We start from the raw sequence: 57,671 nt of genomic DNA, 5'->3' as shown, positions 1-57,671 counted from the left end.
TATTGTATATAGACACCGACAGCTATGATATCGGCCATTGCGGTCATGATCCAACAGAACCAATATGTCCAACCGGTCACGAAGCCAGCCCATGGGCCGACATATTCGGTTGCGAATTCAGTGAATGACGTATATCCTGCATTGGATAAGAGCAATTCGCCTAGGGCTCTCATCACAAAAAACAAGGCAATTCCAATTATTAGATAGGAGAAGATGATAGATGGACCTGCCATTTGTATGGCTTTTCCGGATCCCAAAAATAAACCGGTACCAATGGTTCCTCCTATTGCAATAAGTTGTACATGACGATTTTTTAAATCTCTTTTTAATTCCTGTTTAGCCAATTCGTACGCCCCCGTCTTTTATAGTCTTGGTAGTGAATGATTTCAAACCTGCATGGTCTTGGAGAAGGACGTGATTTTTTCACCCAGCTTGCCAATGGTTTTCACGAGTGTTGTTTTAAGTCCAATCACAAAGTGGACAATAAAAAAAGAGATTGGATATACCAATCTCTTAAAGGGTTCAGAATAACAATTTATCATTCGTTACTCTTCTGTCCTTTTGCCTGAGATTGTGAATCCTTCGGCGCTGCATCTTGTACAGTCTCTCCAGAAGCTGCTCCTGCTATAGTGTCATCCATAGCATTCATCGCTTGCTTGTATGCGGTTGTGTAAAAATGTCTGTCTGCGGTGATCTTCCACTGCTGAAGCATTCATTATACTTATAAAATAATATTGGAATTCTATCATCTATTTTTCTGAAGGTCAACAATTTTTTTTGGGAGTTAGCCAGTCTTATAAGAGGTTTATAACACATTGAAATGGTTTTAATTTTTTTAAACGTTCACTTGAAAAGACTTTGAATGGTTCAAAGCAGAAGTGATTGTTTTCTACTCTTTTTTTGTGTAATCACTATTATAAAATACTGATTCACTTTTTTAAAAAAAGGTATTTTAAGATAGGAAAAATCGCCAAGATATATTTGACAACTGTTTTTTTGAAAAATACATTTGTGTTTTTAAAGAGTATTTACTATTATAAGATAAGAAAACAAAATTAAAGTGTTATTTATATGATTACGATAAGGCATTTCTAACCACAATAATAAATAGAGTCGATTGGCGGTAAGGTTGGAAGAGCATTGCTGCTAATATTGCACCTGGGGGAGTTAATCATGTCAAACAAGGAATTAAAGAGAGGGCTGGAGGCACGTCACATTCAAATGATAGCTTTGGGCGGAACCATTGGGGTCGGGTTATTCATGGGATCGGCGAGCACGATCAAATGGACAGGGCCTTCTGTAATGCTTGCATATGCCATCGCAGGTATATTTATATTTTTCATCATGCGTTCTATGGGGGAGATGCTATATTTAGAACCGACTACGGGTTCTTTTGCATCCTTTGCTAGCAGCTATATACATCCTTTGGCAGGTTATATGACTGCTTGGAGCAATTGGTTTCAATGGGTAATCGTAGGAATGTCCGAAATCATCGCCGTTGGAATGTATATGCAGTATTGGTTCCCGGAGTTACCAGCTTGGATACCAGGTGTGGTCGCCATGATCATCTTGGGGGCAGCCAACCTCATTTCCGTAAAATCTTTCGGGGAATTTGAATTTTGGTTTGCGCTTATAAAAATAATAACGATTGTATTGATGATCGTTGCCGGCCTTGGCCTTATTTTCTTTGGAATAGGGAATGGCGGAGACGCAATTGGATTATCGAATCTTTGGGCAAATGGCGGCTTCTTTACGGGAGGCTGGACAGGATTCTTCTTTGCGCTTTCCCTTGTTGTGGCTTCCTATCAAGGCGTTGAGCTCATCGGCATCGCGGCCGGAGAAGCGAAGAATCCAACGAAGACCGTAACAAAAGCGATCCAATCAATCATATGGCGCATTTTAATTTTCTATATTGGCGCTATATTCGTCATCGTGACGGTTTATCCATGGGATAAACTAGATGACATCGGAAGTCCATTCGTTTCAACCTTTGCTAAAATCGGTATCACAGCAGCTGCAGGAATCATTAACTTTGTCGTAATCACTGCGGCAATGTCCGGATGCAACAGTGGGATCTTCAGTGCAGGGCGTATGCTTTACACACTGGCATTGAATGGCCAAGCTCCTAAAATCTTTGCAAAAGTATCTAAAAGTGGAGTGCCGGCATATTGTACGATCGCTGTACTATTAGGATTGGGTATCGGGGTTGTCCTGAATTACCTTGCACCGCCGGAATTATTCCTTTATGTGTACAGTGCGAGTGTTTTACCCGGAATGATTCCATGGTTTGTCATACTTATCAGTGAGCTTAAATTCAGAAAGGTAAATGCTGCTGAAATGGAGAAACATCCGTTCAAAATGCCGTTTGCCCCTTACAGTAATTATGCGACAATTGCCTTTTTACTGATGGTGCTGGTGGGTATGTGGATCAATCCCAGTACAAGGATTTCCTTGGTTGTCGGGATCGTTTTCCTAGCATTGGTAGTAGTAAGTTATTACATGCTGAAAATGGATAAACGAATACCATTGGATGCTAAATCCGATGATGAGATTTCCAGTTAAGAAGTCTCGTGCCATTTCGATAAAAAGATGAGTGATACGAGTTTTTCTATAATAAGGATTTTGGGAGATCATCTTGGTTAATCTACGTTCATGACTCGAGCTTTGCCGAGTGTGTTTCCCCTTAGTATAAATATAATAGACACTAATTAAAGTTGTGCATAAATTGTGGACAAAACAAAGAGAGATAAAGAGAAATCTTCATCCCTCAGGCTTTTTCCCAACTTGTGCATGACTTTTTTTGAGGAAAGAACAGTTATTGTAGAAAAAATTCTCAATAAAGCTATGGAGTATTCAAGTATTTTCTTTGGCAGAAAATGAGATTTTCCTAACTAGGCATGAATTCTATGTAAATGGTTTTGGGATATAATTTGTAAAAAATGAACGGTTCATTTTTGCACATATAGGCTATTTAAGGTTTTTAAGTATAATGTTTAAGGGAAATGATTATAGGTTTTAACATATGTTCTAAAAATCGAATGTTTGTTTTTTTGAGCCTTTATTCGCCTAATTTTTTCAAATTCAAAAGAATATTGATAGGTAATTCCGAAAAATCAATGGTAATATTTAAAAAATATAAATATTTTTTTAGTGTTGTGGAATTTAAAATAATCTTATATACTTAAAAAAACTATTTTCCTATATGTAACTGGCGCAACATGGAGTACCATGGGGGAGCATATAGAGTATAAGCCGCGCGCCTGGGCAAACACTTGATTTATAGATCAAGTGTTTTTTATTTTCCTAGGAAGAGGTGTAGGTAGAGATGAGTAATATGCATAGAAAGATGGGGACCTTTGCTTTAACTATGACAGGTATTGGTTCTATTATCGGCTCAGGTTGGTTGTTCGGAGCGTGGAAAGCTGCCCAGATTGCTGGACCAGCAGCTATTTTTTCTTGGATTATCGGTATGGTGGTAATTTTATTTATTGCATTATCTTACGCAGAGCTTGGGGCAATGTTTCCTGAAGCTGGAGGCATGGTTAAGTATCCTCAATATTCGCATGGCTCTTTTATTGGATTTTTAGCTGCGTGGGCGAACTGGATATCTATCGCTTCGACTATTACCGTTGAGGCCATTGCTTCGGTACAATATATGAGTACGTGGCCTTGGGAATGGGCCAGATGGTCTCATTCTTTAGTTGATAACAATATCTTAACGACCAAAGGATTATTCATAGCTTCTTTACTACTATTGTTCTATTTCTTCGTCAACTATTGGACAGTCAACCTTTTTGCTAAGGCAAATTCATTTATTACCATTTTTAAATTAATTGTTCCAGGTGTAATGGCAGGATCGTTATTTTTTGCTGGATTTCATGGTGAAAACTTTACAAGTTCTCAGGGTATCGCACCATATGGTTGGGCAAGCGTTTTAACAGCAGTAGCTACTTCTGGTATAGTGTTTGCGTTTAACGGATTTCAAAGTCCCGTTAATATGGCAGGTGAAGCGAAGTCACCGAATAAGTCTATACCTATTGCTGTTATTGGCTCTATTCTAATTGCAGGTTTTATATACGTTATGTTACAAGTTGTGTTCATCGGTGTAGTCGATCCGTCAATGATCGTGAACGGATGGAGTCATCTGAATTTTAATTCACCTTTTGCAGATTTGGCAATTGCTCTAAGCCTTAACTGGTTAGCGATTGTATTGTTTGTAGATGCGTTTGTTTCACCGTCTGGTTCAGGTGCCACTTATACAGCTACAACTTCGCGAATGCTTTATGGAATGCAGAAAAATGGATACTTACCGAGGATCTTTGGTACATTACATCCACTTTATGGTGTTCCGCGTGCAGCGATGTTATTAAACTTAGGTGTATGTTTTATCTTTTTATTTTTGTTCCGCGGATGGGGCGTACTTGCAGAAGTGATTTCAGTTGCCACACTTATTTCGTATATCATGGGGCCAGTTGCATTGGCAACATTAAGACGTACCGCTTCACATTTTAACCGTCCATTTCACTTAAAAGGTGCCTCTATTATTGCACCTTGCGGATTTGTTTTTGCATCGCTTACTTTATACTGGGCGCGTTGGCCATTAACAGGAGAAGTCGCTTTCATCATTGCCATTGGACTGCCTATTTACTTTTATTATCAAGCTAAAAATAAATGGAATGGATTCAAAAAACAATTTTTATCAGGTGTTTGGATGCTTCTTTACTTAGGTTGTATGATTTTGATTTCTTATATTGGAAGTGAGAAGTTCGGCGGAAAAAATATTCTTACATTTGGCTGGGATATGGTGGTCATTACATGTCTGGCACTTGGCTTCTTTTGGTGGGGAGTTAAGAGCGGGATTAAAACGGAATACATGGATGAAGCTGAAAAAATCAACAAAGAATTTATCAATAAATAACTTTTTGTGCAGACACAGAAATATGAGTATAAAGAAAACATGGTTATTTTATGACCATGTTTTTTTATTTATTTTAAAATAAGTGCTGGCGATTGTAACGGTATTTTGTTTTAAGGGTTTTTTAGTCTTTGCGATTAATTCACAAGTAAATAGTGAAATCTTGCGAGTTAAGTATGCTCTATCAAATAGAAAACAAAATATCCTACTTTTTAGTGAGGTAAAAGTATGAATTGGATTGATTTTAAATCACTTTCACCTATAGAATGTGTCTTTTCCTAAAGGTTTTCATAGTATATATAACTCTCCACATCATTTGAGAAAGGGGTTAATATTTTGGAAAGAACAAAGCTTACTGGGCGTATCGTTACACCTAATGATGCCGAATACGAGCATGCCAGGATAAATAATAACTTAAGTTCCCCCAAATTTCCAAAGGTCATTGTGTTTTGCCAAAATACCAATGATGTGTTGAATTCACTGAAGTGGGCCCGGGAAAATCATACACCTTTCCGGGTTAGGAGCGGCAGGCATAGTTATGAAAACTTTTCATTAGTGAACGGCGGTCTAATCATTGATATTAGTGAAATGTACAAGATCAAGGTCAATCGTGAAAAAATGATCGCAAAAATTGAAGCCGGAGCTGATTTAGGGCAAGTATATAATAATCTATGGAAGTATGGAACGACGATTCCGGCTGGGACCGAAAGCGGTGTAGGTCTTGTAGGTCTTACGCTTGGCGGTGGTATAGGGATGTTAACGAGGCGCTTTGGACTTACTTGTGACAATCTGGTTGAAATAGAAATGGTAAGGGCGTGTGGAAAGATGGGCGCCAAACTCATTAAAGCAAATAGGAAAATTAATAGTGATTTATTTTGGGCATGCTGCGGGGGTGGAGGAGGAAACTTTGGCATAGTCACTTCTCTTACTTTCAGGGTACACCCTGTATCAAGGGTATCGGTTTTCTCCGTCACATGGGGGTGGAAAGATTTCGAAGCGGTGTTTAATGCCTGGCAGGATTGGGCCCCTCAAGCTGATGAATGTCTTACTTCTGAAATTGAATTCAAGGCAAAGGAAGTAAACCAAATTATCGCTCAAGGTGAATTTGTTGGAACGTCACATAGGTTAAAGCAGCTTCTAAAACCTTTGACGAAAACTGGTTCACCAACAAATGTCATGATAAAGGAAGTCCCTTACATTGAAGCCGTAGGATTCTTTAATGATCCGAGTGGAAATCGGCCGGCCCATCGTAAGAGGTCAGGTTCTTTCATTGAAAAAACTTTTCCTCAGCGAGCAATCTTGACGATGAAGCATTTTCTGGAAAACGCTCCAAATGAAAATGCAGCCATTTGGCATCAATCCCTTGGAGGAGCGGCTGGCCGTGTGGAACCAAAGGAAACGGCATTTTATTATCGGGATGCTTTAATCGCCCAGGAGTATTTGGCTACATGGACTAATCCAGAAGAAGAGCGGCAAAACATTCACTGGATCAAGGAACTTAAGTACGCCTTGTCTCCGTATACTACAGGTGACTATGTGAATTGGCCGGATACCCTCATCAAAGATTGGCCAACTGCGTACTATGGAGAAAATTTCAAACGGCTTCGAGAAGTGAAAACGACCTATGATCCATACAATACGTTTAGATTCCCTCAAAGCATACCGCCATTAAAAAGGTGGGGTTGAATGGAAGCATCAAAATCATTCGATATTAAAAGGCCTATTCCTCAATATGGGTATAGGGCTCTGTTATTTAGGTTTTGTATATATTAATTGAGGTAATCCCAAAAATCATGCTTATGAAAGTAAGGTTTGCGTAAGGGGAACGGTCGCTTTTACCTGATTTAATTGATTGTTATCAATTTAGTTGAGGCATGTAGTTTCTTTCCTTATGTCATTATTGGAATTCCCTACATTAGGTTGACCCTTCTTTTCTTTTATAAGGAGAAAAAATATAACATATACATGATGGTCCATCAATTTCCCAAAAAGTGGACCGCTTGGAAAAGTCCCGAAACGTCCAAAAAAGATTGACGAACAAAGAATAGATAAGGATTCTGTGCATAACTTGTGGACAACAAATGATCAAGTGACCATCCAAATCCGTGAAACTTTAGTTTTTAAAATCGGGCAAAAAGAGAATGGAACTATCAGTTTTATTTACTTAGAATCCTCTACCTGCATAAATAGTATTAGGTTCCTTGAATATCATGTTGTATGAATCGCAATAAATATATCGTGACTTGTTGATTGTTCAGTTAATTAAATTACACCTTTACTTATTGGTTTTATAGGATTAAAATCGGAGAAAGAATTATTATAATAGGATGAGCTGATTGGACAACCAAAAGCTCCTGAACGCGATAAGCGAACAGGAGCTTTTTGCGTTCATTTTGGAAAAAGGAGTTGGGAAGATGAATATTGACCATATTGAAGCTTTTATGTATGTTGTTCACCTTAATAGTTTTCATAAAGCCGCAGAGGCAATGTTTTTATCACAGCCAACGGTTTCGGCAAGAATTAAGACACTTGAGAGTGAACTCGATTCAGTACTATTTGAGAGGCAAGGGAGAGGGATTATTTTAACCGAAAAAGGGAAAGCCTTCATTCCTTTTGCGGATCAAATTATTCGCACCTTTCAACAGGGGAAAAAACAGTTGAAAACAGGAAGCGAACTGGAGGAAATAAAGATAGGGGCTAATATCATTACATCGCAATACTTTATTCCATTTGCTCTTCCTCTATGGAAAATGGAAAACCCCAATTTACGCTTTAAATTTATTTCAGCAACAAATGATGCATTAATGGATAAATTGCTTCAGAAACAGGTTGATATAGCATTTATGAAGGATGTTACACATAGTGGTCTGCAAAATTACAAGACCCTTGATAATTCGATTCGTTTAGTCGTGTATCCAGGACATCCATTTCAACTTCAAACTGAGTTAACAGTGCAGGAATTAGCAATTGAGCCGTTGGTATTTTTTGAGTGCGGTGCGTTTGACTGGAACCATGTTCATAAAATTTTTGAAGTATCTAATGTAGAACCGCACATTGAATTTCAGGTTAATCACCTGGAAGTGGCGAAGTCGCTAATTCTTAGCAGAAGCTGTATCGGATTTTTACCGTACTTATGTATTAAAAAAGAGTTAGAACAGGGAACTTTGATTGAAGTGGATGTGTCACATTTAATCAAGATAAAGCAGCACATCTATCTGACGCATTTAAATCACGGGATGGAATCCCCTTTATTATGGAAAGACATTCTTTTATCAATTCGGAAATTTGAGAAAAACCATCAGCAATTACAGATAGAATCGAATTGATAGATATTTTCTATCAATACAATATTTTTTTCTATCAGTAAAACCATTGCCATTAGCATGTTTTAGGTGATAGGATAGTCAAAATATAATTATTCACATAAGTAAACTATGAATTAAAGCGGAGGAGAGAATATGAGTTATAAACTTGGCATTTTAGACCAGAGCCCGATATTTCCAGGAGCCTCAGCATTTGATGCACTACAGCAAACCATTAAACTGGCTAGACATGCAGAAGAGTGGGGTTATACCCGTTTCTGGGTATCGGAACATCATCATGCCGAACAGCTGGCGGGGTCCTCCCCGGAAGTATTGATCTCTTATTTATTAGCTCAGACAAAATCGATTCGGGTAGGGTCCGGAGGTGTTATGCTTCAGCATTATAGTCCATATAAAGTAGCGGAAAACTTTCACGTGTTATCAAATCTTTCGCCAGGCAGGGTAGACCTTGGCATCGGAAAGGCACCAGGTGGCCTCCCCTTATCAACGAAGGCGCTACAGTTTGGAACTGTGAATGATGGAAAGGATTTCGAAGAGCGGTTATCTTTCCTGCAAGAAATAATTGAAAATTCAGTTAATGAAACTCACCCGCTTGCAGGCATTCAAGCGACACCACTCCCTTCCAAAAAGCCTAAGATGTTTCTGCTTGGTGCAAGTGCTGATAGTGCCAGGCTAGCAGCAGATCTTGGTATAGCTTATGTATTTGCTCGATTTATCAATAGTAATGAGACTGTACTCGAAGATGCTTCACGCATTTACCAAAGTATCTATCCAACTGGAAGCTTTAAGGTATCGGTTTCAGTGATTGCTGCTCCTTCACAACAAGTAGCAGAACAGTTAACAGGTGACCAGAAGATGGTGAAAATTCATCTCAAAAGCGGTCGGTCTGTCACGGTCCAAACACTAGCGCAAGCAGAGTTATTCGGGAAGCAGTCTGGGGAGCCTTACGAAATAGAAGAACAGGATTCCAATATTATTGCTGGAACTCCTTCTTTTGTAAAAGAAGTCTTAGCGAATTTACATGAAAAGTACGGGGTAGATGAGTTTATCCTACATTCGCCGATTTTAAAGGAAGCAGAAAGGTTCCGATCTTTTCGATTGTTGAGTCCACTTCAATTATCCTTATCTGTAGAAAAGAACTTTGTAAGCCAAAAATAAGAAGTCATCTAAGGGAAGTAAATGTCAGCAAAGTTAAAAACCGATTAATTAAAGGAGGAGTATTGATGTCTGAGCAGAGAAAGTTGAAATTTGGAGCGCTTATTCATGGAGTTGGAGGGAGTATATCTGGTTGGAGACATCCAGAGATTCAAGCAGATGCCAGTGTTAGTCTTGAATTTTATAAGGAGCAGGCCCAGAAGGCTGAAGAGGGAAAGTTCGATTTACTTTTCATTGCAGACGGTCTGTTTATCAATGAGAAGTCAATACCGCATTTTTTAAATCGATTTGAACCACTTACCATTTTATCCGCACTTGCTGCATTCACATCAAGAATAGGGCTTGTCGGAACTGTTTCCACATCATACAGTGAGCCATATACTGTAGCTCGGCAATTTGCTTCACTTGATCACATTAGTCAAGGTCGTGGCGGATGGAACCTTGTTACTACACCTCTTGAAAGTACTGCCTTGAACTTTAACAAAACGATTGAAGAACACCCTGATCATGCCAAACGCTATCGGATAGCATCAGAATATATACAAGTTGCGAAAGGACTTTGGGATTCATGGGAGGATGACGCTTTTACTCGGGATAAAGAGTCTGGTACGTTTTTTGATCCTTCTAAAATGCATCAATTAAAACATAAAGGAGAATTTTTCTCCGTGCAAGGACCACTCAACATTGCTAGATCTAAACAGGGGCGACCTGTCGTTTTTCAAGCTGGTTCATCAGAAGCTGGCAAAGATTTTGCGGCTAAAGAAGCGGATGCAATCTTTACAGGTCAACCAACATTGGAAGATGCCAAGATTTTTTATCAAGATGTAAAAAACAGGGCTATTGTATTTGGGAGAAACCCTGATGAAATTGTTATTCTGCCAGGTATCGCGCCAATCATTGGTGCAACGGAAGAAGAGGCAGAGCACAAATATCAAGAACTCGCTAACCTAGTTTCTATAGATAAGGCGCTTGACTATTTGGGTCGATACTTCGATCATCATGATTTTTCTCAATATGAACTGGATGCGCCTTTTCCGAATCTAGGAGACATCGGAAAAAACAGTTTCCGAAGTACGACTGATCGAATTAAACAGGAAGCCAAGGAGAAAAAGTTAACGCTCCGTCAAGTAGCACTTAAGGAGACTACACCTCGGACTTCTTTTATTGGAACTCCAGAGAAAATAGCTGATTTGATTCAGCGATGGTTCGAAGAGAAGGGTGCAGACGGGTTTATTTTTACTTCAAGTGTTCCAAATGCTTTACACGACTTTGTAGACTATGTGGTTCCTATCCTTCAAAACAGGGGCATATATCGTACTGAATATGAAGCTGAAACCTTAAGAGGCAACTTGGGGATTCCATTCCCGGAAAATCGTTATGCGAAAGAAAAGATTAACCAATAATGGAAGTATCTTTTAAAAAATGAAGGAGGAATACGAAATGGGAGAAGCGTTACATGTCGTCGTTTGGTCAAAACAAGGATGTCACTATTGCGAAGAGGTTAAACAATACTTAAAAGAAAAGGACATTGCTTATCAAACAGTGGATGTTACCGATCATGACGAACGGCGAGAGATTTTAGAAATCAAATATGGTGTTCGGTATGTTCCTATTATTGAAATTGGGCGAGGTAACGTATATGAGAGTGTTACGGAAATTGGCATACACTCTCTTGAAAAAGCACTCGAACGCTTACAGTAACAGAATTTAGCGGACTTAAGAAGTTTACATATTCTTAAATGGAAATGAACTTGATGAAATAGAGATAGAACGAGTGTTAAAGCAGAAATTGCTGATTTAAATCCGACTATTATTGTGCGAAAAATATGTTATAGAAACGGGGAGTTAATCATGACACAGCTAATCCGTCTTGCCACTGTAAAGGATGCTCCCGAAGTGCTAAACGTCACACTTCGGGCTTATGAACCAATTAGAGAATTGAATATTAACTTTCTGGCTGCGACAGCTGATTTGCAGCTAGTGACGAATAATATTCGGCGGAATCTCACTTATGTTTTAGAACAGGAGGGCCAAATTGTTTCCACTGTGACAGTTCGTCATCCATGGAATGATCCTGATCATTTCAGTCCGTACCCATTCATTTGGTGGTTTGCAGTCGACCCTCTATACAAACAAAAAGGTTTTGGTTCGACTTTGTTAACCTGGGTGGAAGAAAATGCACTCCGGAAACAGGTGAAAGCGCCGGCTGTCTATTTGGCGACAGCTGATCGTCATCCTTGGCTTGTTTCCATTTATGAAAGAAGAGGCTATGAGATTTTTGCTGAACGAGATCACGATGGAGAAAAAATTGTGTATCTTCGTAAAATTCTCGATGAAACGTTGTATCGCATTATTGAAAATAAAGAACCAACAATTGTTAGTAATTAAAAACGTCGGGGGAATTTGAGATGAAAAAAACGTTATTAATTGTTATGGCACTGTTAATTACTTTTTTGGGAGCTTGCTCTTCGAAAGAAACAACGAGTACAGCCAAATCAAGTTCTGGAGGTTCAAAAGATAAAAAAGTTCAGAAAATCATTGTCGGAACAGGAACGCAATTCCCTAATATTTGCTTTTTAGATAAGAATGGTAAGTTGACAGGGTATGATGTCGAGTTGGTTCGTCAAATCGATGAAAAGCTGCCTGAATATGAATTTGAATTTAAAACGATGGAATTTTCTAATCTTTTATTAAGTTTAGAAACGAACAAAATCGATTTTGTTGCTCACCAAATGGAGGTGAATGATGAACGAGAAGAAAAATTTCTATTTAATAAAGAACCATATAATGTCTTTCCGCTTCAAGTTACAGTTCATCAGGACAACAATGATATTCATTCCATTAAAGATCTAAAAGGAAAAAAAGCGATAGTGAGTGCAACGAGCAATTCTGCTGTTTTTCTTGAAAAGTATAATAAAGAAAATAATGCCGGTATTGAAATTGTTTATTCTGGCCAAGGCGCAGATGATACGAAGAATCAAATCAAAACAGGTCGGGCGGATGCTACCATTACTACACCATTTGCAGTCGACTTCTTAAATAAACAAGCAGATGCACAGCAAAAGGTTGTGGGTGAGCCACTTCTTAATTCAAAAGTATACTTTTTGCTAAGAAAAGACGAAACACCTTTACAGAAGAGAATTGATGAAGCACTTTTGGAGCTGAAAAAAGATGGGGTAGTTAGCGAACTAAGTAAAAAGTGGCTGGGCGCAGATTATTCAGTAGGATTTTAATTAGATATCAGTAAGCGCGGAGGTGCTAAAGCATGGGGAAAGCATTTGATCCTTCATTAATCGTCGATTTCATTCCGACGCTAATATATTATCTTGGAGTAACATTGAAAATTCTGGCAGCATCCGTTTTATTAGGAATGGTCATCGGGATAGCGGCAGCCATCCTGAGATTATTTCGTATCCCTGTCTTGAATCAATTTGTCATATTATATATTTCATTCATTCGGGGAACGCCTATTTTAATACAATTATTTCTAGTTTTTTATGGACTGCCTGCAATCCTTTTATTCATTAATATTGATATTTCAAGAATGGATGCTCTGTATTTTGTCATTATTACTTATGCATTAAGTAATGGGGCGCATTTCGCAGAAATATTTCGAGGAGCGATTAAGGCTGTTGATTATGGGCAAACGGAAGCAGCCTATTCTGTTGGCATGAATAATAGTCAAAGTTTCTTTCGAATTGTGCTTCCTCAGGCCATACGGATTGCTTTTCCGAATATCGCAAACTCTATTATCGGATCCTTGAAGGATACCTCACTTGCCTTTACCATCGGCGTAATGGATTTGATGGGGAGGGGAGAGACATTAATCGCCGCAACTGCACATGCTCTCGAAGTCTATCTCTCATTAGCCGTTATCTATTATGCAGTCGTGCTATTGTTCGAGAAAATATTCAGACTTTATGAAAACCGCATTAATCGGCATCAATCTGTTGATGTGTCTGTTACTGGATAACAAAGGGAGGAGGGAAGGACTTGACGATTGATATACCATTCATTTGGACTGCTTTTAAGGAGATTATTAGAGCACTTCCAATCACACTTATCTTAACGATTCTTCCTCTTCTTGCAGGTTTTATTATCGGTCTCGCTGTTGCCTTGATTAGGATATATAAAGTGAAATTTCTAAGTAGAATTGCAAATGGCTATGTTTCCTTCTTTAGAGGAACACCGATTATCATGCACATCATGCTCATTTATTTCGGTTTTCCATTATTAATCGATCAAATTTCTAAAAAGTTTGATTTGGGTATTCAATCTAATTCCATTCCGATCATTTTATTTGTCTTAACCGCCTTATCGTTGAGTGCGGGTGCCTATTTATCGGAAATATTCAGATCGGGAATTATCAGTGTCTCCAATGGCCAAATGGAGGCAGCCTATTCCGTGGGGATGAATTCGTTTCAAGCCATGACGCGAATTGTTTTGCCACAGGCCATTGCTCAGTCCATCCCGAATTTCACGAATATTTTCATTGGATTCTTGCATACGTCATCCATTGCTTTCGTTGTATCGCAAAAAGAAATGACAGGAGCAGCCAATATTGTTGCATCCACCAATTTGAAATTTTTGGAGTCATTTATCGCTGCTGGTTTAATTTATTGGGGCCTCACAATCATTGCGGAGGGGCTTTCGTTTTTAATTGAGAAAAAGGCCACTGCCTATAATCGAGGAGGAGTACAATGATTTATTTAAAAGAAATAAAAAAATCATTTAACCAGCAGCCCGTTTTAAAAGGAATTAATTTGAAAATAGGCAGGGGAGAAGTAGTTACCATACTTGGACCGAGTGGATCTGGTAAAACAACCTTGCTTAGGTGCTTGAACTTTCTCGAGAAACCGGATGAGGGAATTGTTCAAGTGGGGGATATAAAGGTGAAGTCTAAGAAGGCGACCAAAAGGGAAATCCTATCCCTTAGAAGACAATCGGCAATGGTTTTTCAGCATTATAACTTATTTGCTCATAAAACTGTTTTGGAGAATGTAATGGAAGGGTTAATTGTTACAAAAAAATATAAGAAAGCTGAAGCGAAACGGGAAAGCGAGCTGTTATTAGAAAAAGTAGGTTTGGGAGATAAGCATAACCATTTCCCTTCGCAATTGTCAGGAGGTCAACAGCAACGTGTTGGAATTGCTAGGGCACTTGCTTTAAATCCGGAGGTCATTCTATTTGACGAGCCAACGTCGGCACTCGACCCTGAGTTGGTCGGGGAGGTGCTTTCTGTCATAAAAGCAATTGCACATGAAGGCATCACGATGGTGATTGTAACCCATGAAATGAGCTTTGCTAAAGAGATATCGGATCGTGTTCTTTTCATGGATGGCGGGGTGATTGTAGAAGAAGGTTCACCATTGGAGATTTTCAATGCTCCAAAGGAAGAGCGAACACGACAATTTTTAAACCGGATATCAAGAGATTTTTCCGTATCGTTTTTAGAAGAAAGGGCCAATTAAAGGAAGGGGCAAAAGGAGGACGTATGATTAATACAATCGTAGTCGATGAATTGATTGAAGAAGATAAAGAGACGGTGCGCCGTTTATTGGTTGAAAGTTATCAACAATATGAACATGAATATTCGAACCCGGAAGCCTGGGAAGGGTATTTAAAAAACATTCAATCTTCCGTGGATAATCCACATGTTGATAAGGTGTTGGTTGCAAAGTGCAATCAGGATATCCTTGGTACATTACAGCTTTTTCAGTCATCTGAAAAAGCATATGGAAAGCCGGAACTTGGGATTTTTTCACCAATCATTCGGTTGTTGGCCGTTCATCCCGAATCAAGGGGACGCGGTATCGCTCAGGAATTATTAAAAGCTAGTGTAAATTATGCAAAATCGCAAGGTGCGTCCAGTTTGTATCTACATTCTACTGATAAGATGCATAAGGCCATCAAACTATATGAATGGTTTGGCTTTAAACGGGATCGAACGAAAGAATTTCAAAATCATGATATTTTAGTAAAATGCTATCGCTTAGATTTATAGAAGGAGGCGACTGTATGAGTCGAGAGCTGGAAAAGCGCTTAATATCGATACGGCGCCATTTACATCAATATCCTGAGTTATCAAATGAAGAATTTGAAACGACAAAATCGATACAAACGTGGCTCGAGGAAGAGGGCATTGAGATCCGTCATACAGGATTGAAAACAGGTGTTTTTGCAGATATAAAGGGTGGCAAACCCGGACCGACAGTAGCCATAAGGGCGGATATCGATGCTCTTCCGATTGAGGAACGAACCGGGCTTCCATTTGCTTCGAAAGAAAAAGGAGTGATGCATGCTTGCGGCCATGATTTTCATACGGCAGCTGTAATAGGTGCTGCCTACCTTTTAAAAGAATATCAATCAGAGTTGTGCGGGACAGTGCGATTGCTTTTTCAACCCGCAGAAGAATTTGGTGGCGGTGCGGTTCATGTGATAAAAGATGGTCAAATTGACGATGTAGCGGCTGTTATTGGGCTGCACAATAAACCCAATTTGCCTGTCGGTACCATTGGGATAAAAGATGGTCCGTTAATGGCGGCAGTGGACCGTTTTCATATTGTCCTTCAAGGTAAGGGGAGTCATGCGGCCATCCCTCAAAACGGTAAAGATCCAATAGCGGCAGGGGCTCAGCTTATTACCGCTCTTCAAACTATTGTCAGCCGGAATGTATCCCCACTAGAAAGTGCTGTGGTGAGTGTTACGAGAATAACTGGTGGAAACACTTGGAATGTAATTCCGGGTGAAGTCATACTGGAAGGAACGATTCGAACCTTTAATTCGGGGATCCGCGAAGAAGTAAAAGAAAAGTTTTATTCGATTGTTAATCATATTGCAGCTGCTTTTTCACAGGAAGCTGCGATTGGTTGGTTTCCTGGGCCCCCCGCGCTTCTTAATCATCCAGCAGTCACAGAGTTGGCACGCGTGTCTGCTCGGCAGCAATCATTGCATGTAATCAATCCAGAACCTTCAATGGGTGGTGAAGATTTCGCTTATTACCTTCAACATATCCCCGGTACCTTTGCCTTTTTTGGTACAAACGGAAACGAAGACTGGCATCATCCAGCTTTTACTATTGATGAAAATGCCATTATTAAAGCCGCTCATTTTTTATATGAAAGTGCCAAGGATTTATTACATAAACATGGTAATTGGTGAACATACATACCAAAGGTGCCAGACACGATTTCGTGCCTAGCACCTTAGTTGTTGTAATTCCAAAGGCTTCGGTCCAACTTAATTTCAAGCATAGTCATGATGCGAACATACTCCCCCCATTTTTCCTTCAATACATAGCCACTCTTCATTCATTCATACCAGCTTTTCATAGATTCCTCTCTCCATTTTATCGTCCTCTCATTGATGAATCTTAATCCGATAGGGTTTAGAAGATTAAATCTCAAACCATTATAGGCGAGAGTATGGTAATTACTAGGCAAAGGCATTCCAAACTCATAAGCGAATGATCGATTTTTTTTATCAATTAAATAAATTTTTCTATCAATTAAGATGTTGTCAAGTGCTTGTCTACAATGTTAGGATGAATTTTAATCAAATTAAAACGACTAATTCGATTTGTTAACTTGGTATTAATGATTGGAGAGAGGAATATGAGTTTTAAGTTTGGAATATTAGATCAAAGCCCCATTTTTCCTGGTAATTCGGCAGTTGATGCGCTTAAGCAAACCGTAAACCTAGCTCAAAAAGCTGAAGAATGGGGATATACCCGTTTTTGGGTATCGGAGCATCATCATATGGAACAAGTTGCTGGATCTTCACCGGAAGTATTAATTTCTTATTTATTATCGAAAACCACATCCATTCGTGTAGGTTCGGGAGGTGTCATGCTTCAGCACTACAGTCCTTATAAAGTCGCTGAAAATTTTCATGTTTTATCCACTCTTGCACCGGGCAGGGTAGATCTTGGCATTGGTAAAGCCCCAGGTGGATTTCCTTTATCAACAAAGGCATTACAATTTGGAACTGTAAATGATGGAAAAGATTTTGGGGAACGTGCATCCTTATTGAAAAAGATTATTGAAAATTCAATCAATGATAATCACTTGCTCTCTGGTATTCAAGCAACACCGATACCGCCTGAAAAGCCCGAAACTTTTCTGCTTGGTGCAAGTTCAGACAGCGCTCAACTAGCCGCTAACCTTGGAATGGATTTTGTATTCGCCAGGTTTATTAATAGTGATGATTCCATACTGAAAGAAGTTTCCTCAGCTTACCGAAGCAAGTGCCCAGAAGGTCGTTTTATCGTATCAGTAGCGGTTGTGGCAGCTCCTACCCAACAAAAAGCAGAGGAGCTGGCAAGCGATCACAAACTATTTAAAGTTCATCTTCAAAGTGGCCGGACGCTGACAGTTCAATCACGTGAGCAGGCTGAGTCATTTGAGAAGCAGGCTGGTGAAGCTTACGAAATAGAAGAGCAGACCGCAAGTATTATTGCTGGGACTCCAGGATATGTTAACGGGATTTTAAAGGAAATTCAGAAAGTTTTTCAGGTGGATGAATTTATTTTGCATACACCGCTTCGAACAGAAGCAGAACGGATCCAATCCTTTCAGTTATTGAGTCCGCTTCTCTTAAGGGAAGAGACTATCATATAAAAGAAAAGATTCAGCGGGCATGTTGAAGCAGGAGATAAATATTTGTTATTCCAATATAAAAGGATAAAAAAAGGAGCGAGAAACATTGAGGGAAATTAAATGGCTGTCCGTAACAGTTTTAACAGTAGTATTGCTGATATTAGGAGCTTGTGGGAGTAACGAGCAAACATCATCGGAGAGTAAAGGGGACAAGGATGAGGAAGTGACTTTGAAAATTAGTGCAGCCTCGATACCACATGCAGAAATTTTAGAGTTTATCGCACCGGATTTAAAAAAACAAGGCGTGAAACTGGATGTTGTGATTTCTGCGGATGGTATTCAAACGAATCAACAAACAGCAGACAAAGAATTGGATGCAAACTTCTTTCAACATATCCCTTACTTAGAGCAAGTAAATAAAGATAGTGGTTTGAACTTGGTTAATGTGAAGGGTGTACATATTGAACCATTTGGTGTCTATTCCAAAAAAATTAAATCCATAGGTGAATTGTCAGACGGAGCGAAAGTAGCCGTACCGAAAGATCCAGTAAACTTGTCGCGATCGTTACAGCTTTTTGCGGCAAATAATATCATTGAGTTGGATGCTTCTAAGTCAGGGGATTTTACGATTGAGGACATTACAAAAAATGATAAAAAAATTGAATTCATTCCAGTCGATTCCCCTCTTTTAGTTCACTCGCTAGATGATGTGGAAGCATCGGCCATTAACACAAACTATGCGCTGGAAGGAGGGTTAAAACCTCTCGATGATGCACTGATAATTGAAGGGAAGGATTCACCATATGTAAACATTTTAGTGGCTCGTCCAGACAATAAGGGCGATAAAGCGATTCAAAAGCTTGCGAATGCATTAACGACGGAAAAGGTCAAAGAATTTATTTTAGATCAATATGAAGGAGCCGTCGTGCCCGCGTTTTAAGGGGTTTTTCAATACTAAACTAGTTAAAAAGAGGAGGTGGCCACTTTGATTGAATTTCGTCGGGTTTCAAAATTATTTGATGACGGGGAGAAGAAAATTGAAGCGTTAAAGGAGATTAATATAACCGTTGAAAGGGGGGATATATTCGGGGTCATCGGTTTTAGTGGAGCCGGAAAAAGTACACTCATCCGAACTGTGAATCTATTGGAATATCCTACTTTAGGTGAAGTAATTGTAGAAGGAAAAGATCTATCCAAGATGTCTGAAAAAGATTTGCGTGAAGCTAAGAAAAATATTGGCATGATTTTTCAGCATTTTAATTTACTTAATTCCAAAACAGTCTTTGATAATGTGGCGATGCCATTATTGTTAAGTAAAAAAAAGAAAAAAGAGATTGAACAACGAGTGTATGAGATTCTCCGCTTTGTTGGTCTAGAAGACAAAGCAATGAATTACCCAAATCAGCTATCAGGTGGACAAAAGCAGCGTGTTGGGATTGCCCGTGCTTTGGCTACAAACCCTTCGATATTATTATGTGATGAAGCAACATCCGCACTGGATCCACAAACAACAAAATCAATCTTGAATCTGTTGAAGCGGATAAATGAAGAATATAAAATTACCATTCTAATTATCACGCACGAAATGGAGGTGATTAAAGAAATTTGTAATCGGGTTGCAGTTATGGAGGATGGTAGCGTCATTGAATCAGGAAATGTGATCGATATTTTTGCCCGTCCACGAACAGAAACAACACGTAACTTCATTCGATCGGTTGTTCGCGATGAAGTGCCATCAAGTGTTTATGGATTGCTCAATGAGGATGCCTATTTCAGCCGTATTTTTAAAATTGATTTTTTGGGAGTGAGCTCTGGGCAGCCTATCGTTTCAAAAACAGCGAAGAGGTTTAATGTGGAAATAAACGTTCTATTCGGCAATATTACTGAGTTACAAGGCATCCCATTTGGTAATTTAATTGTTGAAATAATAGGAAATGATGATGAAATTGTTCGGGCATTTCAGTTTATAAAGAATCAAAAGGTTGAAGTGAAGGAGGTTACGAAGGATGGAAGTAAGCAAAGAGCTCATTTTAAACGCTTTATGGGAAACGCTGTACATGGTTAGTATTTCACTTTTTTTTGGAAGCATCATTGGAATATTCTTAGGCATTTTATTGGTGGTAACAAGAAAAGGTCATATTTATGAAAATAAATTTATTTTTTCTATAGTGAATCCAATTGTAAACATTTTCCGATCGATTCCGTTTATTATCTTGCTTGTGGCGATTATTCCATTTACAAGACTAATTGTTGGTACGTCGATTGGTACGACAGCAGCAATTGTACCACTCGTTCTTCATATTGGCCCATATATCTCAAGACTTGTAGAGAATTCGCTATTAGAAGTAGATGAAGGCATTATTGAAGCCGCGAAAGCTATGGGAGCAACACCGATACAAATAATAATCAGGTTTTTAATACCGGAGGCTTTTGCGTCGTTAATTCTGAGTATAACAACTGCAACAATTGGTTTAGTGGGCGCTACAGCTATGGCAGGAGCTATAGGTGGCGGTGGACTTGGAGATGTTGCGATAACATATGGCTATCAACGCTTTAGCACCATTACGATATTCGTCACCGTTGTTATTCTAGTATTTGTAGTTCAGGGTGTACAAAGTTTAGGAAATATACTCGAACGAAAAATTAGAAGAGTGTAGTGGTGTATTGAAAAGTGGGAAAGGGGAATGAAGGATGAAAAAATGTATTTTACCTATATTGCTTATCTTGGGGGTGTTATTGACAGGTTGCTCAAGTGATTCAACAAATGCAGGAGGGAAACAAACGAAAGTGAAGGTAGGAATTAGAAATTCTGAACTTCGAACATGGGAATTTTTAAAGGAACAGGCTGAAAAAGAAGGGGTGGAAATTGAAATTGTTAACTTCTCATCTGCATATGATCCGAACGAAGCGCTGGCAGAAGGGGATATTGATATCAACGCCTTTCAACATGTTGCCTATTTAGATTCATTTAATACGAAAAACGATACAGACCTCGTTCCAATTGGGACTACAATCATTGCTCCTCTCGGTTTATATTCAAGTAAATATAAATCGGTGGAAGAGATTCCAAATGGTGCACAAATTGCTGTGCCCAATGACCAAGCTAACTGGGGAAGAGCTTTATTGCTATTACAAGAAGCTAATCTCCTAAAGGTTGTGGATGACTTTGACGGGAATGGCGGCCAGGACAAAATAAAGGAAAATCCGAAAAAAATCAAAATTGTTCCTGTCGATGGTGCAAGTGCCCCACGTGTGATGGAAGATACAGCTGGTTCGGTGATTAATAATGGAGTTGCGGTAGAAGCGGGACTCACTTTAAAAGATGCTCTTATTTATGAAAGCAGTACGGCAAAGCCATATATTAATATCATAGCGGCGAGGAATGAAGATCAAGACAATGAAGTTTTCCGAAAATTAGTTGATCTTTATCAATCAGAGAAAACGGCTAAATTTATTGAAGAAACCTATAATGGAAATTATATACCAACATTCATTACCTTGAAAGAATTGAGCAATTATAAGGAGATATATTCTAATAAATAAGGAGAGATTAGAATGGCTCAAGACAGAAAGATGAAGTTAGCTGCTTATCTGATTGGAACAGGAATGCATGTTGCGTCGTGGCGGCATCCGGCATCAAATCCGAATGCAAGTATTGATGTGAAAGCCTTGCAAAGACTCTCAATAATTGCGGAAAAAGGGAAATTTGATCTTGCTTTTGTGGCGGATAGCTTGGCCATTAATCATGAATCACATCCTCAAATACTTAATCGATTTGATCCGCTCGTACTAATTACTGCATTAGCTGCAGCGACAGAAAAAATTGGCATTGGGGCGACAGCTTCTACAACGTACAGTGAACCTTATGTACTCGCTCGCCAATTTGCTTCCGTTGACCATATAAGCGGTGGACGGGTGGGGTGGAATGTTGTTACGACAGCTGATGCGACCGGAGAGACGGCCTTGAATTTCAGTCGCGATAAACATTGGGCGCACGATCATCGTTATGAACGAGCGGAGGAGTTCATCGACGTTGTCCAAGGATTATGGGATTCGTGGGAAGATGATGCGTTTGTGTATAACAAAGAAACGGGAAAATTCTTTGATCCTGATAAAGTGCATGAGCTTCATTATAAAGGCAACTATTTTTCGGTTAAAGGTCCGTTGAATATTGCACGCTCTCTGCAGGGACAGCCGGTCATTATTCAAGCAGGTGCTTCTATACCAGGGCAGCAATTAGCCGCTCGAACAGCCGAGGTCGTTTTCACACATTGGGATAACATTGAAGAATCCAAACGATATTATCAAAAATTAAAATCATCTTTAATGGATTTTGGAAGAAGCGGGGAGGAGCTCCACATCCTTCACGGCATTTCCCCTATTATCGGAGAAACCGAAGAAATAGCCATTCAAAAATACAATAAACTCCAAAGTCTCGTCGACCCTTATGAAAGTTTGAAATTCGTTTCCGGTTATATGGGCAACGTAGATTTTTCAAAATATTCTTTAGATAAACCTGCGAAGGATGTTGAGTTTCCATCAGTAAATAGCATACAAAGTAACTTTAATGAAATGAAGAAAATTATTGATGAAGAAGACATAAAAATCGGTGAATTATATGCAAGATTTTTCAGTCCTGCCAGAAGAGATAGATTTGTCGGTACACCAAATCAAGTAGCCGATGAAATGGAGTTATGGTTTACCGAAAAAGCTGCAGATGGCTTTATGCTTCAATTTCCACTGTTACCAGGCGACTTAGAGGATTTCGTCGAGATGGTTGTTCCAATTTTACAGGAGAGGGGTTTGTTCCGTTTGGACTATGAAGGAGACACTCTCCGTGATCACCTTGGATTAAGGAATCCAAAAAATCGCTTTGTTAATGAAAAAATAATAAATTAATGGGAATAAGGGATTACTCGCATTTTCATTAGAATCCATTCAAATTAAGTCATATTTATGGTGAGGACAAAGAAAGAAGAGACCAAGGAGAAATCCCCAGTCCCTCAAATTCTTTTCTACTATCCATATACATGACTTTTTCTTGTTATAAAAGGGAAATTTCAACAGCTACCTAAAACAGAAAAACTTCAGCCTTTTCCTGCTTGGAATCCTGGATATTTGGTCATACCGCCATCAGCATATAAGGTCATGCCCGTTACGTAGCTTGATTCAGCTGAGGCTAGCCAGGCAGCACAAGCGGCAATCTGTTCCGGTTTACCGATATATCCCATCGGTATCAGGTCGATGACTTCTTGTTTAGATTTTGGGTCATTGAACTTCTCTGCATTGATGGGTGTGTCGATTGCGCCGGGGGAAATGTTATTTATCCGTATCCCTTTAGGAGCATATTCAAGTGCAAGGGTTTCTGTCATCATCTTCACACCGCCCTTACTTGCTGCATAATGGACAAAATGAGGCCATGGAATCCGGTCATGAACGGAAGACATATTAATGATATTGCCCTTGATACCATGATCGAGCATATAACTGATAGCTTCCCTGCTTGCGAGGAACATACCCGTAAGATTTACATCGATGACTTTCTGCCAATCCTCAAGCGTCAGCTTTTCGCTCGGGACTTCATTTTCAATGCCTGCATTGTTGATCATGATGTCGATGGTACCGAAAGTGTCGATAGCAAATGAAAGTAATTTCTTTACATCTGCTTCCTTTGAAACGTCGCCTTGAATGGCTGCGGCTTTCCCGCCTGCTGCTTCAATCGTTTTAATGATTTCCTTATGGTCGCCATTTTCAGTGTGATAATTTAATACGACATGTGCTTTTTCTTTACCGAACCTTTCGGCCATGGCTTTTCCTAACCCTTTTGCCGCCCCAGTGATCACGACTACTTTTTTCTCTAAATCTTCATACATCATTTATCGCTCCTTTTACTATTCTTTTGTAAAGCCAATCATGATTCCACCAGCAATTACGAGTACACATCCGATGATGACGAAGGCCATCTGCTTTTTGGATTTTCTCTCTCCTAAAAGAAAGATGCCTCCTAAAGTGGAAATGACGATTCCCATTTGGGAAAATGAGAATGCAATGGCAACGCCAACCTTTGGATTAGCGAGCAGGAGACCGATATTACCCACTGCCCACATCATTCCGGTTAGAATATTTCTTCCGGCATACTTATTAAACGGTTTATGTTTGATGGAAAGGAGCAGGGCAGCTAGGAACATGCCAATTGCTTGTGGCAGGATGGCCGACCATCCGTCAACTTCATTCCATCTGACAACAATGACATATGTAACATAACCCAACGTTGAAATGACAAGATAAAAAATCCCTTTTTTCATGCTTCCTTCTTTTTTGTTTTCACCGTCGCCATAGCTTGTCAGCAAGACACCCGTAATCAAGCAGATGATTGCAGCTATGCCGATGATGATTGTAATTTTGTCATTCCATTCCCTGAAAATGATAACGGCAAAAAATGTATTTCCCAGGATTTGCAGTCCGGTTGAGATTGGAACGGTTTTAGATACTCCGATTTCCTTGACGCTATTAAACTGAAATAATTGCCCGAATGCCCACCCTATTCCGGATATGATGCCGACAATCCAGACTAGACTGCTCCATTCGGGTGGATTGATGATAGACATCACGATGGCAAACAGTAATGAACCGATTGTAATGCCAAGTGTTTGATTATAAGAGTTACCTCCAAGTTTTTCGGAAACAAGCACTAAGCTGCCCCATGTCAATGCAGGGAGTAGCGCAAAGAGAAAACCTTCCACAAATTTCATCTCCTAAACTAGAAAACAATGTTCTAATGAATATAAAATAGTTAGTTAGTAAGCTATTGAATGTATTTAGAGTTTTCCCTTTACACGGGAATGAAAACATGGATTTAATTTACCAATTTGTAATTTTAGGGCTGAAACAATGAAATAATAAGTGGTTTATGCTACTTTTAACTTAAAAATAGATAGGAGAAATAGTATGACGACACTGAATGAATGGTTTGAAAAGGGGATTCCGGCTAAAGAATTTATATCTTCGATGAAAGTCCATAAAGAAAACTTACAATCGATTCAGGAGCGTTTTTCCATTACTGAAGCGGATCAAGTTTTTTTTAATGAATTAAAATCGAAGGAACTTCGAGCAATTGTCATTACTGAAGACTGGTGCGGAGATGCAATGATGAATATACCTATTCTGCTGAATATATCTGAAGCGGCAAATATTGAAACTCGCATGGTTTTACGAGATCAAAATCTTGAGCTGATCGATCAATACTTAACGAATGGAACAGCGCGTTCTATTCCAATCTTTATATTCATTGATAGGAATGGTGAAGAAAAAGCGGTTTGGGGACCTCGTGCACCAAAAGTGCAAGAGTACGTAATGGAGTTGAGATCTGACCTGCCTGCTAAGGATGATGAAAGTTTTGAGGCAGAGCAAAAAGAAGTTTTTAAAAAGATAACAGTGGCTTTTTCTGAAGATAAACACCTTTGGGACGAAGTATACGGCAGTATCAAGGAAGCTTTGGGGAAAATTTGATAGTTGATGAGTGACCCTCTTGCAGCTGACATCGGGTATACTCATTTTGATGTCCTCAAAGCAAATAATAAAAACTTGGAGGTAACCTTTTTTTATTGGAGTTTCTTCCATTATGAAGGGGCTGTTCCAAAAGAGATTGGGACCTATTGCTTGTGAATATATAGATATGTTTTTAACGTTTTTTTCTATATTTTTTATGGTTTATGGTACCATGGTTTTGGAACAGCCTTTTTCATTTGTTTATGATTCTGGAATAATTGTAACGCCGATGGTTCGTATTGGAGAGTCCTGTTTAGCACTTTGATCCGTAGCTTTGTAGTATTTCAACATTAAATCGTTCAATTCATTTTGAAAGTTAATAAAACTTTCATCATCAAGCTTTAGTTCTAAAAGTGAAAAGGTTGACCCATCTTCTGAGCAGTCTCTTTCTTCTAATTTAGTAAGATAGTTCTGATATTGAGTCATAAGGGATAATTGATAATAAGAAAAAAAGTTCAGCTTTTTCTCATTTGAAGATTTTTTCCATTCTTCCCCGCTAAGTCGCGCTTCTTCTTCATTTAAAACATAGTATTTTTCCGAAACGGATCTCACTTTTTTCTCTTTTACAATGCGAATGACCCCTGAATCCAACAAAACCTGTATATGTCTATATAATGTTGCTTGTGGTACATCTTTAATGATTTTTAACATTTCTAAAGGTGTTAAACCATTTTCCCTGTTTCTCATTAAAGCTTGAGAAATCTTTATTCTTACAGGGTGCATTAAAATTTCAGCTTTATTAATCATCGTATTCTCCTTACATTAGAAATTAATAACTGGATAATGTTAATCAATTTTGATGTTTCAGCAGTTCTCTTTCCTTATAGGTCATGAATAATAAGTTTATTTAATCATATATTGTAATGTTGGAATCATTTTCATTTACGAAAATGACACATTTGGAAAAATAATATTATCGAAATATTTTTTCGAAGTAAATAAAAAGCCATTTTAAATATTTTCAATTGTTAAAAGCTAATCTCTCCATGCAATAAAGCATAGAGGATATACACGAATAAGCGTTAAAAATATCATTATATTTTTATTGTTATTTATAATGATAATATTATCATTATAAATAACAATAAAAACTAAAACAATATTTTATAAAGAAAAAAATAGGTGCAATATTCCAATTTACATGTTATCATTATTGATAATGATAACATTATTTCGTTATTAAAGGAGTGATTATATATGGAATTGCATTATGGATGGAACGAATTGAAAGATATTGATTTCATGTCTATTCTGCCGATTATTTTACCGGTAATTGTTATTGGATTGATTTTAGTCCTTATAGCATTGATTGATTTATACAGACATCGAAAGACGAGAAAAAATGTTTTATTGTGGACACTCATCATTATTTTTGCAAATACTATTGGTCCAATTCTGTACTTCGTTATTGGTAGAAAGGACAGTGACAGAATATGAAATTAGAAATTAGAAATGTTACAAAAAAATTCAAAGAAAAAACAGCGGTCAATAATTTTTCAATGGAACTGCAATCAGGGGAATGTGTTGGATTGATCGGGCCAAATGGGGCTGGTAAATCGACACTAATAAAAGTGATTGCAGATATTATAGATCCAAGTATGGGAGAGGTATTGCTTGATGGTAAGAAAATTTCAAAAATGAAAAAGGAAATAGGCTACTTACCGCAATACCCAAACTTCTTTCAATGGATGACTGCCAAAGAAACACTAACTTTCATGGGGCAGCTCTCAGGCATCAAGAAGGAAGAATTACTAAGGGGCATTCCAGAGATAATGTCGAAAGTAGGTTTGAGCGGGGAAGAGAATTCGAAGGTGAGGACTTTTTCAGGCGGAATGAAACAGAGGCTTGGAATTGCACAAGCGTTGTTACATAAACCAGCATTGATTGTCATGGATGAACCAGTTTCAGCATTAGATCCAATCGGCCGGAGAGAAGTGTTAAATATAATAAAAGAAATAAAGAAAGATACGACAATTTTAATATCGACACATATATTAAGCGATGCAGAAGAAATATGTGAGAGATTTGTCATTATAAAGAGTGGTAAAAAAATCGAAGATACAACAATGTCAGAATTATTAAACAGGAATAGCGGAAATAAAATAAATGTCGATATAACCTCTAAAAGTCAAAAATGGATTGAAAACGTTAAAAGCTTGAACTTTGTAAAAGGTGTAGAGGTAACGGGAAATAAATTGAAGATAGAAGTGGAAAATATTGAGTCGAACAAGAACATGTTACTCGCGAGTGCTCTTGAGCATAATGTTGATCTTGTAAGGTTTGAAATAGATAACGATACATTGGAAGAGATATTCTTAAAATTGGTGGTGGAAAAATGAATAATTTTACCGTTTTAGCGAAAAAGGAATTTGTTCAGATGGTACGTGAATTTAAAGTGATTTGGCTGCCACTTGTATTTATATTTTTAGGAATAACTCAACCAGTTGTAAGCTATTACTTACCTTCAATATTAGAGGCACTGGGTGGGGGCCAAGGAATCACGATTGATCCAAGCATGGCTGCACAAAAAGGCGGCGAAGTTCTTGCAAGTACATTAGGGTCCCAATTTGATCAGCTGGGGGTCATGATCATCATCGTTTCCATGATGGGGGTCGTACAATCTGATAAAGCAAATGGTATGCTGGCTTTCATTCTTACAAGGCCCGTGACGGTTGTATCTTATATAAGCGGGAAAATCATTTCCAACTATCTATTTGTTGCCTGCAGTGTAGCATTAGGATACTTGGTTTCATATCTGTATGTAGTTTTTTTGTTTACGAGTGTTGATTTTGTGGATTTAATAATAGCTTTGCTGTTCTATCTGCTGTGGATTCTATTTATCGTTTCATTCACGACGATGATCAGTACCATTTTTAATAGTCAGGGTATTATTGCAATAATTTCGATAGTATTTCTCCTCGGCTGCAGAATCATTGTTGGTTTAAATCCGGTTATGGACAATTTGAATCCAGCGAGCATGAGTAAACATGCCATGGAAGTACTGATTTTAGGTACAGTCAATACACAGGCGATTTGGGGTGCATTAGCGGCACTTGCGTTGACGGCGCTAACGATATTAGTAACGAACATATGGATTTCAAAAAAGAAATTCAATAACGAATAGTTTGGGAGGAAATGTGTTATTCATGAAGTGATTGGAGGATGATAACATTGTTAAGCATCACAGATTTAGAGAAAAGCTACTCAACAAAGAAGATATTGAATGGTGTAAATCTAAAAATCAAAAAAGGGGAAATTTTAGGTTTTATAGGTGCGAATGGTGCAGGAAAAACAACTACGCTGAATATTATTACAGGCATATTGGATTATGAAAATGGAAAGGTTGAAATAAATGGCCTGACCAAGGAAGACGGCATAGAATTTAAAAAACAATTTTTCTTCATTCCTGATACTATCAATGTATTTAAAAATGTTTCGGGGTTTGATTGGATTCGGTTCTTGATGAACCTATATGGGAATGATGACAAAGAACGTTTGGGGAAATATATCAATCGGTTTGGGATGCAGGATTTCATTAAAAAGCCAATGGGAAGCTATTCTTATGGGATGATGCATAAGGTATCCCTGATAGCGGCTTTTACCATCAATCCCCCGATCATCATTATGGATGAACCGTTAAATGGATTAGATCCAAACGCCGTTTTAGTTTTTAAGGGGTTAATCAAACAATATGTTGAAATGGGCGGTACAGTGTTTTTCTCGACACATCTGTTAGATGTGGCAGAAAAAATTTGTAATACAGTGGCTATTTTAAAAGAGGGTAAAATCATCCTGCATGATGAAATAAAAAATATAATAGGTGAAAGTTCTTTAGAATCTACCTTTATGGAGGCTCAGGTATATGAAGGAAAAACTTCAATTAACTAGATTTTTCGTTTCTTCCTTCTATAAAATGCCCAAGCAGACAATGCTGCAGGCTGTTTTGATAATAGCCGTTTTTTATATGTTTTTGCAGCTAACTGTCGTAAATGCCTTTGTTTATTTTCTTGGGGATACCCAGGTCTTCCTGTTTTACAATTTAACCATTTCGAGCATTCTCGTCTTTGCATTGGTTTGCTATTTATCCACATCGCAAATATTTGCTTATTATGAATTTAAAGTATTGGCTCCGCTGCCACTGACCTATAAGGAGATATCAAAGGCTAAGGTACTAAGTAGCTTATGGGTGCCTATCATCTTATCGATGGTAATCCAAGTGCCGACCATGGGATTCTTAATAGTCGATCAAAAGTTTATGGAAGCGATTAAATTATTTATATTTTTACCCATTGTAAATGGATTAACGGCATTGATTCTCCTATTCATTCTGTCGTGCATTAATAGGTATTATTATAAATTCAAAAATAAAATAACATATTTAATGGTGAACATTGCCGTCATCCTAATGCTTTTGATTAGTTCCATTGTTTATTTTGCTGGAAAATCATCAATTGCTATATCAAAGGTCATTTCGGATATTGATTTGAATTCTATTGAAGGGTTAAAAAACTCATTGGAATTCATAATGAAACATATGTTTGAAACCGCAAATATGATTCCAGTGATTAATTGGATACTAGATGCATTTGTATCAGATGAAATAACTGCTCATTTTCTTGTTATCTATATTTCGACAATATTAATCAGTTTCCTATTATATACATTCATTATAGAAAACATTTCTGTTAATTATTTTAAAAACGGGTTATTGGAAAATAATAAAACGAATATGAAAAACTCAAAGGTCAATATCTCCAAAAATCAATGGAGTAACTATTTACAAAGAGAGATATGGATCATTAAGTCTGAAGCATATTTTAAGATGCAAATAGTTTTAGGTCTTTTATTACCGCCAATCTTTTCACTTGTAATGCTATTGTTGATACAGAAGGAAGTGTTTCCAAATTATTTGGATATAACGAAAGAAGGAGTCTTTGATAAATACTTTTCATATTCTGTCCTCTTTTTGAGTTGTATAAATAATATAAGCGGAACCCCATATTCAAGAGAAGGGAAATATCATTATTTACTGAAAAGTGCCCCTTTTAATGAAAGATATGTTTATTTTTCTAAAGTGATATTTTCATCAATTATCAGTATTATAGCCGTAGTGATCAGCTTTTTAATATTTGCTCTATTTGGCCATTGGGAATTGGAAAGTGCAGTCATGTTATTAATTATTTCTTGTTTAGTGGTTTGCTATAATCTTCTAACACCCATATATGATATGAAAAACCCAAGTATAGAATGGGAGAACCCATCAGCTGCAATTAAATCAAACCCCAATGTATTAATAAGCCTACTTTATGGATTTCCATTTTTAATCATGGTTGCACTCATTCATTTTGGCTTGGTCTGGTTCAGTGTCCAGCCAATTATGGGAGCTCTCATAATTTTAATGATCGTAATAGTAATCAATTCCGTTTTGGTTAATAGGTTGAAACTATATTTATGAAAGTCTTTATATTGGAAAAGTTTTTTTCGTTGATAAAGGATGTACAGAAAATCGGCACTAAATAAATTTAAAGAAGGAGTGTCTTATTATGGGGAAGCACCATGATAAAGATTTTAAAATTTATGCTGCTCGATTAGTATTGGAAGAAGGCAGAAAACCTAGAGAATTGGCCGAAGAGCTCAATATCTCGATACCTACATTAAGAAATTGGATCAATAATTATAAAGAAACAAATGAAGAGGGCTTGGAGGATTCCCGTAATGGTTTTACAGGGCTAAGCCTGAAAGAGGAAAAGGATAAAATAATCAAAGACTTACAGGAAGAGAATGAGATATTAAAAAAGGCAATGCATATTTTCACGAAACAACCATAAATGAATGAACAGTATATAAAGCCATATTTTATTTTTCACAATTATAGTGAAAAATAAAATACGGCTTTTTTTATTGGAGAAATAAAGGTGGCCAATTAAATATTTTTATATTTTTATAAAAATATTTAAATAAATTAATATTAGGTAAATTGGTAAAGTTATTATTTAATGTCGATAATTTACAAATTTTTAATGGACTCGACAAAATTGTTGTGATAAAGTGTTATCGATAATGATAATAGGTAATAATTAACCTGGAAAATGAAATATTTGTTTTAAAAAAGAAATTTTAAAGGATAAAAATGGATGTAATTTGGAGGAGATTCATTATAATTGATTGAATATTTTATGAATAAAAAAATTTTCAAAACTTAGAGATAAAGTTTTATGAAAAGGATTCAGTCAATTTGGACTATATTGATGATATTTTCAACGAAAAGAATGGAATTATTTAATTTGCAAGCTGGCCCCAAAAAATAATTGAAGCAAAGAAAAGTTTGTTTGTGGAAAAAAGCAATTATGAATTTTTAGATATAGGTTTGGATGAAATAAAGAATATATTCCCGTTGAAAGGAGAATTTGGACAGCCGGTCATTGTTAATAACTTGTCTTTTACCAATGAACATCGGTATTTCCATCACTCATACAGATAAAACTTTTGGAATCTTGGTTTTTGATCAACTGCATCCAATGGGAATCGATATTGAAGCTAAAACGAAAGCTGACTCTGACTTTTTGGAGGCATATTTAACGGAATCCGACAAATAAAGATTAAGGAAAGTGAAGGGGTTTATTTTCTAATAAATTCCAGAAAATAAATTGAGGGGGAATACCAATGGAATTAAAAGTGGAAGCAAATGCTGAATTTAAAAACAATAACAAACTAGTACAATATCTATTTAAAAAAGAGGAAAGAGTACATAAGTTAATCATTTCGTTATTGATCCTCAGTTTAATTGCAGGTATCGAAACGACGCTTTTGTTATATTCTGCAGATCAAAAAGGGATGAATGTATTAAATGGCATGTCCATTTCAGAGATAGGGGTCATGAGTTTTGCCATAAACACAATTGTAATGGGAGCTCTTGGATTATTGGTTACATTTATTATTCAAATAATAATTGTATGCCTATTATTTTTATTCTCAAAAGAAAGATTGGTAAATATAAAAGGGATTTGTCAAGCTGTCATTAATGCAGGGATATGCATTGTAGTTGGATCTGGTGTTAATGCAATAATCGCATTATTGGTTAAGAGCAAGGAAACGACATTTACTAGTTTATCCTTACTCGTGCATGATAAAACTTCAATTCTTCACACATTCTTGGCTGAGTTTGAATTGTTTTATATTGTCAGTTTAATTTTATTCAGCTATAGCTTAGAAAAATTAGCACTCATTAAGAGGAAAAAAGCATTAATCATAACGATTTTCATAGCTTTAATTTCTTTAGTTTTTCATATGTTGACGGTCGCATCAGGCACATATTTAAAATGATGGGGGAAAATGATGAATATGGATTCTTTAGTGAATTTATTTGAGGCAAGTGTTAGGAAATATGAGAACAATATTGCAGTAAGAAATAAAGATATGCACTTTTCATATAAAGAAACGAATATTTTAGCAAATAAAATGGCGATGTATATAAAGGATCAAGGGATAAATATAGGAGACAATGTCGGAATCTATATTGAAAAGTCCGAGTATGTTTTATTTTTAATCATAGCACTCCTTAAATTGGGTGTTACCTATGTACCTATCGACCCTAAAAGTCCGGATGAAAGAGTAAAGCATATAATAAGGAATTCGGAATTGAAGTTATTAATAGGGGATAAAGGTCAGCTTGACGATTTTGATTGTGTGCATTTAACCATAGATGAGGTGGTAGAGAATTCTAAAGATAGAACAGGTGATAATTTACATACCTTAATTGACCCAAAGGATCCAGCTTATATCATTTTTACATCGGGCTCAACCGGCAAGCCTAAAGGAGTTTGTGTTTCACATGAAAATGTCATGAACTTGTTTTTAGGTTGCGAGGGTTTGTTCGAGTTTAGTAATAAAGATAAATGGACATTTTTCCATTCCTACGCATTTGATTTTTCCGTTTGGGAGATGTGGGGAGCTTGGATTTATGGCGGAGAAGTCGTAATGGTTTCATTTGAAGAAAGCAGAAATCCAATATCTTTTGTTGATTTAATGGTAAGTACTCAAACAACAGTTTTTAATTGTACGCCAAGTGCTTTCTTCGAGGTGAGTGGAGAGCTCATAAATCGTCAAAATGAATTGAGTTTAAAATACATTATATTTGGAGGGGAAGCATTAAACTTCAAAAAATTGGCGCAGTGGTTTTCGCCAGAAAACGGCAGGCTGCCAAAGCTAATAAATATGTATGGAATAACTGAAACCACCGTTCATGTAACATACAAAGAAATCGCTAAAAGTGATGTTGAAAAAGGAATCACTAATATCGGAAAAGTCCTGCCTCATCTTGGATTTAAAGTAATGAATCAAAATGGAGAAGAAGTAACTGGAGATGAAGAGGGCGAGTTATACGTTTCAGGAAAAGGTGTTTCGCTAGGTTACTATAAAAATGCCATGATGAATAAGATGAAATTTACTTATATCGATAATGTTCGCTACTATAAGTCAGGAGATGTAGTGAAAGTTTTAGATGATGGGGATCTGCAATATATCTCCAGGAATGATGAGCAAGTGCAGCTAAGGGGTTTCAGGATTGAATTAGGGGAAATTGAGAGCTCGTACAATGAATTGAAAAACATCAAGAATGCTGTCGTTACAATGGATACAGCGTTTAATGATGATAAGCATTTATTTTTATACTATGTTGCTGATGAGGAATTAGCTGCTGATTATTTGAGGGAAAGTGTAGGAAGCTCATTACCGTCCTATATGATACCAAGCTTTTTTATCAAGGTAGACAACATCCCCTTAACTGTAAACGGAAAACTGGACAAATCATTATTACCCAAAGTCATTATAAAAGACAGTGAAACTGCATCGAGTATTAAGAGTCCAGCAGATGAAAAAATAAGTGAAAAAGTAAGAGAAGTGGTTGTTAGCATCATAGGTAATGAGGTTATAAAAAATAATCAGTCACTACTTGAAAGTGGAATGAACTCATTATCGATAATGAGATTAATTGTCAAGATAAAAGATCAATTCAATACCGAAATCGCTCCTTCAGTTTTTTTGGATAACGATACGATTACGAAATTATCCCAAGTTTTAGAAACCCGTAAAAAAGAAGAGGTAAAGCAAGATTATATACCTATAAATGACATGAATACATACCCTTTAACATATGAACAAGAAAATTTGTGGTTCATTCACCAAACCAATGTAGATAAATCGTTATATAACATAGTTTTTTCTTATGAAATATCAGGTGAAGTGAATAAAGGAAAACTGGAGATATCTTTAGATAAGCTGAGCAATAAACATCAAATTTTAAAAAGTATCATAAGAGAACAATCTGGAAAAGGCATCTTGGTTTTTGATGAGTCGATTAACCATTGTATTAACTATATTGATGTTTCGGACATTCCTTTAGACATACAGGAAGAAAAAATAAATCACTTGGTGAATGAAGAAACGGAACGACAATTCGATATAAGTAATGGTCCTCTCTTATGGATTGCGTTAGTGAAGAAAAATGAATGTGAATATCAATTAATATGTAATATCCATCATATTATTTTTGATGGTTGGTCGATTCCATTAATGATCAATGAATGGTTTTCCATTTATGAGGAAATCGAGAATGGGGAACAAAATGATATAAATAACAAATCCATTCAATATGGAGATTATGCTTTATGGCAAAAAAACTCACCAAATTATATAAGTGGCAAGGATAATGAGTTCTGGAGTAATGAAATAACTGCATTACGGCAAAAGTCCTTATTACAATATGATCATCAAAAAACAGGAGAAGGTAAAAGCACCTCCGATATTATCAGCTTCTTGTTACCAAAAGATATTCAGCACAATCTGGAAAGTCTTCATAAAAAAACGAAGTCGACTTTGTTCATGAGTTTACTTACAGCCTATCAAACCTTTTTGTCTGTTTATTTTGATGAAGAGGAAGTTGTCGTCGGAAGTCCATTGGCGAAGAGAAACCATGTGGATACAGAACAATTGATAGGTTATTTCGTCAACACCTTGCCCTTTAAAATAAAGGTATCTCAGGATGATTCATTTAAAGGTATTTTAAGAAAAAATATAAAAAATATTGCAGGTGTTTTTGACCATCAAAATTTACCTACTAAAGAAATTTTAAAATATTCATCGGAAGAAAGAACCATGGAAAATACGCCTTTGTTCGATACAGTATTTGTTCTGCAGAATAACCAAAAAGAAAAGCTGGCTTATAAAGATTTCAAATTAAAACCAAAAAAAATCAATACCTTTAAAGCTAAATTTGATTTGGTTGTTCAGGTAGAGGAAATTGATGAGGATGAATTAGTCATTTCGTTTGAATTCAACAAATCATTATTCAATAAAACGACGATTCAAAGAATGGCTAAAAATTTCAAATATTGGCTGCAAGAGATTACAACCCAGGAAAGCAGGAAATTAAAGGACATTACCTATTTAGAGCCTGCACAGTTACAATCACTAATCGAAATGGGGACAAGTAACGTAAAACAAGAAATGGAAGATCAACATTTTGAAGATGTAATAACTAGGTTTGAGAATAAAGTACGTACAAATTTCAATGATATTGCCATTGTTCATGGAGATGATCAAGTATCGTATAGCGAGTTAAATGCCCGGGCAAATCAGGTGGCACATAAATTATTCCGAAACGATGTAGGTGCAGAAGATAGAATAGGTATTTTTATGGATCGATCGATCAATATGGTAACGGCTATTTTAGCCATTATGAAAGTTGGGGCAGGGTACGTGCCTTTGGACCCATCACAGCCAGAGTCGCGGCTGAAACATATGATTGAGGATTCTCAAATCATATATTGTTTAAGTAATGAAGAAGGACTTTCAAAGTATCCCGGTGATAAAGGAAAACTAATATTGATTGAAGACATACTAAAAGTAAGAGAAAGTGAATGTGAAGAATTCGATTCAAGAAAGCTATCGGATAATGATTTGGCCTATATCATCTACACTTCAGGAACAACGGGAAAACCTAAAGGAGTCATGATTGAACATGGCGGATTGGCAAACCTCTGTGATTGGCATATCGATTATTATTCTGTTGATGAAAAAGATGCAGCATTACTGGTTTCGAATACATCTTTTGACGCTTCTGTTTGGGAGGCATTCCCTTACCTAACGAATGGGAATAAACTCCTGATTCTGGATTACTATGATTTACTGGATGTTGAGATCCTTTCGGAGAAGTTAGAAAAGGAGAGTGTCACACTCGCATTTTTTTCAACGGGACTGCTAGAGCAATTATTTATCAACGAAATGAAATTCCCGCAATCAATCAGAGCTATATTGACAGGTGGGGATCGTTTAAAAACGAAACCTGATCGTTTGAGTTTTGACTTATATAATAATTATGGGCCAACGGAGGGTACTGTCGTAGCGACTGTATATAAGGTACTTCCAAGTGATGATACAGTGATCCCCATTGGTAAGCCAATTCTAAATGCAGAAGCGTTCGTGTTGAATTCCAGGATGAAGCCTACACCTAAAGGGCAAATAGGCGAGCTGTATATCGGCGGAAAAGGAATTGCAAGAGGATATATAAATAATCCGGAGAAGAACGATGAAAGCTTTATTCCGAGTCCGTTCAATCCCTCAAAAAGGCTTTATAAAACTGGAGATTTGGTTAAGTATACCGAGGATGGAAATTTACTATTTGCAGGAAGAGCGGATGACCAAGTGAAAATCCGGGGATATCGTATCGAACTTGGTGAGATCAGTGCTGTTCTAAACAAATGTACAGGTATAAAGGATTGCTTTATCGCGATAAAAGATGAATCTAAATCGAAGAAATTCATCATTGCTTATTATATCTCAGACAATGATCTGGAAGAAAATCATATCAGGGATTATATGAAGAATCATCTTCCTCATTATATGATTCCTTCTTACTTCATTAAAATGGAATCTTTTCCGCTGACCGTTAACGGCAAAGTGGATACGAAGAGCTTACCGGATACAAAAACGAACTCGGAAGAGACTAAAAGTAAAAGTGTCATTAATGAAACGGAACAAAAATTGCTAAAGATATGGAAAGAGGTCCTGAATAATCAGGAAATAGCCATCCGCGATAACTTTTTCGAATGTGGGGGAGACTCCATCCTAAGCATTCAAATTTGTTCACTTGCCAAGAAAGAAAATCTTTTCATTACTTCAAAAGATATCTTTGAAAAACAAAGTATCGAAGAGCTGGCAAAGGTTGTGGAATCGACGGGGGATTTAACGATAAATCAGTCTGACGTTTTTGGAAAGGCATCATTTACACCTATTCAAAGTTGGTTTTTCTCTCAACAAATAAATAATTATAATCATTGGAATCAATCCGTAACATTAAAGGGCTACCCGCAACTGAGTGAGAAAAGGCTTATGAGGATCATGGCGCATATCGTTAAACATCATGATGGGCTGAGATCAAGGTTCACTATCAAAGAAGCATTTTCACAAATAGAAAAAAATACGGACCCGAATGAAAATTGGACTTTGAATTACGTAAATCTATCAAACATGAATAAGGACATACAAGAACAGGAAATTGTTAAACTCGGAATCGATGCACAAGAGGGCATAAACATTTCAAACGGACCGCTGATGAAAATTGTATGCATCAATACAGGCAAAAATGAGCATAGAATCATTTGGATCATTCATCATTTACTTGTTGATGGGGTTTCCTGGAGAATCTTACTCGAAGACTTTGACCGGCTATATATTCAAGATATTAACGAACAAGAACTAAAACTGGATAATAAAACGACATCATATAAGGAATGGGCAAATAACCTTAATGATTACAAAAATAGTATTCCTTTAGTCATTAAAGAGTACTGGCTGAATGAAAATAACGCACTGTATGAAAACGCCTTGGTTAAAACAGGGAATGCATACGATGGAAGATCATTTGATATGAAGCTGAATAAAGAAATTACAAACAAAATCTATAATGAAATGACAAAAGCTCATAAAGCATCTATCGATGAACTATACTTATCTATTTTTGCAATGCTAATCGGGAATTATTTTAATAAAAAAGATATTCATTTTACTTTGGAGGGACATGGTCGCGAGGAATTATTCGCAGATGTCGATTTATCCAGAACAGTGGGATGGTTTACGACCATGTGCCCGGTTTATTTAGAAAATAAACAATCCATTACAAACACGATTAAAGGTACAAAGAAAAAGTTAAGGGCCTTGCCTAATAAAGGGATTGAGTATGGGATCATGACCGAATTATGTGGCGAGACACAATTGAAACAAAATAAGCCGCTTATCAGTTTTAATAATTTAGGTAGATTTCATCAAAACAATGAATTGGCTGCGAAGGAGGTCATCTTTTTTAGTGAACATGATATTCAACATAATTCCTATACCGAGCATGAAGTCGATATCGAATTACTTGTAGTGAATGAAGAGCAAACTATAAAAATAAACTACAACAAACATTTCGTAAGAGAAGATTTTGAGAATTATATTCAAAACAATTTGCTGGAATTGTTGGAAGCAGTGACAAAATTGGAAAATTCGATGTACGGTCCGGAAGACTTTCCATTAGTGGATGTGCCTGAAGAGGAACTTAACCAACTACTAAGCAAAGAAACAGGAATTGTTGATATTTATGAATTGACTGCTTTGCAAAAAGGGATGTTATATCATAGTTTATTTGATAGTGAGAGCAGTCAGTATAAAGTACAACTCATTTTTGATATGAAAGGCGTTCTGGACGTCGCAAAATTAAAGAATGCCATTGAGACAGCAGCTGGGAAACATGACATTTTAAAAACGAAATTATATTCAAGTAGAAAAGGGATATTCTATCAACTATTAATGAGTTCCATGGATATCGAGATTAAATATGAAGAAATGACCGATCATCAAGCGAAGCTGGAAAAGTTGTTAGCAGATCAATACAAAATCATAGATATCGAGAACAATAGGTTGAATAGCTTCATGATCGTTAAGCTTGCTGAAAATGAGTACCAATTAATATGGACATTCCATCATATTATTATGGATGGTTGGAGTTATTCGATGGTGATTAATGACATTTTTGACTCTTATCATTCAATAACACCGTCATCATCTTTGAGTACCTCATTTAAAAAGTATGTTGAATATATGAAAGATTATACGAGTAATAAGGAGCTGCGGGACTATTGGGCAGGGAAACTGGAAGGTGTCCGAAGTTCTGTACCTAGTTTAACGGGAGTGTTGGAAGGCGAGGGTTACATTGAGAATAGCTACTTGAAAGTACTGGATGAGGAATTGAGTGATTCCATTCAACGATTCTGTCAGGAATACAAGATTACCATGAATACTTTCTTTCTAACTATTTGGCTAACTACTTTAAAAGAATTAAAAGGTACGGATAATGTATGTTGCGGCGTAGTGACATCCGGCAGGAATATCCCGGTCCAAAATATTGAGGTTATGGTTGGTCCATTTATCAATACCGTTCCGTTTATAAAGCATATCAGCCAAGAGAAGACCTACATGGAACTGCTGGATGAGGTTCAAAAGGAATTTTTGGAACTAAGTGCCTATGAGAATACACCATTATCAGAAATTTATGAATGGGCTAATATGAAAGATCATTTATTTGACTCATTATATGCTTTTGAAAACTATCCCATACAACTAGCTAATACTGGTGAAATCAATGTAAGTTTGAAAGAAGGGCGGGAAACCACCCATTATCCAATCGTCATCATCATTAACCCTGGTTCAAGTGTTCAAATTAAGTTTAATGAGGCAGCGGTCAATCTAAAGTTAAGGACATCAGTCATTTCTATATTTAATCAAATCTTAAACGGAATGTTAGAAAAAATGAAAGTTAAGTGAGGGGAAATATATGGAGACAACTATTGCGGTCAAGGGAAGGTTAATTGAGGAAAAGCTTATTGGATTTTGGAAAGAGATCTTAGAACAAGAAACCATTGGTACAGATTCTAATTTCTTTGATTTAGGGGGGAATTCCCTTTTAGCCATGCAATTTATTCAAATGGTGAAGAATAACATGGGAGTAAGATTGCCAATCAAAGTGTTGTTCGAACAATCAACCATACAGGAACTATCTGTACTCATCAAACAATTGGACGATATTAATAAGTTAAGTTGAATGGAAAAGAATTGAGGTGATGTTCTATGAACAGGATCATAAGTGAAACGGAAGATAGGCTATTAAACATGATTTCAATTATCATCGAACCTCTTAAAATATCACTATTAGAGGACATGAATGCATCACTAAGTACAAATGAAAAAAAGGATGAGTTTTTGTCTTCGATAAAACGGGAGTTCGGTATTCAATTAACATCTGAAATCATTACAAGTCAATGGAACATAGAAAGGTTGGCAAGTTTCCTGGACATGCTTCTCAGCATGAGAGAAGACGAGGTCAATATGCCTTATAAACGTGGAAAAAGGGAAGGGATGCTTTCTCATAATCAAGATCGAATGTATCTGTTTGACAGTCTCGATGAAAGGAAAATGCTCTATAATATGCCATTTAAATTCATTTTAAATGGCGTAGTGGACATTGGTGACTTACAACAGGCATTAGATATCATGATTGAACGCCATGAAACTTTACGAACCAATTTTAAGGGTGAAGAACATCAAGTACTTCAATTCTTGTCAAAAAACAGCAGTAACTTAATAGCCTATGAAGACTGTCGGGAAGTAGGCCCCGAAGTCAGTAATATAATGGTCACCTCCCATCTTACTGAAGAAATAGAAAGATGTTTTGATCTGGAAAATAATCGGTTATTTAATATGAAGCTATTTCGAATTGAGGAAGAAACGTATTATTTAGTATGCAATTTTCACCATATCATTTTTGATGGAGTATCGTTTGTCACCTTTTTTGAGGAGTTAATGGAGATTTATGAAAGGGTTCAAACGGGCAAGGTTGGTGATATTCCTCCTGTGGACATGCAATATTTAGATTATGCTGTCTGGCATAAGGAGTGGGTCAGGGAAAGTACGCCAAGCCAAAGGAGGTTTTGGGAAAGTTATTTAGATCGGGAGGAAGAAGCATTAGAACTTCCATTTGACTTTCAGCGTCCAAAATCACCTTCTTATTCTGGTGACAGACTGGAAATGCCTATAACGGATGAACTTCGTTTATTGATAGAGACGATTTTAAAGGAGAATGGCATAACTTTATATACTTTTATGATGACCGCCTATCAAGTGTTTTTAAGTCAGTATACCGGGAAGAATCGAATCATCGTTGGGAGTACCGTCGCAAACCGCGGCCAAGAAGAATTTTCCCGGACAGTTGGGTGCTTTGTCAATACGCTGCCACTGAAGTTAACAGTGGAAGCTACGGAATCATTTAATGAAATCTTGACCCGAAATCGCAAAGTGATTTTGGATGTATTGGAACATCAGGCTTTTCCATTTGAAAAAATTGTTGAAATCATTAATCCAGACAGGGATCTAAGCCAATCCCCATTGTTCCAAACAGCTTTGGCTATGGAAGAAAGCTTTGAAGGGAATTTTAGCAATTCATTCTTCACGCTTGAACAAGAGCCATTCGAAATACCTTTTTCAAACTATGATCTAACTATAAAAGTAAAGGGTTCTCATGACCTAATACTTGAATTCGAGTATTCCGATGAGCTTTTCAAACGGGAAACAATCGAAAGACTCATGATGAGTTTCGAAAAATGGTTATTCCAAATTTGTAACAACACAAATATGCCCATTTGTCATTTGGATTATTTAGACGAAAATCAAATGAATAAATTGTTATTTGAGTGGCAAGGTGAGGTTTCGGATGTACATCAAAATGAGACGATCACCTCCATTTTGGAAAGAATCGTTAAGAAGCATCCAAACAAATTAGCCGTTGCTGATAATGGTAAGACCATTACTTATTCGGAATTAGATCAAAGATCGAATGTGATTGCGAAATTGCTTAGAAACTATATGGAAAATGGCTCTAATAAAGTGGGCCTGCATGTTAGCAGATCTATTGAGATGGTAATCGGCATGTTGGGAATCATTAAAGCTGGATGTGCATACGTTCCGCTTGATCCCATGCTACCAGCTGAACGGTTGGAATATATCATCAATGATTCAAAGATGGATATATGCATTACGAATCAAGTTGTGGTACCTGCGATTAAAAAGATAGCTAAAGTGATAGATCTTGAATCTGTACATTACATGGATTCCGAATGCTGTACCGAAATGATTACACCATCAGATCTAGCTTACATAATTTATACTTCCGGAACGACAGGAAAACCTAAAGGCGTCATGTTATCCCATAGAGGAGTAGTGAATTTAATAATAAGTCAAAACAAGTACTTACAGCTTGATGTGACCTCAAAGGTATTGCAATTTGCCACCTTTAATTTTGACGCTTCTATATATGAGATTTTTGGAAGCCTATTAAATGGTGCAGAGCTGCATATCGGGAATAATAAGGAGGAAATGTTTGATTTATTCGCATTGGAAAATCAAATCAAAAGTGAAAAGTTAACGCACCTAGTATTGCCGCCAGCGGTATTACTAGAGCTGAATATAGAGGATTCTGATGTGAAATTCGTTGGTTCAGCCGGATCTGAATGTCCAATAGCTTTGCTGGAGCGCTATCAAAATATAAATTTTTATAATGCCTATGGTCCAACGGAATATTCAGTATGGACCACGATTGAAATGTTTAAAGCGTTTGAAAAAAATGAAACTACTAATAATAAAGTATCGATAGGCAAACCAATCCTGAATACTGACGTCTATTTATTAAGTCCTGAGCAAAGACTCGTACCAATAGGTGCTGCAGGGGAAATATATATTGGTGGTGAAGGATTAGCTGTTGGATATGTGAATAATGATGATTTAACAAAAGAAAAGTTCATTGAACATCCTTTTAAAGCTGGAAAGCGTTTGTATCGCAGCGGTGACCTTGCAAAATTCACGAACGATGGTGAGTTGATTTTTCTGGGGCGTAAGGATAATCAAGTGAAAATAAGAGGATTCCGGGTGGAAGTTGATGAGATTTTGGTCAATCTCAATGCATATCCGCAAGTAAGTGACTCATTCATTATGGTTCAGGATCAGCCAAACTTAAATAAACAAATAATCGCTTATTTCACATCAAAACAACAGGTTGATAACGATCACTTAAAAGCATTTTTAAAAGAGAGATTACCAAGTTACATGATTCCTTCATTCTTTATGCAAGTGGACAATTTTCCGTTAAATGCAAATGGGAAAATTGATTCAGCAATTCTTCCGGTACCAGTCACTAGAATCAATACATCAGAAGAACCTAAGACGTTTAATGAGAAAGTGCTTCTTCAGATTTTTAAGAATGTCTTAGGGGTAGATGACATAAGTATCCGAGATAACTTTTTCGAACTTGGCGGCGATTCCATTCAGAGCATCCAAATATGTTCCCTTGCAAGGCAGGAAAGTATAATCATCAGTCCAAAATCAATTTTTGAAAATCAAACGGTAGCTGAGCTTGCAGCGGTTGCAAAAACTGAAAATAAAGTCATGATTCAACCAATAGCCACTAGAGGAAATGTGGAATTGACCCCCATTCAAGAATGGTTCTTTGCTGAACACACGACTTCCATCAATCATTGGAACCAGTCTATTGTGTTTAGTAAAAATTCCTGTGCCCTAATGGAGGATATTGAAAGTATTCTATCTCAAATCGTGGAACATCATGATGGATTGTTGACCTTATTTGAAAAGCATGACGAAAAATATATCGGGAATATAGACTCTGAACACAAAACATGGGAGTTAGTCTATAAGGATATTCATCATTTAGATGAGGAAACGCGAATAAGAACGAGAGATGAATGGGAAAGTACGGTTCAAGGTTCATTGGACATAAGTAATGGACCGATCATGAAAATGCTTGTTTTAAAAGAACAAAAGAACAAGTATCGCTTCTTTTGGGTAATCCATCATTTATTAATCGATGCAGTTTCCTGGAGGATTTTACTTGAAGATTTCAATCATCTCCATGATCAAGCATTAAACAATCAAAAAGGGAAACTCGCCTATAAAACTTCATCATTTAAAGACTGGTCAAATTTCTTAAAGAAATACAATGAAACGTTGATGGACCCTGAAACACTCCGTTATTGGGAACAAAAAACAAAAAGTGAAATAACGGATTTCATGATAGGGGAAGACTTTATAGCTACGCAAGAAAGAACGGTGGAGAAATCATTCGGTGAAGAAGAAACTGAGTTTTTGATCCAGGAATTAACAGGGCAATCTAAAGCGACTGTAGAAGAAGTATTGTTGTCATTAATTGCGAAGAGTTTGAACCAATCTTTTGAAGTGAAGAAATTCTGGATAGAAGTAGAAGCGCATGGCAGGGAAATGGTGGACGAAACAATGGATGTTACTCGGACCGTTGGCTGGTTTACTGCGATGTATCCAATATTGCTGCATTCAGATAAGACGTTTGATGATACTTTAAAAAACACGAAGAATGCTATAAGGGAAATTCCGAATAAGGGTTTTGATTATGGTGTGATCAAGTATTTAAGTCCTGGGGTCATTCAGGAGCCGGATATCCACGTTACTTTTAACTATTTGGGTAGGTTGGACTCTCAATTCGAATCATCCAATAGCAAGGACTTTGGTGAATTTGAACAAAAACCGAAACTCCATTTTCTAGCATTGATCCAGGACGGAAGACTAAGTATAAAAATAATTTCAAAATTAGCTGAAGAAAAAATGAACTTATTAATAGAAGCCATAGGCAAAGTCGTGATGGAAATCAAGGGATCTGAATTTGATCAAGGTTCTTTAATAGAAAGTGATTTTCCAGATGCAATGCTTACTGAGGAAGATCTGTTTCATATATTGAATTCTAATAAATAATGTGAATACTCATTTAATAGAAAGAAGAAGTCAGTAGATAGGATGGAACACAACGATAATGGAATCGGGAGGCGCTAAATTGGAGAAATCTATTCAGAATATCTACTCATTAACTCCGCTTCAAGAAGGAATCCTCTACGAACTGGAGATGAACAATACAGCTGAGAACCTTTACATTTCTCAAATGCGAATCAGGATAACGGGCGCACTTGACGTAAATGCATTATTCCAAGCATGGAGTCAGGTTGTAGAACGTCATGAAGCATTAAGAATGAAGGTCATCTCTAAAAATATTGAAAATAATGTTCAGGTTGTATTCAATGCAATGGACTATCAACCAGAAATAATAGATATGACGGAGTTGAGTAAACATGATCAATTAAATGAAATTCAGAGAGTGACATCAAAATTCCAGCAGATGGAAGTGAATAACTCCAATTTGATGAAACTCCAGTTAGTGAGAATTGAAGAAAATCAGCATATCTTGATTTGGACTCATCACCATATAATTTTGGATGGCTGGAGTACCAGCATAGTCATCGATGAGCTCTTTGTTATTTACAGCCGAATTGTAGGAAAGGACTCAAAACGGCTTATTGAAAAGCCAAAGCAATATGGAGATTTTATCCGATATATGAATAAAATTGATGCTGAAGATCTAAAACGTTTTTGGAAAGAGCTAGCAAAGGATATTGAGCAGCCGACAATCACATTCCCCGTTCTGAAATCTGTGAAGGAAAACCGGCAGGAAAATGATCTATTTTGGGAGCTGGATAAAAAACAGAGTGAACTTTTAAGAGAATTTGCCGCTAAAAACCATGTAACGGTTAATGTATTATTGCAGTTAATATGGTCGATCGTGCTAAAGGAAATGTCCAACCAAAACCGAATAGTCTTTGGAATTGTGAGCTCTGGCAGGTCGAATAACTTATTCAAATCAGAAGAAATTGTCGGGTTGCTCATTAATACGATTCCGATGATAGCTGAAATAAACGATACTGACAGCGTTACTGATTTACTGAAACGGTTCCAGGAAACATTAAACAATATGCTGGAGCACTCTCAAATTTCTTTAGTGGATATCAAAAGGCATACGAAATTAAAGAAGGAAGATCCGATTTTCGAAACGTTATTTGTTTATGAGAATTATCCGGAAGCTAAAAATGAAGGCAATAGTATCAACTGGGAAGTTGAAGGCGGAAAAGAATCACATAGCTTTCCGTTATCATTACAAGCCCAGGATAATAAAGAAACCATTAAATGCAAATTGTATTTTAATCGCTGCTTCATAGAGCGTTCACTAGTAAATGATATACAATCAGCCTTCATGCAGATTGCCCATCAAATTACAAAAGCACAGCAAATTGACGAAATATATGTCGATGTTGATTTTTCAAAACTAAAGAAAAATGTAGGTAATGACTTTCATGCAACAAGTGACCATTCGATCACTTCGGCATCGGTTAATCAAGAACTTAAAGAAATATGGCAAGAGTTTTTCTTGAATACTGAGATTAATGGTGACTTCTTTCAATTGGGCGGGCATTCGATAACAGCCATGAAATTGGTATCTAAGGTGAATAAACGACTTGATGCGAATATGAAATTGACTGATTTATTTGAAAATCCCACATTAAAATTGCTAAGTCATAAGATCTTTCCAGAAGTGATTACATCTCCTAAAGATGAAACGCAATTAGTTTCATCATTTGTAGAAAAGACATTTTTGGAAGTCTTATCAACAAGTCAAATCGAAAAAGATGCCGATTTTTTTGAAATGGGCGGTCACTCGATATTAGCCATGAAGTTATTGACAAAGTTAAATAAAGAATACAACCAAATTCTAACTTTGAAAAATATTTTTCAAAATTCAACGATCGATTCGTTGACGGCCTTCATCATGACTCGAATTTCAGATACTGACAGTGAGCACAAAGAAATCCAAACGGAAAATCATGTTTTATCCAGTAACCAAGAGGCTTTGTGGTTCAACGAAAAACTCAATGGTAAAACAACCAATTATAACATTCCTCAGAAATATAAAATTACTGGCAAAGTAGATACTTCACTCCTGGAAAAAGCCGTCAACCATGTCATCGATAGACATGAAATCTTAAGGACCATCGTGCATGAAAAGGACGGTAAAGGCTATCAAGAAATTAAGGAAGATTTGTACATTAAAATAAATGAAATGGACCTCTCTGAATTAAAGGCAGAACAGCAAACGACCCGTTTGCTGCAAATTGAAGATGACGTCCAATCGGAAATCTTTGAACTTGAAAAAGGTCCTCTCTTGACATTGAAACTTGTTAAATTGAGTGAAAATGAGTCTGTTTTATTTGTGAATCTCCACCATTTTGTTTTTGATGGATGGTCAGTGAGTATATTTTTAGATGAATGGTTATCATTTTATGACAGTGAAGTGAATGAAAAGGAACTTAACCTTGGAAACGACTTTACACAATATAAGGATTTTGCCATTGAGCAAAAAAGCTGGTTGGAAAGTAACATTAAAGAAGAAACGCTATTTTGGGAAACAAACTTATCTGGGGAATTACCTAAATTGGAGCTTCCTATAGATTCTATGCGTACAAAAGAAAATCGCAACGATGGCAGTAGTTTTATAGTGGAGCTAACAAGGGAAGAGCTCCAAGGTTTAAAGCGGATGTCCATTGAAAAAAACTCGACATTATTCATGACACTTCTAACGATGTACCAGTCTTTTCTAGCAAAATATACAGGTCAAAACGATATCATTGTCGGAAGTCCTTTGGCGAATCGAATGATTGAAGGAACAGGGAAATCGATAGGTTATTTTGTCAATACACTCCCCTTTAGATTAAAGCTGGGACCCGGGGAAACATTTGAAGAGATTCTTCAAAGAAATACAAATCATATCATTGACATCTATGATCATCAGCAAATGACATTGGAGAAAATTGTTGAAGTCATTAACCCTGAAAGAAATTTAGTAACCACTTCTTTATTTCAAACCGTCTTCATTTTACAAAATAATGCTAAAGCTGCATTTGAAAGTGAATACATAAAGATAACGCCTGAAGTAATAAAATCAAAGGTAGCAAAATTCGATTTGAGTTTAGCTGCGGAAGAATATGAAGATAAACTTTTATTCGCTTTTGAGTATAATTCAGGTATTTTCAATGAACAAACCATTCGATTATTAGGTGAAAATTTCTTGGAGTGGATTCGGACAATTACATACGAGCCTGAACGATACATTGACCAAGTATCTGTAGTGAGTAAGAAGCAGGAGAAAGTATTATTGGAAGAATGGCAGGGAGAAACCGTTCAGTTTGAGGGGATCGATGATACAATCCCAGAAGCATTCTATAAAATTGTTGAGAGATTTCCTGATAAGGTAGCCATTGTTGATGGTCCCAGAACCATTACATATCGCGAATTGAATCATAAGAGCAATCGTCTTTCACACCATTTAATAAGCAGGGGAATTTCTACAGAAGAAAGAATCGGAATTTATGTGAATCGATCAATTGATATGGTTACCGGGATGTTGGCAGTAATTAAAGCTGGAGCTGCGTATGTTCCATTGGATCCTCATTATCCTAATGAGCGATTAAGCTATATGGTCCAAGATTCGTCCATTTCCTATTGTTTGAGTCACAAAGAACTCGGTGTGAATGAATTGATCGATTCAGCTAAAATAATATATTTTGAAGATATTGAAAAAGAATCGGATCTGTTAATGGACGCCAATCTTCACATTCCGGATCAGAGAAATCTAGCGTATGTCATTTATACTTCGGGAACGACAGGCAGACCAAAAGGAGTCATGTTAGAACATAGAGGAATCATTAACTTAGTGTATAACCAAAATAAAATGATGTGTTTAGACACATCAGCTAGAGTGTTGCAATTCGCTACATTTAATTTTGATTCATCCGTCATTGAGGTTTTTAGCTCACTTTTATTTGGTGCCGAACTGCATATAAGTGTGGATAAAGAAAATCAATTTGACATGAGTAAACTTGTTGAACAAATTAAGGGAGAAGGAATTTCCCATATCATTTTACCGCCTGCCGTGTTGAAGGAACTGCCAATCACGGAATTGAACAGTATTAAAGTACTGGGATCTGCAGGTTCTGAATGTCCATTTGAGCTCGTTTCAAAGTTTAAACATATATCGTTTTTTAATGCCTATGGGCCTACAGAATATTCGGTGTGTACAAGTTTTAAACTATTTCCTCCGAATGAAGAGATAGCGAATGAATTCGTTGTTTCAATTGGGAAGCCTCTGACTAACACAGTTGTACTTGTTTTGGATGAAAACCGGAAACTAGTTCCGGCAGGATCGGTTGGTGAACTATACGTTGGAGGAATTGGGTTAGCAAGGGGATATTTGAATAATGAGAGCCTGACAAATGAAAAGTTCATAGCCAATCCATTCAACCCTGCAGAAAAAGTATATAGAACCGGGGATTTAGTTAAGCATAACAAAGCTGGGGAATTAGTCTATATAGGCAGAGCGGACGATCAAGTGAAAATAAGGGGATACCGGGTTGAACTATCGGAGGTTAATGTTTCCTTACGAATGATGGAAGAAATCAAGGATAGTTATGTAACGGTATTGGAAGATGAATTTGAGAATAAAAGGCTAATTGCTTATTATACGGTGAGTGATGTGGTTTCGATAGAATCAATCAGAAGACGATTGAAAGAAACACTGCCTGCATTCATGATTCCTGCTCATTTTATGCAACTGGATAAATTTCCTTTGACGCCGAATGGGAAAGTTGATCGGAAATCCCTGCCGAAATGGACGGAACAGATAGACGAGCGGAAGGGAAAAGTGCTGGATGTGCAAGAATTGTCCAAAACTGAAACAGCGCTTCTGACAATATGGAGAAACGTTTTAAATGATCCCACTATAGGCCCGGATGATAACTTCTTTGAATGTGGCGGTGATTCAATCATCAGTATTCAAATATGCTCTGCTGCAAAAGAAAAAGATTTATTTATAACTCCTAAAGATTTATTTGAATACCAAACGGTCCGCGAGTTGGGGAATATTGTGAATGAATTGGAGCAAAACCAAGTGGTTCAAGAAACAATATCAGGTTATGTCCCGTTAACGCCTATTCAATCATGGTTTTTTAATGAAAATCATGAGAATATCCATCATTGGAATCAGTCCGTAGTATTAATGAAGGATAATACATTATCAACTGAACAATTTAAAAAAATCATCATGAAATTAATTGATCAGCACGACGTATTAAGGACATTATTTGAAAAACATGGTGATTCATATATAGGGAATATTGGGGATGCTGATACAGCATGCGGTTTTTATGAGTATAATGTTTCAAGTTTTAAAGATGAAAATAGTTTGAAGGAAATTAAGGAGCTAGAAGAAAACGCCCAACAAAGTTTAAACATACACAATGGCCCCATGATGAAGTTTCTTCTTTTCAGGGATCAAAGGGAGGTAAGGATCTTTTGGGTGATTCACCACCTCGTAGTTGATGGTGTTTCATGGAGGATACTTCTTGAACATTTCGAAAGATGTTATCAGCAGATGAAGAATGAACAAGAACTATCACTTCCTTTAAAAACGACTTCTTATAAACAATGGTCCGAGAAACTAAACGAATATCAGAACACTGACCTATCGGAAGAAGCCGTTCAATATTGGGAAAAGGAAATGAATACTCCCGTTTCTCCGCTGACGAAAAGCTTAGGAGAAACGTGTGATTTTGAAAACATGTACAAAATAGAAGTGGATGAGGATCAAACACAAAACCTCATTAAAAATACATTAAGAAAACATAAAACGACGATTGATGAAGTTTTATTATCAGTTATCGCCCAGGTGTTTTCCAATCGTATGGGAATCAATGAATTTTGGCTCGATTTAGAAGGACATGGTCGAGAGGATATTGAGGAAGGCGTTGATCTTTCAAGGACGGTAGGGTGGTTCACCTCCATCTATCCAGTAAGGATTGAAGGAAGGGCGTCTTTGGGATCTACACTGAGAAATACGAAGAACATAATAAGAAGTGTGCCGAACAAAGGGTTTGACTTTGGAATCCTAAAGTATATTTCCACTCGGGATTATCGTTATCCAGAAAGCCTTGTGAGTTACAACTATCTAGGTCAGTTTAATAATACAGGTGATATGCAACAAACCAATAGCAGCAATATCGATTTGAACTACAAATTTCCATATAAACTCAATTTTGTCGCTAGCATCGTAAACAATAGACTTATGCTGAATATTATCGGGGATAGCAACAATGAAAACTTCCAAATGATATGTAAAGAAGTTGAAGCACAATTAAACAAAGTTTTAAGCGGAAGTGCAGATTTGAATGACTCTATTATCGAAACGGATTTTGAATCAGAGGAAATAGTTGATGGAAGTACAATTAAGCATTTTATTAATAAGTTTAATAATATTGAAGAGATTTACCCAGTGACATCACTTCAAGAAGGGATGTTATTCCATAGCGAAGTAACTCAAAGTCCTGAATATATCTCGCAGCTATCCATCGACTTAATAGGCGATCTTGATCTGGATAAATTAGAAGAAGCCTGGAATGATACTTGCAGAAAATACGACGTCCTAAGATCGGTTTTCAGGCGCAATCAATTGGGGGACCGTTATCAAATCATACTCAATGATATTTATTATGTGTTTAATCATGTGAATCTAACGATGTTCAGTGTAGACGAGTCAGAATCCAAGATAGAAAATCTATTAGAACAAAGCAGGAGCAGACAAACGGATTTAGAGAATGGGCCGCTCATGAACATCACCTTAATTCAGCTATCGGATCATCGTTTTAAATTCATCTGGACACATCATCATGCTTTAATAGATGGCTGGAGCCTGCAAATCGTCATTAATCATTTTTTGGATAATTATCGAAATCCATCCAGTACGTTAAAAGACAGTGATGAACATAAGTATGCTTATAAACAAGTCATGAACCATGTAAGAAATATTAATAAACAGGAAGAAGCAGCTTTCTGGAACAAAGAGTTGAGCGATTTCGAACAAGTAAAAGCACTGGTGAGTAAGAAAACGGATAAGGAAGCTTTTACATCGGATAAAGTTATTGAATATAGCTTACCTGAAGAGCTTACTGAAGAATTGATAGAGTTATCCAAGCGGCATAGAAAAACAATTAATACCGTTGTTCAAGGAGTTTGGGGAATCGTTCTATCTTACCTTAGTGAAAGCAACTCAGTATGTTATGGGGTGACAAGCTCAGGAAGGAACCTCAGCATTCCGCATATCGAATCAGCTGTAGGCTTATTGATCAATACTCTTCCATTCTCTTTGAAAATCGATTGGGAGGATGATTTACAATCCTATTTCACCGCTATTCAAAACAAGCAATTACAAATGAGAGAGTATGAGTTCAGTTCACTTACGGATATAAAGCAATACGCTGAAATTCCATGGGATAGGGATTTATTTCAACATATATTTGTATTCGAAAATTATCCGGGCGCAGAACTGGCAGATGATTCGCCAATCATAATCGAAAGTTCAGTTGGAAGTGAATCAACTAATTTCGATCTTACGTTCTCTGCAGCTGTAGTGCAATCAAAGTTGCATTATAAAATCATTTATAAAAACAATAAATTCGATGAAAATGAAATTTTAAGTTTTATGGATTCCATGCAAGAAATATTCTTAAATCTAACAAAAGATGAAACACTATCTATTGGTAAATTAATAAATCACTTGAAAGTTGGGGCCCGATGATAAGTAAATCGATGACGACGAATAAATTGATGTCAATAACTGAAGCTTTTAAAAAAATGGCGGGCGATAATCAATCAAAAGCGGCACTTTATGATAATGAACGGCAAATAACTTATAAAGAATTAGATATTCTCTCAAATAATCTTGCCAAAAGGATCATTGACATGGGAATTCAAGAAGAAACGATGATCGGGATTCCAAGCAAAAGGTCCATTGAACTGATCGTAGGGATGCTTGCCATTATAAAGTCTGGCTGTTGCTATGTTCCAATAGATGAAAAATACCCATTAAAAAGATTGGAATATATGCTTGAGGATACGGATATGGAGTTCTTCTTATCATTTAATGATCATGAAGGGAAGCTCAGTGAATTGGATATTGAACCAATTCCATTTGAGATTAAAGAACTGAGCAGGGAAGGGCACACGCCTGTGAACCGTTCTTCAGAGAATGGTCTAGCGTATGTTATTTATACATCTGGAACGACTGGAAAACCAAAAGGCGTAATGATAGAACAAAGAAGCGTAGTCAATTTAGTATTGAACTCTGAAATACTTGAAATAAACGAAAATAATAGAGTGGCTCAATTTTCCAACCCTTGCTTTGACGCCGCAACTTTTGAGATATGGGGAGCGTTATTAAATGGAGCAACATTATTCCTGATGACGAATGAGTTCACTTCTTTTGATGATTGGAAAGAAGCGATATCGGTTGGAAAGGTGGATGTAGCTTTTTTTACGACAGGTCTTTTCAATGCAATGGTTGATGAGGATCCATTAATTTTTGAAGGATTAAAGAAAATTGTGGTTGGAGGAGATAAAATCTCGATTTCCCATGTCAAAAGATTGAAGCAGGCAATTGGTCATTTTTCCTTGATTAATGGGTATGGACCAACTGAATGCACAACCTTTGCCATTTGTCATGAAGTCGCAGATAAGGATGTAGATGTTATTCCCATTGGAAAGCCATTGACCAATGTCGAAATCAGGATTTTATCTGAAGAACAAGTTGAGGTAGGCGATGGCGAAATAGGTGAAATCCACATTGGCGGTCAAGGGGTCATGAGAGGCTATTTAAATCAGCCACAATTAACAGAACAAGCTTTGATCATGGATGATTTGAATCAAACGAAGTGGTATAAAACAGGTGATCATGGCATCCGGTTAAATAATGGTGAGATCCTTTACAAAGGACGAAAAGACAGTCAAGTGAAAATTCGCGGCTTTAGAATAGAACTGAATGAAATTCAAGATAAGCTTGATAAGTACATGAAGGTTGAAAGTTCAGTAGTAGCAGTTAAAAACATCAATGATGAGAATTATGTTATCGCGTATTACAAACAGAAGGATGAAAACGCGCAAAATGCTGAAAAGGATATTAAAGATTATCTTGGCAATGAATTGCCAAATTATATGATTCCACACTTTTTTGTCAGAGTGGATGATTTTCCGCTTAATGCCAACGGTAAAGTGGATAAGGCGAAATTATTGGAAATGGATATCATGCAAAATGAGATTTTTTTAGCCAATCAAGAAAATGGAAAGAAAAAAGAAGTATTGGAGATTTGGAGAAATATATTAGGAAATCAAAGTTTAGGATTAGACGACAATTTCTTTGAAAATGGAGGTCATTCCATTTTAGCTACCAAACTGGTCTATATAATGAAGGAAACTGTACTTCCTGAAGCTACTTTACAGATTTTATTGGAAAATAACACAGTGAATAAATTTGTTGGTGCACTTGAAATTGATTCATCTGGCAGTATGGAAGCTCTGATGGAGAAGGACTCCACACTCGATCGATCGCTTATGGAGAAAATAAGGAAAATATGCACTAAACCAGTTCAATTTGAAAAGAATATGATGATTACTGGTGGAACAGGGTTTTTAGGAGCCCATCTATTAAACAAATTGTTACGGGAATTGGAAAATGTCAAAATATATTGTTTGGTTAGATTTCCTTCAAGAAATAGATTGAAAGATACTTTAACGAAATATGGTCTTTGGCAGGATGAGTTCGAAAGCCGAATCGTTGTAATTGAAGGCGATTTTAGTAAACATCAATTCGGTTTGGATGATATGACATATGAGAAATTAAGCAATGATGTTTCCCATGTATATCATGTCGGTGCCGAAACGAACTTCTTCGAGCCGTATAGTAAATCAAAAGTTTCAAATGTGGATGGTGTAGTGGAGATCATTAAGTTTGCTTCATCATACACTCGGAAAAACATCTATTATGCCTCAACGCTTTCTGTATTGACCGGCGAAAGGAAATGGGATGAGGAAGACGAATTGGTTTACTCCCCAGATTTAATGATCGGGTACAGCCAGTCCAAATGGGTAGCAGAGAAACTGCTTCTTGAAGCAAGGGAATATGGATTGACAATCGATATTTTCCGATTAGGCCGGATTTCATCTAATTCACTAAACGGGGTTTGGAACGAGAAGGATATGCTGTACAAGGTTTTTGAATCATTTATTGAACAAAGGATATTGCCATTTAAAGAGGAAATTCATTTTGAATTGATGCCAGTCGACTTTGTAAGTGAGTTTATGTATAAAATATCAAGATTGAATGAGAATCAGAAACTCGGAATCTATCACATGTTCAATGATCAGAGGGTTTCAAGTGAATTCGTGACCTCCTTCTTCGAAAAAAATAATATACCTTACTCCAATATGGATTTGCAAGAATGGTTACAATCTTTAAAGGAAAAGACACAATCTAATGAGATTCATTCATTAAGTGCTTTGTCCCAGTTAATTGATGAATCAACAAAATTAAAAGAGTCGGAAATCCTTCAATCCAAAACCAAGAAGGATATGGAATGGCTATCAATGAAAATGCCGGAAATTGATTCAAGGTATGTGGAAAACTTTATGAAGTTCATGTTGAAATAATCTTTATTGAACTGGAGAAGGGGGATGAAAGGACTGAAGAAAACACTTTTTTGTTTCCCTTATGCTGGGGGAAGTGCATCTTTTTATAGAGAGTGGAAATTTGATGACGATGTGATAGAGGTAGTCCCGTTGGAATACCCTGGACATGGCAGTAAATATAGTGAACCATTGCGTGACCATATGGCTGATCTGACGGATAGCCTAATGGAAGAAATGGAAACGAAATATCAAATTCAAGCATTGGAAAACATCTCTTTGTTTGGACATAGCATGGGTGCGATAGTAGCCTATGAAATTGCGGCAAAATTAGAAGGGAGATATGGCAATAAAGTAGAGCATTTATTCATTTCAAGTAAATCGTCCCCAGATTATAAAGTAGATCAAATCGATTGTTCTAATTCAAATAATTTAAAACAATCACTGAAAAAAATCGGGGGAACGAACAAGGAGCTCTTAGAAACGGAAGATTTCATGACATTATTCCTGCCGATAATACAATCGGATTTAAATGTTTTAGCCAACTACCACGATGAAAATAAACGCAAAAAAAAGGTGGGAAATAAAGCAGTTTTGCTATTGGGCTCAGAGGATTCCGTGACGACGGAAAGTATGGAAAGATGGAATGAATACATTGAACATATTGAAGGATTGCATATGTTAAAGGGAGATCATTTCTATTTAAAGCAAAACCAAGATATTGTATTAAAAATCATTCAAGAGTATTTACTAAGAAGTCGTTGTGAAATTCTGATTTAGGTATATGCAGTTATTTGTGAACTTGGATTAGGAATGATTAATGTAAAAAGAATAGGACCCAAAAGTGTTCGGATCATGACTCTAGAATTATGGATTATATCCAGATTTTAAAGATGAAATGATTTCAGCCACTTTTGGGTCCTTTTTTTCTATCTAAGCTATAATGTGACTTTGGTTTTTAAGCTGGTTATTAATGGGCTAGACACTATTAATTGAAATCATGTATATTATCATGTAAGTCTCGAATTGGAGCAGCTAAAGTCTCTAAAGTTAAAGGGTGAACAATTATCATTGGTTGATATTATTATTTTCAGCCAGTATGTTTGGGGATATGATTAAACATTGACTCATAACGGTACGAAAAATTTACCTTTGATATAAAGAATATGAAGCAAAAAAATGCTCCAAATAGTTTTTTTGAAAGAATGGATCTCAATACGGATTTTCATGTTTAATTAGAAAGATAAAGAAGGGTTGACGCAATTGATAACAACGACCAAGCTTTATAAGAAAAAACGATGGATGATTCCCATCTCTATCATGATCATTCCAATTATCCTTGTATTAATAATAGGGAAATTCACACCGGTACTTAATACCTTTATGATCAAGCAGCTTTTCGAAGCAGATTCTTTTGCATCTCCTAAAAACATGGAGATCATTAAAGAACAGGTTCATGTAGAAAAAGATTTAACTTATGATAAGCATGGAATGGATAATAGTATTTTAGATATTTATTATCCCAAAAATATGAATAAACCACTCCCCGTTATCATGTGGATACACGGAGGTGCTTTTGTATCAGGCAGTAAGGAACAAACAAAAGAATATGGAATG

The 57,671-nt window shown here is 36.8% G+C and carries 40 protein-coding genes and 2 riboswitches (2 of these 42 cut by a window edge); of the genes, 36 read left to right on the top strand and 4 right to left on the bottom strand.

The features are described 5' to 3' along the window. Positions 1-344, bottom strand: partial view of an amino acid permease gene (locus AC1DVK_RS03675; protein ID WP_089362816.1) — the beginning only. It extends 997 nt beyond the left edge of the window; 344 of the gene's 1,341 nt are visible here — the first part of the coding sequence; it begins with the start codon at positions 342-344; the stop codon falls past the left edge of the window. Positions 345-543: 199 nt separating this feature from the next. Then, positions 544-622: riboswitch (glycine riboswitch) on the bottom strand. 551 nt (positions 623-1,173) lie between these two features. Between AC1DVK_RS03675 and AC1DVK_RS03670 the strand changes: the two genes are divergently transcribed. From AC1DVK_RS03670 to AC1DVK_RS03575, 20 genes are all read left to right on the top strand, one after another. Continuing rightward, on the top strand, positions 1,174-2,562 hold the full coding sequence (locus AC1DVK_RS03670; RefSeq protein ID WP_061461662.1) for an amino acid permease: 1,389 nt from the start codon (positions 1,174-1,176) through the stop codon (positions 2,560-2,562). Between the two features lie 632 nt (positions 2,563-3,194). Then, positions 3,195-3,273: riboswitch (ZMP/ZTP riboswitch) on the top strand. 52 nt (positions 3,274-3,325) lie between these two features. Beyond that, on the top strand, positions 3,326-4,918 hold the full coding sequence (locus tag AC1DVK_RS03665; protein WP_089362817.1) for an APC family permease: 1,593 nt from the start codon (positions 3,326-3,328) through the stop codon (positions 4,916-4,918). Positions 4,919-5,251: 333 nt separating this feature from the next. After that, positions 5,252-6,601 (top strand): FAD-binding oxidoreductase, encoded by a 1,350-nt coding sequence (locus AC1DVK_RS03660; RefSeq protein ID WP_477625861.1) that lies wholly within the window; start codon positions 5,252-5,254, stop codon positions 6,599-6,601. 728 nt (positions 6,602-7,329) lie between these two features. Then, positions 7,330-8,241 carry a LysR family transcriptional regulator gene (locus tag AC1DVK_RS03655; RefSeq protein WP_477625879.1) on the top strand — a complete coding sequence of 304 codons (912 nt, stop codon included), beginning with the start codon at positions 7,330-7,332 and terminating at the stop codon, positions 8,239-8,241. Between the two features lie 132 nt (positions 8,242-8,373). Next, the gene (locus AC1DVK_RS03650; RefSeq protein WP_477625860.1) at positions 8,374-9,396 is read left to right on the top strand and encodes an LLM class flavin-dependent oxidoreductase; all 1,023 of its coding nucleotides are present in this window, start codon (positions 8,374-8,376) and stop codon (positions 9,394-9,396) included. A gap of 65 nt (positions 9,397-9,461) precedes the next feature. Beyond that, positions 9,462-10,796: an LLM class flavin-dependent oxidoreductase gene (locus tag AC1DVK_RS03645; RefSeq protein ID WP_477625859.1), complete on the top strand. Its 1,335-nt coding sequence runs from the start codon at positions 9,462-9,464 to the stop codon at positions 10,794-10,796. A 37-nt stretch (positions 10,797-10,833) separates the two neighbouring features. Further along, a complete protein-coding gene (locus AC1DVK_RS03640; protein ID WP_477625858.1) occupies positions 10,834-11,094 on the top strand; it encodes a glutaredoxin family protein in 261 nt (86 codons plus the stop codon). 150 nt (positions 11,095-11,244) lie between these two features. After that, positions 11,245-11,781, top strand: a complete 537-nt coding sequence (locus tag AC1DVK_RS03635; protein ID WP_477625857.1) for a GNAT family N-acetyltransferase — start codon at positions 11,245-11,247, stop codon at positions 11,779-11,781. A 20-nt stretch (positions 11,782-11,801) separates the two neighbouring features. Next, entirely contained in the window at positions 11,802-12,626 is an 825-nt protein-coding gene (locus AC1DVK_RS03630; protein WP_477625856.1) for an amino acid ABC transporter substrate-binding protein, read from the top strand. 32 nt (positions 12,627-12,658) lie between these two features. Then, the gene (locus AC1DVK_RS03625; protein WP_477625855.1) at positions 12,659-13,366 is read left to right on the top strand and encodes an amino acid ABC transporter permease; all 708 of its coding nucleotides are present in this window, start codon (positions 12,659-12,661) and stop codon (positions 13,364-13,366) included. Between the two features lie 20 nt (positions 13,367-13,386). Next, entirely contained in the window at positions 13,387-14,097 is a 711-nt protein-coding gene (locus AC1DVK_RS03620; protein WP_477625854.1) for an amino acid ABC transporter permease, read from the top strand. Beyond that, positions 14,094-14,864 carry an amino acid ABC transporter ATP-binding protein gene (locus AC1DVK_RS03615; RefSeq protein WP_477625853.1) on the top strand — a complete coding sequence of 257 codons (771 nt, stop codon included), beginning with the start codon at positions 14,094-14,096 and terminating at the stop codon, positions 14,862-14,864. The genes AC1DVK_RS03620 and AC1DVK_RS03615 overlap by 4 nt, the downstream gene beginning before the upstream one ends. Positions 14,865-14,887: 23 nt before the next feature. Continuing rightward, a complete protein-coding gene (locus tag AC1DVK_RS03610) occupies positions 14,888-15,397 on the top strand; it encodes a GNAT family N-acetyltransferase (protein ID WP_477625852.1) in 510 nt (169 codons plus the stop codon). 14 nt (positions 15,398-15,411) lie between these two features. Next, a complete protein-coding gene (locus tag AC1DVK_RS03605; RefSeq protein WP_477625851.1) occupies positions 15,412-16,554 on the top strand; it encodes an amidohydrolase in 1,143 nt (380 codons plus the stop codon). 452 nt (positions 16,555-17,006) lie between these two features. Next, positions 17,007-18,011, top strand: a complete 1,005-nt coding sequence (locus AC1DVK_RS03600; RefSeq protein WP_477625850.1) for an LLM class flavin-dependent oxidoreductase — start codon at positions 17,007-17,009, stop codon at positions 18,009-18,011. 94 nt (positions 18,012-18,105) lie between these two features. Beyond that, positions 18,106-18,930 (top strand): MetQ/NlpA family ABC transporter substrate-binding protein, encoded by an 825-nt coding sequence (locus AC1DVK_RS03595; protein WP_477625878.1) that lies wholly within the window; start codon positions 18,106-18,108, stop codon positions 18,928-18,930. Positions 18,931-18,975: 45 nt separating this feature from the next. Continuing rightward, complete coding sequence (locus AC1DVK_RS03590) at positions 18,976-20,055, top strand: methionine ABC transporter ATP-binding protein (RefSeq protein ID WP_477625849.1); 1,080 nt, start codon at positions 18,976-18,978, stop codon at positions 20,053-20,055. Beyond that, positions 19,997-20,647 carry a methionine ABC transporter permease gene (locus tag AC1DVK_RS03585; RefSeq protein ID WP_477625848.1) on the top strand — a complete coding sequence of 217 codons (651 nt, stop codon included), beginning with the start codon at positions 19,997-19,999 and terminating at the stop codon, positions 20,645-20,647. Before AC1DVK_RS03590 ends, AC1DVK_RS03585 begins: the two co-directional genes overlap by 59 nt. Positions 20,648-20,681: 34 nt before the next feature. Next, positions 20,682-21,533, top strand: a complete 852-nt coding sequence (locus AC1DVK_RS03580) for a MetQ/NlpA family ABC transporter substrate-binding protein (protein WP_477625847.1) — start codon at positions 20,682-20,684, stop codon at positions 21,531-21,533. A 12-nt stretch (positions 21,534-21,545) separates the two neighbouring features. Further along, on the top strand, positions 21,546-22,889 hold the full coding sequence (locus AC1DVK_RS03575; RefSeq protein WP_477625846.1) for an LLM class flavin-dependent oxidoreductase: 1,344 nt from the start codon (positions 21,546-21,548) through the stop codon (positions 22,887-22,889). Between the two features lie 188 nt (positions 22,890-23,077). On the opposite strand, the gene AC1DVK_RS03570 is transcribed toward AC1DVK_RS03575, so the two are convergent. Both AC1DVK_RS03570 and AC1DVK_RS03565 read right to left on the bottom strand, forming a co-directional pair. After that, positions 23,078-23,863, bottom strand: a complete 786-nt coding sequence (locus tag AC1DVK_RS03570) for a glucose-1-dehydrogenase (protein WP_089362836.1) — start codon at positions 23,861-23,863, stop codon at positions 23,078-23,080. A gap of 18 nt (positions 23,864-23,881) precedes the next feature. Then, the gene (locus tag AC1DVK_RS03565) at positions 23,882-24,742 is read right to left on the bottom strand and encodes a GRP family sugar transporter (RefSeq protein WP_477625845.1); all 861 of its coding nucleotides are present in this window, start codon (positions 24,740-24,742) and stop codon (positions 23,882-23,884) included. Between the two features lie 196 nt (positions 24,743-24,938). Between AC1DVK_RS03565 and AC1DVK_RS03560 the strand changes: the two genes are divergently transcribed. Further along, the gene (locus AC1DVK_RS03560) at positions 24,939-25,499 is read left to right on the top strand and encodes a thioredoxin family protein (protein WP_289321041.1); all 561 of its coding nucleotides are present in this window, start codon (positions 24,939-24,941) and stop codon (positions 25,497-25,499) included. A 240-nt stretch (positions 25,500-25,739) separates the two neighbouring features. Here the strand turns inward: AC1DVK_RS03560 and AC1DVK_RS03555 are convergent, their stop codons facing one another. After that, entirely contained in the window at positions 25,740-26,285 is a 546-nt protein-coding gene (locus AC1DVK_RS03555; RefSeq protein ID WP_089362838.1) for a helix-turn-helix domain-containing protein, read from the bottom strand. 450 nt (positions 26,286-26,735) lie between these two features. On the opposite strand from AC1DVK_RS03555, the gene AC1DVK_RS03550 reads away from it, so the two are divergent. From AC1DVK_RS03550 to AC1DVK_RS03480, 15 genes are all read left to right on the top strand, one after another. Further along, a complete protein-coding gene (locus tag AC1DVK_RS03550) occupies positions 26,736-26,975 on the top strand; it encodes a PLD nuclease N-terminal domain-containing protein (protein WP_061461669.1) in 240 nt (79 codons plus the stop codon). After that, a complete protein-coding gene (locus tag AC1DVK_RS03545) occupies positions 26,972-27,877 on the top strand; it encodes an ABC transporter ATP-binding protein (protein ID WP_061461670.1) in 906 nt (301 codons plus the stop codon). The genes AC1DVK_RS03550 and AC1DVK_RS03545 overlap by 4 nt, the downstream gene beginning before the upstream one ends. Then, on the top strand, positions 27,874-28,662 hold the full coding sequence (locus AC1DVK_RS03540) for an ABC transporter permease (protein ID WP_089362839.1): 789 nt from the start codon (positions 27,874-27,876) through the stop codon (positions 28,660-28,662). Before AC1DVK_RS03545 ends, AC1DVK_RS03540 begins: the two co-directional genes overlap by 4 nt. 47 nt (positions 28,663-28,709) lie before the next feature. Continuing rightward, positions 28,710-29,426: an ABC transporter ATP-binding protein gene (locus AC1DVK_RS03535; RefSeq protein WP_410861679.1), complete on the top strand. Its 717-nt coding sequence runs from the start codon at positions 28,710-28,712 to the stop codon at positions 29,424-29,426. Then, entirely contained in the window at positions 29,401-30,993 is a 1,593-nt protein-coding gene (locus AC1DVK_RS03530) for a hypothetical protein (protein ID WP_477625844.1), read from the top strand. The genes AC1DVK_RS03535 and AC1DVK_RS03530 overlap by 26 nt, the downstream gene beginning before the upstream one ends. Positions 30,994-31,081: 88 nt before the next feature. Then, positions 31,082-31,366 carry a transposase gene (locus tag AC1DVK_RS03525; protein WP_061461674.1) on the top strand — a complete coding sequence of 95 codons (285 nt, stop codon included), beginning with the start codon at positions 31,082-31,084 and terminating at the stop codon, positions 31,364-31,366. 618 nt (positions 31,367-31,984) lie between these two features. Beyond that, the gene (locus AC1DVK_RS03520; RefSeq protein WP_477625843.1) at positions 31,985-32,134 is read left to right on the top strand and encodes a hypothetical protein; all 150 of its coding nucleotides are present in this window, start codon (positions 31,985-31,987) and stop codon (positions 32,132-32,134) included. A 67-nt stretch (positions 32,135-32,201) separates the two neighbouring features. Further along, positions 32,202-32,861 (top strand): hypothetical protein, encoded by a 660-nt coding sequence (locus tag AC1DVK_RS03515; protein WP_410861682.1) that lies wholly within the window; start codon positions 32,202-32,204, stop codon positions 32,859-32,861. 12 nt (positions 32,862-32,873) lie between these two features. Then, a complete protein-coding gene (locus AC1DVK_RS03510) occupies positions 32,874-40,397 on the top strand; it encodes an amino acid adenylation domain-containing protein (RefSeq protein WP_477625842.1) in 7,524 nt (2,507 codons plus the stop codon). Positions 40,398-40,407: 10 nt separating this feature from the next. Then, positions 40,408-40,674: a phosphopantetheine-binding protein gene (locus AC1DVK_RS03505; protein WP_061461678.1), complete on the top strand. Its 267-nt coding sequence runs from the start codon at positions 40,408-40,410 to the stop codon at positions 40,672-40,674. A 26-nt stretch (positions 40,675-40,700) separates the two neighbouring features. Next, positions 40,701-45,419, top strand: coding sequence for an amino acid adenylation domain-containing protein (locus tag AC1DVK_RS03500; RefSeq protein ID WP_477625841.1), 4,719 nt, complete (start codon positions 40,701-40,703; stop codon positions 45,417-45,419). Positions 45,420-45,498: 79 nt separating this feature from the next. Further along, the gene (locus tag AC1DVK_RS03495) at positions 45,499-53,175 is read left to right on the top strand and encodes an amino acid adenylation domain-containing protein (protein ID WP_477625840.1); all 7,677 of its coding nucleotides are present in this window, start codon (positions 45,499-45,501) and stop codon (positions 53,173-53,175) included. Continuing rightward, entirely contained in the window at positions 53,172-56,078 is a 2,907-nt protein-coding gene (locus tag AC1DVK_RS03490; RefSeq protein ID WP_477625839.1) for a non-ribosomal peptide synthetase, read from the top strand. Before AC1DVK_RS03495 ends, AC1DVK_RS03490 begins: the two co-directional genes overlap by 4 nt. 24 nt (positions 56,079-56,102) lie before the next feature. After that, on the top strand, positions 56,103-56,834 hold the full coding sequence (locus AC1DVK_RS03485; protein ID WP_477625838.1) for a thioesterase II family protein: 732 nt from the start codon (positions 56,103-56,105) through the stop codon (positions 56,832-56,834). 474 nt (positions 56,835-57,308) lie between these two features. After that, positions 57,309-57,671 carry the 5' portion of an alpha/beta hydrolase gene (locus tag AC1DVK_RS03480; protein ID WP_477625837.1) on the top strand. Its footprint extends 663 nt past the window's final position, so the window shows 363 of its 1,026 coding nt (coding positions 1-363); its start codon is at positions 57,309-57,311; its stop codon lies beyond the right edge, outside the window.

It is taken from the genome of Peribacillus sp. P4_B1 (assembly GCF_056402395.1).
The sequence above is the reverse complement of the archived record's forward strand: the minus strand, read 5'-3'. Positions and strand labels throughout refer to the sequence as shown.

Bases quoted from the DNA above. Each gene is read 5' to 3' on its own strand.
- AC1DVK_RS03670 (WP_061461662.1), top strand. From the start codon at position 1,174: ATGTCAAACAAGGAATTAAAGAGAGGGCTGGAGGCACGTCACATTCAA.
- AC1DVK_RS03665 (WP_089362817.1), top strand. From the start codon at position 3,326: ATGAGTAATATGCATAGAAAGATGGGGACCTTTGCTTTAACTATGACA.
- AC1DVK_RS03655 (WP_477625879.1), top strand. From the start codon at position 7,330: ATGAATATTGACCATATTGAAGCTTTTATGTATGTTGTTCACCTTAAT.
- AC1DVK_RS03650 (WP_477625860.1), top strand. From the start codon at position 8,374: ATGAGTTATAAACTTGGCATTTTAGACCAGAGCCCGATATTTCCAGGA.
- AC1DVK_RS03645 (WP_477625859.1), top strand. From the start codon at position 9,462: ATGTCTGAGCAGAGAAAGTTGAAATTTGGAGCGCTTATTCATGGAGTT.
- AC1DVK_RS03640 (WP_477625858.1), top strand. From the start codon at position 10,834: ATGGGAGAAGCGTTACATGTCGTCGTTTGGTCAAAACAAGGATGTCAC.
- AC1DVK_RS03635 (WP_477625857.1), top strand. From the start codon at position 11,245: ATGACACAGCTAATCCGTCTTGCCACTGTAAAGGATGCTCCCGAAGTG.
- AC1DVK_RS03630 (WP_477625856.1), top strand. From the start codon at position 11,802: ATGAAAAAAACGTTATTAATTGTTATGGCACTGTTAATTACTTTTTTG.
- AC1DVK_RS03625 (WP_477625855.1), top strand. From the start codon at position 12,659: ATGGGGAAAGCATTTGATCCTTCATTAATCGTCGATTTCATTCCGACG.
- AC1DVK_RS03615 (WP_477625853.1), top strand. From the start codon at position 14,094: ATGATTTATTTAAAAGAAATAAAAAAATCATTTAACCAGCAGCCCGTT.
- AC1DVK_RS03610 (WP_477625852.1), top strand. From the start codon at position 14,888: ATGATTAATACAATCGTAGTCGATGAATTGATTGAAGAAGATAAAGAG.
- AC1DVK_RS03605 (WP_477625851.1), top strand. From the start codon at position 15,412: ATGAGTCGAGAGCTGGAAAAGCGCTTAATATCGATACGGCGCCATTTA.
- AC1DVK_RS03600 (WP_477625850.1), top strand. From the start codon at position 17,007: ATGAGTTTTAAGTTTGGAATATTAGATCAAAGCCCCATTTTTCCTGGT.
- AC1DVK_RS03585 (WP_477625848.1), top strand. From the start codon at position 19,997: ATGGAAGTAAGCAAAGAGCTCATTTTAAACGCTTTATGGGAAACGCTG.
- AC1DVK_RS03580 (WP_477625847.1), top strand. From the start codon at position 20,682: ATGAAAAAATGTATTTTACCTATATTGCTTATCTTGGGGGTGTTATTG.
- AC1DVK_RS03575 (WP_477625846.1), top strand. From the start codon at position 21,546: ATGGCTCAAGACAGAAAGATGAAGTTAGCTGCTTATCTGATTGGAACA.
- AC1DVK_RS03570 (WP_089362836.1), bottom strand. From the start codon at position 23,863: ATGTATGAAGATTTAGAGAAAAAAGTAGTCGTGATCACTGGGGCGGCA.
- AC1DVK_RS03565 (WP_477625845.1), bottom strand. From the start codon at position 24,742: ATGAAATTTGTGGAAGGTTTTCTCTTTGCGCTACTCCCTGCATTGACA.
- AC1DVK_RS03560 (WP_289321041.1), top strand. From the start codon at position 24,939: ATGACGACACTGAATGAATGGTTTGAAAAGGGGATTCCGGCTAAAGAA.
- AC1DVK_RS03555 (WP_089362838.1), bottom strand. From the start codon at position 26,285: ATGATTAATAAAGCTGAAATTTTAATGCACCCTGTAAGAATAAAGATT.
- AC1DVK_RS03550 (WP_061461669.1), top strand. From the start codon at position 26,736: ATGGAATTGCATTATGGATGGAACGAATTGAAAGATATTGATTTCATG.
- AC1DVK_RS03545 (WP_061461670.1), top strand. From the start codon at position 26,972: ATGAAATTAGAAATTAGAAATGTTACAAAAAAATTCAAAGAAAAAACA.
- AC1DVK_RS03540 (WP_089362839.1), top strand. From the start codon at position 27,874: ATGAATAATTTTACCGTTTTAGCGAAAAAGGAATTTGTTCAGATGGTA.
- AC1DVK_RS03530 (WP_477625844.1), top strand. From the start codon at position 29,401: ATGAAGGAAAAACTTCAATTAACTAGATTTTTCGTTTCTTCCTTCTAT.
- AC1DVK_RS03525 (WP_061461674.1), top strand. From the start codon at position 31,082: ATGGGGAAGCACCATGATAAAGATTTTAAAATTTATGCTGCTCGATTA.
- AC1DVK_RS03520 (WP_477625843.1), top strand. From the start codon at position 31,985: ATGAACATCGGTATTTCCATCACTCATACAGATAAAACTTTTGGAATC.
- AC1DVK_RS03515 (WP_410861682.1), top strand. From the start codon at position 32,202: ATGGAATTAAAAGTGGAAGCAAATGCTGAATTTAAAAACAATAACAAA.
- AC1DVK_RS03510 (WP_477625842.1), top strand. From the start codon at position 32,874: ATGAATATGGATTCTTTAGTGAATTTATTTGAGGCAAGTGTTAGGAAA.
- AC1DVK_RS03505 (WP_061461678.1), top strand. From the start codon at position 40,408: ATGGAGACAACTATTGCGGTCAAGGGAAGGTTAATTGAGGAAAAGCTT.
- AC1DVK_RS03500 (WP_477625841.1), top strand. From the start codon at position 40,701: ATGAACAGGATCATAAGTGAAACGGAAGATAGGCTATTAAACATGATT.
- AC1DVK_RS03490 (WP_477625839.1), top strand. From the start codon at position 53,172: ATGATAAGTAAATCGATGACGACGAATAAATTGATGTCAATAACTGAA.
- AC1DVK_RS03485 (WP_477625838.1), top strand. From the start codon at position 56,103: ATGAAAGGACTGAAGAAAACACTTTTTTGTTTCCCTTATGCTGGGGGA.